The 57,671-nt window shown below is 62.5% G+C and carries 40 protein-coding genes and 1 riboswitch (2 of these 41 only partly in view); of the genes, 20 read left to right on the plus strand and 20 right to left on the minus strand.

What is annotated here, in order from left to right:
* Nucleotides 1–641: the 3' portion of a phosphoethanolamine transferase gene (locus AC07X6_RS05700; protein WP_494790343.1), read on the plus strand. It extends 1,285 nt beyond the left edge of the window; the window shows 641 of its 1,926 coding nt (coding positions 1,286–1,926); the start codon falls outside the window, past its left edge; it ends in the stop codon at nt 639–641.
* Nucleotides 642–650: 9 nt separating this feature from the next.
* On the opposite strand, the gene AC07X6_RS05705 is transcribed toward AC07X6_RS05700, so the two are convergent.
* Nucleotides 651–2,243 (minus strand): MutS-related protein, encoded by a 1,593-nt coding sequence (locus AC07X6_RS05705; RefSeq protein ID WP_494790344.1) that lies wholly within the window; start codon nt 2,241–2,243, stop codon nt 651–653.
* Nucleotides 2,244–2,465: 222 nt separating this feature from the next.
* Between AC07X6_RS05705 and AC07X6_RS05710 the strand changes: the two genes are divergently transcribed.
* The 8 genes from AC07X6_RS05710 (at nt 2,466) to AC07X6_RS05745 (ending at nt 11,397) form a co-directional block, all read left to right on the plus strand.
* Nucleotides 2,466–3,740 carry an efflux RND transporter periplasmic adaptor subunit gene (locus AC07X6_RS05710; RefSeq protein WP_494790345.1) on the plus strand — a complete coding sequence of 425 codons (1,275 nt, stop codon included), beginning with the start codon at nt 2,466–2,468 and terminating at the stop codon, nt 3,738–3,740.
* Between the two features lie 33 nt (nt 3,741–3,773).
* On the plus strand, nt 3,774–4,490 hold the full coding sequence (locus tag AC07X6_RS05715) for an ABC transporter ATP-binding protein (protein WP_474294232.1): 717 nt from the start codon (nt 3,774–3,776) through the stop codon (nt 4,488–4,490).
* A 9-nt stretch (nt 4,491–4,499) separates the two neighbouring features.
* The gene (locus tag AC07X6_RS05720) at nt 4,500–5,822 is read left to right on the plus strand and encodes an ABC transporter permease (RefSeq protein WP_230542327.1); all 1,323 of its coding nucleotides are present in this window, start codon (nt 4,500–4,502) and stop codon (nt 5,820–5,822) included.
* Nucleotides 5,823–5,850: 28 nt separating this feature from the next.
* On the plus strand, nt 5,851–7,089 hold the full coding sequence (locus AC07X6_RS05725) for an ABC transporter permease (RefSeq protein WP_494790346.1): 1,239 nt from the start codon (nt 5,851–5,853) through the stop codon (nt 7,087–7,089).
* A 28-nt stretch (nt 7,090–7,117) separates the two neighbouring features.
* Nucleotides 7,118–8,464: a sigma-54-dependent transcriptional regulator gene (locus tag AC07X6_RS05730; protein WP_474294225.1), complete on the plus strand. Its 1,347-nt coding sequence runs from the start codon at nt 7,118–7,120 to the stop codon at nt 8,462–8,464.
* 14 nt (nt 8,465–8,478) lie between these two features.
* Nucleotides 8,479–9,795 carry a sensor histidine kinase gene (locus AC07X6_RS05735; RefSeq protein ID WP_494790347.1) on the plus strand — a complete coding sequence of 439 codons (1,317 nt, stop codon included), beginning with the start codon at nt 8,479–8,481 and terminating at the stop codon, nt 9,793–9,795.
* 238 nt (nt 9,796–10,033) lie between these two features.
* Nucleotides 10,034–10,558 (plus strand): FxDxF family PEP-CTERM protein, encoded by a 525-nt coding sequence (locus tag AC07X6_RS05740; protein WP_230542331.1) that lies wholly within the window; start codon nt 10,034–10,036, stop codon nt 10,556–10,558.
* Nucleotides 10,559–10,617: 59 nt separating this feature from the next.
* Nucleotides 10,618–11,397 carry a spermine/spermidine synthase domain-containing protein gene (locus tag AC07X6_RS05745; RefSeq protein WP_494790348.1) on the plus strand — a complete coding sequence of 260 codons (780 nt, stop codon included), beginning with the start codon at nt 10,618–10,620 and terminating at the stop codon, nt 11,395–11,397.
* 29 nt (nt 11,398–11,426) lie between these two features.
* On the opposite strand, the gene AC07X6_RS05750 is transcribed toward AC07X6_RS05745, so the two are convergent.
* Entirely contained in the window at nt 11,427–12,137 is a 711-nt protein-coding gene (locus AC07X6_RS05750; protein ID WP_494790369.1) for a hypothetical protein, read from the minus strand.
* On the minus strand, nt 12,064–13,569 hold the full coding sequence (gene pdxR / locus AC07X6_RS05755; protein ID WP_494790349.1) for a MocR-like pyridoxine biosynthesis transcription factor PdxR: 1,506 nt from the start codon (nt 13,567–13,569) through the stop codon (nt 12,064–12,066). Before pdxR ends, AC07X6_RS05750 begins: the two co-directional genes overlap by 74 nt.
* 105 nt (nt 13,570–13,674) lie before the next feature.
* Between pdxR and AC07X6_RS05760 the strand changes: the two genes are divergently transcribed.
* Together AC07X6_RS05760 and AC07X6_RS05765 are read left to right on the plus strand one after the other, a co-directional pair.
* Entirely contained in the window at nt 13,675–14,331 is a 657-nt protein-coding gene (locus tag AC07X6_RS05760; protein ID WP_494790350.1) for a pyridoxamine 5'-phosphate oxidase family protein, read from the plus strand.
* An 88-nt stretch (nt 14,332–14,419) separates the two neighbouring features.
* Complete coding sequence (locus AC07X6_RS05765; protein ID WP_494790351.1) at nt 14,420–15,247, plus strand: class I SAM-dependent methyltransferase; 828 nt, start codon at nt 14,420–14,422, stop codon at nt 15,245–15,247.
* Between the two features lie 54 nt (nt 15,248–15,301).
* On the opposite strand, the gene AC07X6_RS05770 is transcribed toward AC07X6_RS05765, so the two are convergent.
* The 5 genes from AC07X6_RS05770 to AC07X6_RS05790 all read right to left on the minus strand — a co-directional run bounded on the left by AC07X6_RS05770 (nt 15,302) and on the right by AC07X6_RS05790 (nt 22,065).
* A complete protein-coding gene (locus AC07X6_RS05770) occupies nt 15,302–15,493 on the minus strand; it encodes a hypothetical protein (RefSeq protein WP_494790352.1) in 192 nt (63 codons plus the stop codon).
* Nucleotides 15,494–15,582: 89 nt separating this feature from the next.
* Nucleotides 15,583–15,777: a hypothetical protein gene (locus AC07X6_RS05775; RefSeq protein WP_071325682.1), complete on the minus strand. Its 195-nt coding sequence runs from the start codon at nt 15,775–15,777 to the stop codon at nt 15,583–15,585.
* 267 nt (nt 15,778–16,044) lie between these two features.
* Nucleotides 16,045–17,682 carry a serine hydrolase gene (locus AC07X6_RS05780; RefSeq protein ID WP_494790353.1) on the minus strand — a complete coding sequence of 546 codons (1,638 nt, stop codon included), beginning with the start codon at nt 17,680–17,682 and terminating at the stop codon, nt 16,045–16,047.
* Nucleotides 17,683–17,704: 22 nt separating this feature from the next.
* A complete protein-coding gene (locus tag AC07X6_RS05785) occupies nt 17,705–19,564 on the minus strand; it encodes a M1 family metallopeptidase (protein WP_230542340.1) in 1,860 nt (619 codons plus the stop codon).
* Nucleotides 19,565–19,683: 119 nt separating this feature from the next.
* Complete coding sequence (locus AC07X6_RS05790) at nt 19,684–22,065, minus strand: M1 family aminopeptidase (RefSeq protein ID WP_494790354.1); 2,382 nt, start codon at nt 22,063–22,065, stop codon at nt 19,684–19,686.
* A gap of 145 nt (nt 22,066–22,210) precedes the next feature.
* A riboswitch (yybP-ykoY riboswitch) is annotated at nt 22,211–22,380 on the plus strand.
* A 21-nt stretch (nt 22,381–22,401) separates the two neighbouring features.
* Here AC07X6_RS05790 and AC07X6_RS05795 point away from each other — a divergent pair.
* Both AC07X6_RS05795 and AC07X6_RS05800 read left to right on the plus strand, forming a co-directional pair.
* On the plus strand, nt 22,402–22,977 hold the full coding sequence (locus AC07X6_RS05795) for a TMEM165/GDT1 family protein (protein WP_494790355.1): 576 nt from the start codon (nt 22,402–22,404) through the stop codon (nt 22,975–22,977).
* A 113-nt stretch (nt 22,978–23,090) separates the two neighbouring features.
* Nucleotides 23,091–23,294 (plus strand): hypothetical protein, encoded by a 204-nt coding sequence (locus AC07X6_RS05800; RefSeq protein WP_230542343.1) that lies wholly within the window; start codon nt 23,091–23,093, stop codon nt 23,292–23,294.
* Here AC07X6_RS05800 and AC07X6_RS05805 read toward each other — a convergent pair.
* Both AC07X6_RS05805 and AC07X6_RS05810 read right to left on the minus strand, forming a co-directional pair.
* Nucleotides 23,291–31,918 carry a glycoside hydrolase family 94 protein gene (locus AC07X6_RS05805; protein WP_494790367.1) on the minus strand — a complete coding sequence of 2,876 codons (8,628 nt, stop codon included), beginning with the start codon at nt 31,916–31,918 and terminating at the stop codon, nt 23,291–23,293. The two genes, AC07X6_RS05800 and AC07X6_RS05805, sit on opposite strands and share 4 nt — an antisense overlap.
* Before the next feature lie 394 nt (nt 31,919–32,312).
* Nucleotides 32,313–34,352 (minus strand): aminotransferase class V-fold PLP-dependent enzyme, encoded by a 2,040-nt coding sequence (locus AC07X6_RS05810; RefSeq protein ID WP_494790356.1) that lies wholly within the window; start codon nt 34,350–34,352, stop codon nt 32,313–32,315.
* Nucleotides 34,353–34,519: 167 nt separating this feature from the next.
* Here AC07X6_RS05810 and AC07X6_RS05815 point away from each other — a divergent pair, with 167 nt between their 5' ends.
* On the plus strand, nt 34,520–35,017 hold the full coding sequence (locus AC07X6_RS05815; protein WP_230542345.1) for an Lrp/AsnC family transcriptional regulator: 498 nt from the start codon (nt 34,520–34,522) through the stop codon (nt 35,015–35,017).
* A 197-nt stretch (nt 35,018–35,214) separates the two neighbouring features.
* Nucleotides 35,215–37,239, plus strand: coding sequence for a methyl-accepting chemotaxis protein (locus AC07X6_RS05820; protein ID WP_494790357.1), 2,025 nt, complete (start codon nt 35,215–35,217; stop codon nt 37,237–37,239).
* A gap of 5 nt (nt 37,240–37,244) precedes the next feature.
* On the opposite strand, the gene AC07X6_RS05825 is transcribed toward AC07X6_RS05820, so the two are convergent.
* Nucleotides 37,245–37,757, minus strand: coding sequence for a thioredoxin family protein (locus AC07X6_RS05825; protein ID WP_494790358.1), 513 nt, complete (start codon nt 37,755–37,757; stop codon nt 37,245–37,247).
* A gap of 167 nt (nt 37,758–37,924) precedes the next feature.
* Between AC07X6_RS05825 and AC07X6_RS05830 the strand changes: the two genes are divergently transcribed.
* The 4 genes from AC07X6_RS05830 to AC07X6_RS05845 all read left to right on the plus strand — a co-directional run bounded on the left by AC07X6_RS05830 (nt 37,925) and on the right by AC07X6_RS05845 (nt 42,510).
* Nucleotides 37,925–38,215: a DUF3349 domain-containing protein gene (locus AC07X6_RS05830; RefSeq protein WP_494790368.1), complete on the plus strand. Its 291-nt coding sequence runs from the start codon at nt 37,925–37,927 to the stop codon at nt 38,213–38,215.
* Between the two features lie 79 nt (nt 38,216–38,294).
* Nucleotides 38,295–39,461: an HPP family protein gene (locus AC07X6_RS05835; protein ID WP_494790359.1), complete on the plus strand. Its 1,167-nt coding sequence runs from the start codon at nt 38,295–38,297 to the stop codon at nt 39,459–39,461.
* Entirely contained in the window at nt 39,458–40,555 is a 1,098-nt protein-coding gene (locus AC07X6_RS05840) for a M48 family metallopeptidase (RefSeq protein ID WP_494790360.1), read from the plus strand. Before AC07X6_RS05835 ends, AC07X6_RS05840 begins: the two co-directional genes overlap by 4 nt.
* A 134-nt stretch (nt 40,556–40,689) precedes the next feature.
* Nucleotides 40,690–42,510 (plus strand): DUF885 domain-containing protein, encoded by a 1,821-nt coding sequence (locus AC07X6_RS05845; protein ID WP_494790361.1) that lies wholly within the window; start codon nt 40,690–40,692, stop codon nt 42,508–42,510.
* A gap of 70 nt (nt 42,511–42,580) precedes the next feature.
* On the opposite strand, the gene AC07X6_RS05850 is transcribed toward AC07X6_RS05845, so the two are convergent.
* The 3 genes from AC07X6_RS05850 to AC07X6_RS05860 all read right to left on the minus strand — a co-directional run bounded on the left by AC07X6_RS05850 (nt 42,581) and on the right by AC07X6_RS05860 (nt 45,052).
* Nucleotides 42,581–43,420, minus strand: coding sequence for an HDOD domain-containing protein (locus AC07X6_RS05850; RefSeq protein WP_230542357.1), 840 nt, complete (start codon nt 43,418–43,420; stop codon nt 42,581–42,583).
* A 76-nt stretch (nt 43,421–43,496) separates the two neighbouring features.
* Nucleotides 43,497–44,198 (minus strand): ArsR family transcriptional regulator, encoded by a 702-nt coding sequence (locus AC07X6_RS05855; RefSeq protein WP_230542351.1) that lies wholly within the window; start codon nt 44,196–44,198, stop codon nt 43,497–43,499.
* A 203-nt stretch (nt 44,199–44,401) separates the two neighbouring features.
* On the minus strand, nt 44,402–45,052 hold the full coding sequence (locus AC07X6_RS05860; protein WP_268994090.1) for a TetR/AcrR family transcriptional regulator C-terminal domain-containing protein: 651 nt from the start codon (nt 45,050–45,052) through the stop codon (nt 44,402–44,404).
* Between the two features lie 74 nt (nt 45,053–45,126).
* On the opposite strand from AC07X6_RS05860, the gene AC07X6_RS05865 reads away from it, so the two are divergent.
* Nucleotides 45,127–46,572 carry an FAD-dependent oxidoreductase gene (locus AC07X6_RS05865; protein WP_494790362.1) on the plus strand — a complete coding sequence of 482 codons (1,446 nt, stop codon included), beginning with the start codon at nt 45,127–45,129 and terminating at the stop codon, nt 46,570–46,572.
* A gap of 67 nt (nt 46,573–46,639) precedes the next feature.
* Here AC07X6_RS05865 and rpoC read toward each other — a convergent pair whose 3' ends face one another.
* The 6 genes from rpoC to rplK form a co-directional block, all read right to left on the minus strand.
* Nucleotides 46,640–50,881: a DNA-directed RNA polymerase subunit beta' gene (gene rpoC / locus AC07X6_RS05870; RefSeq protein WP_230542354.1), complete on the minus strand. Its 4,242-nt coding sequence runs from the start codon at nt 50,879–50,881 to the stop codon at nt 46,640–46,642.
* A gap of 109 nt (nt 50,882–50,990) precedes the next feature.
* Entirely contained in the window at nt 50,991–55,097 is a 4,107-nt protein-coding gene (rpoB, locus tag AC07X6_RS05875; protein WP_494790363.1) for a DNA-directed RNA polymerase subunit beta, read from the minus strand.
* A gap of 241 nt (nt 55,098–55,338) precedes the next feature.
* Entirely contained in the window at nt 55,339–55,710 is a 372-nt protein-coding gene (gene rplL, locus AC07X6_RS05880) for a 50S ribosomal protein L7/L12 (RefSeq protein ID WP_070223390.1), read from the minus strand.
* Nucleotides 55,711–55,777: 67 nt separating this feature from the next.
* The gene (gene rplJ / locus AC07X6_RS05885; protein ID WP_034753621.1) at nt 55,778–56,317 is read right to left on the minus strand and encodes a 50S ribosomal protein L10; all 540 of its coding nucleotides are present in this window, start codon (nt 56,315–56,317) and stop codon (nt 55,778–55,780) included.
* 320 nt (nt 56,318–56,637) lie between these two features.
* Nucleotides 56,638–57,333 carry a 50S ribosomal protein L1 gene (gene rplA, locus AC07X6_RS05890; RefSeq protein WP_034753134.1) on the minus strand — a complete coding sequence of 232 codons (696 nt, stop codon included), beginning with the start codon at nt 57,331–57,333 and terminating at the stop codon, nt 56,638–56,640.
* Nucleotides 57,333–57,671 carry the 3' portion of a 50S ribosomal protein L11 gene (gene rplK, locus AC07X6_RS05895; protein ID WP_034753131.1) on the minus strand. It continues 96 nt past the right edge of the window, so 339 of the gene's 435 nt are visible here — the last part of the coding sequence; the start codon falls outside the window, past its right edge — the gene reads right to left on this strand; the stop codon is at nt 57,333–57,335. Before rplK ends, rplA begins: the two co-directional genes overlap by 1 nt.

The following is a 57,671-nucleotide window of genomic DNA, read 5'->3' on the forward strand; positions in this document are numbered from 1 at the left end:
CGGCGCCGAAAAAGCTCATCGTGCTGCACACACTGGGCAGCCACTGGAACTACAGCCAGCGCTATCCGAAGGCGTTCGACAAGTGGCAGCCATCGTTGTTCGGCGTCGACAAGCCCGTCTACACGGACACGGCCATCAAGCCGCAGCTGAACAACAGCTACGACAGCTCCATCCTGTACACGGACTGGTTCCTGTCGAACGTGATCGGCATGCTGAAGGACGATGGCCAGCGCACGGCCCTGCGCAGCTCGCTCGTCTACGTGGCCGACCACGGCCAGACCCTGTACGACGGCACCTGCCGCCTGGCCTTCCACGGCCACAACACGCAGTTCGAATTCCACGTGCCCGCCTTCGTCTGGTATTCACCGCAATTCCAGCAGCACTATCCGGACAAGGTGACGCAGCTGCAGCGCCATCAGAAGGCGCGCCTGTCGACGGAAAACATGTTCCACACCCTGCTTGACCTGGGCGACATCCGCTTTGCCGGCGAACAACCCGAATGGAGCATCGCCAGCCCCCGCTTCAAGCAGCACAAGCGCTACGTCGACAGCTACGGCTGGACCAACTACGACAACGCCATCATCCGCGGCGATTGCCGCGAAGTAATCGACAAGAGCACGCCGGAAAAGCAGGACAAATAAGCGCGGCCCTCAGGCCCGTTCCAGCACGCCGCGACAATCGGCCGGTTGCGCCATGTGTGTGCTGAGCCAGTCGAAGACGCGCCCGGCCTTGTCCGCGATGCCGGCGTCAAAACCGCGCTGCGCCAGCAGAGCGATGCCATTCGTGGCTTGCAACACGCCGGGCGCCAGCAGCAACGCGCCCCCGTCATCGCGGCGCACGCACCACGGCGCCAGGCAGTCTTCCAGCAAGGGTCCCAGCACCAGGTTATGCGACGAGACGATCACCAGGTGGTCTGCGGCCAGGCTGTGCAGCACGGCGGCTGCCGCCGCCACGGATTCGAGGTGGTTCGTGCCGCGGAAGATTTCATCGATCAGGAACAAGGCTGGCGTCCCCTCCTCGGCCAGCGCCATCAATTCGCGCGCGCGGCGCAATTCGGCGATGTACAGACTCTCGCCGCCATCGAGCGAGTCTTCATTCTGCATGCTCGAATACAGGGGCAGCATGGGCACCCGGGCCGCCTGCGCATAGCAAAAACCAAAGGCGCGCGCGCTGATCAGATTAAGGCCTACGCCGCGCAGAAAGGTACTCTTGCCGATGGCATTCTGGCCCGAGATGAAGGCGCCGCGGCCGTCGAGATACAACGACAGCGGCACGGCGCCGTCCAGCAGCGGATGCACCATGGCATCGAGTGACAACTGCCGCGCATCGCTTTCCTGCGCCCAGCAAAACTCTTCGCGACCGCGCAGGTGGCGCGCCAGGGCCAGGTCCGCCTCCAGGTCGGCCAGCAGCAGGAAACTCTGGCGCAGGAAGGCGCGTTCGCGCCGCACCACGCGCAGGCTGTGAAAGTAGCGCCGGATATTGCCCAGCATGAGCCAGTCGTCATATTCGCTCAGCAGGGGAATCATCTTGATCCAGCGTACTGGGGTGATCTGGCGGTTGATCACGCCGGCAGCCCGCCCACCTTCTCGCAGCTGCGCCGTGAACGCAGTATCGAGCGCGCCCAGGCGGCCATGCACCAGCAGTATCTGCTGCAAGGTAAAGACGCTGCGCTCCCATGGTTTGCAACGGTCGTGAAAGCGCATCTGCAAGGCCATCAGCAAAAGCCAGATGGGCACCGCGACGGCCCATGCCAGCGGCGCAAACAGCCACGCGGCCAACAGCGACACCAACAGCGCCAGTGTCGGCAGCAGCAGCCAGCGGCTCCACCACGGTGGTGCTGGCGGCGCTACGCCACACAGCAGCGCCGCCACTTCCACGTCCGCCGTGCGCAGCGGCAGCATGGCTTGCTCGATCACCGCCTGCTGTGCTGGCGCCGCCAGCAAGGCCGCGATGCGCGCGCGCGAAGCGACGTCTGCCGTGCCGCTCGCCAGGCGCTGATGCAATCGCTGCTGGCCAATGATGCTGGTCTGCGCGGCAAGCTGCGCATGGTAGTCATCGAGCAGCATCTCGTTCCAGGTCTGGCCATCGAGTTGCAGCAGGCCGCCCTCGACCTGCTGCAGCATGGCGATGTCGCTGCGGGCAAACGGATAATCGAATTCGGCCGGCTCGGGCAGGCTGGCGAACTGGCGCAGCCAGCGTTTCAAACTGGCTAACGAGGAAGGCTTGGGGGGCGAGGCAGGCATCATGCTCCAGAAAGGTGACCAGCATGGCGCCGCGCGCCATCACTGCCAAGCACAGATCAGGTCGATTGCCAGATTATCAAGATCAATGCATGCTCGGACACCCGCTGGACGGCGCGGACACGGCGGACAGCCGGACGCCAGAATTTTTCCCCATTCAAATCAACGACTTAATTACTGGCATGGATCGTGCATTAGAAAAGTCACCCTTCACGAGACCCGACCATGATCCGCGATACCTCCTCCCAAGACGCCGTACTGTCCGCCCCTCCGGGCCAGCGCCACAAGCGACGCGCCCTGCTGCTGGCCGGCGCCGTCATCGTCATCGGCGCCGCCGTCGCGGTCGTTGCCGGCTGGCGCAACAGCGAGCATTCCGTCAACAGCAGCCGCCTGCGCATCGCCGACGTCACGCGCGGCACCCTGATCCGCGACGCGGCCACGGCGGCCGTCACCGGCCGCGTCCTCGCCTCGATCAGCCCCACCCTGTACTCGACCACGGTGGCCACCGTCACGCTGAAAGCGAAGGCGGGCGACACGGTGAAAAAGGGCGACATCCTGGCCGTGCTGGAGTCCCCTGACCTGTCCGACGCCCTCAAGCGCGAACAATCGAGCGTGCAGCAGCTGGAAGCGGAAGTGGCGCGCCAGCAGATCCTGGCCAAGAAGCAGAAGCTGCTGGCGCGGCGTGAAGCCGACACGGCGGAAATCGAGCGCCTGTCCGCCCAGCGCACGCTCGAGCGCTATGAGAGCGTGGCGCAGGTGGGCATCATCGCCAAGATCGATTACCAGAAGGCGAAGGATGCCTTGAATTCCGCCGATATCCGCAGCAAGCACGCGTCGCAGGCGGCGGGCCTGGAAAGCGAAGACGTGACCCTGGCGCTCAAGACCAAGGTCAACGAACTGGAACGCCAGCGCCTCGTCCGCGACAACGCCCAGCGCAGGGTCGACGAGCTGACCGTGCGCGCGCCCGTCAACGGCTTCATCGGCACCCTGTCGGTAGCCAACCGCAGCGTGGTGCAAGCCAATACGGCGCTGATGACCCTGGTCGACCTGTCGCAGCTGGAAGTCGAACTCGAGGTACCGGAAACGTATGTGGCCGACATCGGCCTGGGCATGAGTGCGGAAATCGAAACTGGCGCCATCAAGGCAACGGGAAAACTCTCGGCGCTGTCGCCGGAAGTGGTGAAAAACCAGGTCCTGGCGCGCGTGCGCTTCAACGGCGAACAGCCGCCCGGCCTGCGCCAAAACCAGCGCGTGGCGGCGCGCCTGCTGATCGATGAAAAACCGAATGTGCTGATGCTGGTGCGCGGCTCCTTCGTCGAAGCCGAAGGCGGCCGTTTCGCCTACGTCGTGCGCGATGGCGTGGCGATGCGCACGCCGATCAAGCTGGGCGCGACCAGCGTCTCGGCCGTGGAAATCCTGGACGGCTTGAAGCTGGGCGACAAGGTGGTCGTCGCCGGCACGGAAAACTTCGAGAGCGCCGCCCGCGTCTCGCTCAACTGACACATCATTCAACTTATATCCTGAGAGGCCCCCATGCTGCGCATGCAAAACCTGAGCAAAGTCTACCGCACCCACATGATCGAAACCCACGCGCTGCGCGGCTTCGACATCCATGTGCAACAAGGTGAATTCGTCACCGTCACGGGGCCGTCGGGCTCGGGCAAGACGAGCTTTCTGAACATCGCCGGCCTGCTCGAGGAATTCACCGACGGCGAATACATCCTCGACGGCGTCAACGTCAGGGGCATGGACGACAATGCCCGCTCGCGCCTGCGCAATGAAAAGCTGGGCTTCATCTTCCAGGGTTTTAATCTGATCCCCGACCTGTCGCTGTTCGACAATGTCGACGTGCCGCTGCGCTACCGGGGTTTCAACCGCGCCGAACGCAAGGAGCGCATTGAGGAGGCGCTGGCCAAGGTGGGCCTGGCCTCCCGCATGAAACACTATCCGGCTGAATTGTCGGGCGGCCAGCAGCAGCGCGTGGCGATCGCACGCGCGCTGGCAGGATCCCCCAAGCTGCTGCTGGCCGATGAACCGACTGGCAACCTGGACACGCAGATGGCGCGCGGCGTGATGGAGCTGCTGGAAGACATCAATGCGCAAGGCACCACCATCCTAATGGTCACGCACGATCCGGAACTGGCGCTGCGCAGCCAGCGCAATGTGCACATCATCGACGGCCAGGTGTCGGACCTGGTGCAGCACCGCGCCTCGCTGTCGGCCAGGCCGCAGCACGCCGTGACCGCGTAAGGAGAGACCATGTTCCGCTACTATTTCACGCTGGGCCTGCGCAGCCTGCGCCGCAACCGCGCCCTGACCGCGCTGATGGTGCTGACCCTGGCCGTCGGCGTGGCCGCCAGCGTGTCCACCGTCACCATCCTGCACGCCATGTCGGGCGATCCGCTGCCGCACAAGAGCGACCGCCTGTTCGTGCCGATAATCGACATCCTGCCCTTGAAAGGCTATGTCCCCGGTGATAAGCCCAACTTTTCGCAGTCGCAGATAAGCTATATCGACGCGCGCAATTTCATGCGCAGCAAAATCGGCGTGCGCCGCACCGTCATGTACGGCGTGGCCGGCCCGGTCGAACCATTGCGTAAGGATATCGGCGTCTTCAATGCGCAGGGTATGGCGCCCACGCGCGACTTCTTTGCCATGTTCGAGCCGCCGTTCCTGTACGGCCAGCCATGGAGCGAAGCCGACGACGCCAGCGGCGCCGACGTGATCGTGCTGAGCCGCGCGCTGTCCGAAAAGCTGGTCGGCAGCACCAATCCGGTCGGCCAGCGCGTGACGGTGCTTGGCCGGCCCTACATGGTGACGGGCGTGCTGGCCACCTGGGATGTGGTGCCACGCGCCCATCACATCATCGGCAGCAAGGGCGCATTCGGCCCGGAGGATGAATTCTTCATCCCGTTTGCCAGCGCCATCCGCCACGAAACCGAGCACGATGGCGGCATGAGCTGCAACGGCGACAATAACGCACCCGGCTACCAGGGCAGGCTCGCTTCGGGCTGCACCTGGCTGCAGTTCTGGTTCGAAATGGCCAGCAGCGGCGAGCGTGGCCAGTTGCAGCAGTACCTGGATGCCTATGCGGGCGAGCAGCGCAAGCTGGGACGCATGAAACGCAACGCCCCGAACCGCCTGTACGACCTGAACGAATGGATGAGCTTTTTGCAGGTAGTCGACAACGACAACAAGCTGGCGGCCTGGCTGGCGTTCGGCTTTTTGCTGCTGTGCCTGGTCAATACCATCGGTCTCTTGCTGGCAAAATTCTCAGTGCGTGCCAGTGAGGTGGGTATCCGCCGCGCGCTGGGTGCCACCCGGCGCGACATCTTCAGCCAGTTCCTGATCGAGACCACGGTGATCGGTCTGGCCGGCGGCGTGCTGGGCTTGCTGTTGGCGTTTGGCGCGCTGGCCGTGGTCAGCAAGCAATCGGAAGACCTGGGCACCGTCGCGCACATGGACATACCGATGCTGCTGCTGACGTTTTCGATGTCGGTGCTGGCCGCCCTGCTCGCCGGTCTGCTGCCCACCTGGCGCGCCTGCCAGGTAACACCGGCGATCCAGCTCAAATCCCAATGAAACCCTTTTCACCAACATGAGGTCCAGCATGGAAATCCGTCCCATCCTGTCGGCGCTGATGCGCAGCAAAACCGGCGCCATCCTGGTGGCGGTGCAGGTCGCGATCAGCCTGGCCATCCTGGCCAACGCCCTGTATATCGTCAACGTACGCCAGGCCGTCGCCGCGCGGCCCAGCGGCGTGGCAGCTGAAAGCGACGTTTTTTACGTCAATATCCAGAACCTCAACCGAGGCAGCCATGAGCGCCAGCTGGCCGAACAGAAGCGCCAGGCGGCTCTTCTGCGCGCAATGCCGGGCGTGATGTCGGTGGCGCAAACGTCTCAAGCGGTGCTGTCACGCTCCGGTCACATCACCAGCATGTCGGCCAAGCGCAGCCAGGCCTCGGCCAGCGCCGAAGTGTCCACCTATGTCAGTCCTGATTCGCTGATCAGAACGTATGGCTTGCAATTGGTCGAAGGGCGCGATTTTCGGCCCGACGAGGTGCCCGAGATCAACGAAGACGTCGATGAAAGTTCTCCCAAGGTGCTGATACTGACGCGGGCGGCGGCGCAAAAGATCTGGCCCGGCGAGGCCAGCTTTGTTGGCAAGACGCTGTACCAGGGCACCGGCTCGGACGACCCGGAACTGCGCGTGGTGGGCATCGTCGAGCGGCTGCAGACCCAGGGAGCGCAAACCAAGCCGCGCGGCGAATACTCGGCCCTGCTGCCGGCGCGCCTGACGGGCGGGCGCGGCCTGCTGATGTACGCCGTGCGGGCAGAACCTGGCCAGCGTGACCGCCTGATGCAGGAGGCGGAACAGGCCATCCGCACTTCCAGCACGGACCGGCTGCTGGTAACCACCGACACCCTGGAACAGCATCGCAAGGCGCGCTACCGGGCCGACCAGGGCCTGTCCTGGATGCTGATCAGCGTCTCGACCCTGCTGCTGCTGGTGACGGCCAGCGGCATCGTCGGCATTGCCAGCCTGTGGGTGACGCAGCGCAGGAAGCAGATCGGCGTGCGGCGCGCGCTGGGCGCCCGCCGCATCGACATCCTGCGCTATTTTTTGACGGAGAATTTCATGATCACCAGCGTCGGCGTGGCGTGCGGCGTGCTGCTGGCACTGGGCTTGAACCAGCTGCTGGTAAGCCAGCTGGAAATGGCGCGCCTGCCGCCCGCGTATCTGCTGGCCGGTGCGCTCGTGTTCTGGCTGCTGGGCGCGGGCGCCGTGTACGGCCCGGCATGGCGCGCGGCCAGTATTTCGCCCGCCACTGCCACCCGCAGTACCTGAGCCGGCACCTGAGTGATATGCTGCGCGCATGCCTACCGTACTGATTATTGACGACAATGCCGCCGTGGCCATCGCGCTCGACGTGCTGTTCTCCCTGCACGAAATCGACGCCGTGCGCGCCGCCTCGCCCGAGGAAGGCCTGCGCCTGCTCGAGCGCCACGCCATCGACCTGGTGGTGCAGGACATGAACTTCACGGCCGACACCACCTCGGGCGAGGAAGGCGGCGCGCTGTTCCATGCCATCCGCGCGCGCTACCCGGACCTGCCCGTGATCCTGCTGACGGCATGGACCCAGCTCGACGCGGCGGTCGACCTGATCAAGTCCGGCGCGGCCGACTACCTGGCCAAGCCATGGGATGACCGGCGCCTGATCGCTTCCGTGCAGAACCTGCTGGAACTGGGGCAGGCCAACCGCGCGCTGCGCCAGCGCGTGGTGGCAGAACAGCGCCAGCGCCACGTCCTGGAACACGATTTCGACTTGCGCGGCATGGTGTGGCAAGACCCGGCCACGGAACGAGTCGTGCACCTGGCGTGCCAGGTGGCGCGGGCCGACGTGCCCGTGCTCATTTCAGGGCCGAACGGCAGCGGCAAGGAGCGCATCGCCGCCATCGTGCAAGCCAATTCCCAGGTTGCCGGCGGTCCCTTCGTGGTGCTCAATTGCGGCGCCGTTCCCGTGGAGCTGATCGAAGCGGAACTGTTCGGCGCCGAGGCGGGCGCCTACACCGGCATCACCCGTGCGCGCGACGGCAAGTTCGACGCGGCCGATGGCGGCACCTTGTTCCTCGACGAGATCGGCAACCTGCCGCTGGCCGGACAAATGAAACTGCTGCGCGTGCTGGAAACGGGACGCTTCGAGCGCCTCGGTTCGAACCGCGAGCGGCAAGTGAAAGTGCGCGTCATCAGCGCCAGCAACGCCGACCTGCCCGCGATGATCAAGGCCGGCACGTTTCGCGAAGACCTGTTCTACCGCCTGAACGTGATCGAACTGCGCCTGCCGCCGCTGGCCCAGCGCCCGGCCGACATCCTGGTGCTGGCGCGCCACTTCCTGGGCAGCGAAAACACGCTGGACGCCCAGGCCCAGGCTACCTTGCTGGCGCACGGCTGGCCAGGCAATGTGCGCGAACTGAAAAACGTCATGCAGCGCGCCAGCCTGCTGGCGGCAGGTAAGGTGATCCGCGCGGAGGAACTCGGCTTGCCGCTGGCGACGGCGCCGCGCACGCTACAGGATGGCGCCGGCACGGAACCGGACCGCGACAGCGTCACCGCCGCCCTGGCGCGCGCGCAGGGCGTGGTGGCGCAGGCGGCGCAGGAACTGGGGCTGTCGCGCCAGGCACTGTACCGGCGCATGGAGCGCCTGGGCATTGCGCGCGGCTGATGGCCTACCGTCGCATGCGCCTCTCCCTGCTCACGCGCTGGACGGCGCTGATCGTCACCTTGCTGGTGCTGGGCATCGTCATCGCCCTGCTGCTCGCGCATTTTTTGCCAGGCCAGCCGCTGCTGGTGCTGGCGGCTACCCTGCTGTGCGTGCTGCCGGTGGCCGTCATTACCATCCGCGCGCAGTTGCAATCGATGCTGTCGCTGTTTCGCGCCTTGAGCGGCACGGTCGCCAGCTACCAGGACGGCGACTTCGGCTTCAGCCTGCGCTGGCCGCAGAACGATGAACTGGCCGACCTGGTGGCGGCCCACAATGCGCTCGGCGACGTGCTGCGCAAGCAACGCCTGGACCTGGTGCAGCGCGAACTGCTGCTCGACACCATGGTGCAAAACACGCCGGTGGCCATGCTGCTGGTGGCCGAGGGCAGCGCCATCGTCTACGCCAATCTGGCCGCGCGCCAGCTGCTGCACCACGGACGCCGACTCGAAGGGCATCATCTGGCCGACATCGTGCAGCAGGCCGCGCCGGCCCTGGCCGAAGCGCTCGCGCGCCGCAACGACGGCCTGTTTACCAGCGGCGAAGGGGAACAGGAAGAGGTGTATCACCTGGCGCGGCGCAGCTTCAGCCTGAACGGGCGCAAGCATGAGCTGCTGCTGCTGCGCCAGCTGACGCTGGAGCTGCGGCGCCAGGAAGTGCAGACCTGGAAAAAAGTCATCCGCGTCATCAGTCATGAGCTCAACAACTCGCTGGCGCCACTGGCCTCGCTGGCCCATTCCGGCGCCGAGCTGGTGCGCCGCGGCCAGACGGAACGCCTGCCGCAAATCCTCGCCACCATCGAAGAGCGCACGCGCCATCTGGAAACTTTCATCCTCGGCTATGCGCGCTTTGCCAAGCTGCCCACGCCGCGCCTGGCGCCATGCGAATGGCAACCCTTCCTCGACAGCCTGGCCTCGCAAGCGGCCTTCACGCTCGACGGCCCGCCGCCCGCGCAGGCGGCCGTGTTCGATGCGGCGCAAATGCAGCAGGCGCTGCTGAACCTGCTCAAGAATGCGCTGGAATCAGGCTCGCGGGAGGAACATATCGGCCTGCACCTCAGCCAGGCACAAGGGCAGTTGCGCATCGAAGTGCGCGACCGAGGTCCGGGCATGAGCGGCGCCGTGCTGGAAAACGCGCTGGTGCCGTTTTATTCCACCAAGCGCAGCGGCACGGGACTGGGCCTGGCCCTGGCGCGCGAAATCGCCGAAGCGCATGGGGGACGCATCACGCTGGCCAACCGCGAGGGTGGCGGCCTGGCGGTGACACTGATTCTTCCCTTGCTGGACAGAAATTAGTTACTGGCGCAACGATTTTTCCATCACATACTGCGCAATTATTTTTCGGTATTATATTGATAATTAGAGTTTTTAATATTGCAATATCACGAGCACTATGCCCGTGTGTTAGAAATAAGCTATTTAAGTTTGCACAATGATATAAAAATAGCTCATTGACAATGAAATATCCTGGCGATAATTTATCTGAGCGGTACGGTTTTTTTGAAACATTAATCGTTTTTTCGCGGGGATAAACATGAAACTGAAATCACTCATCGCAGTAGCACTCTTGAGCGCGGCTTCCATCGGCGTAGCGCAGGCAACAGCGTACAACGTGGACCTGACCAACACCACCGGCAACCTGTGGACGGGCGGCTTCAACGCCACGCCCAATCCGCTCGGCGACTTTACCGATACCTTCACCTTCACACCCGATGCGACTTTCGGCTCGACCGCGCAAGCCTTCCTGGCCAACCTGTCGGTCACGGGCAGCGACGCTTCCGCCATCAACTTCAGCGGAGCCAACCTGAACGGCATCGCCCTGACGGGCTTTGGCGGCCCCACCGTCTTTGGCTATGCCCAGGGCGAAATACTGGCGCAAACCAGTCTGCTGTTCAACGGTCCCATGGTTCTCACTGTCATGGGCAGCAGCAATGGCGGCAGCTATGGCGGCACCTTCAACCTGAACCTGGCCCCGGTTCCCGAACCGGAAACGTATGGCATGCTGCTGGCTGGCCTGGGCGTACTGGGCTTCCTGGCGCGACGCCGCAAGCAATCTTGAGCTCCCCTCCCAAAAGACGCTGCGGCGTCTTTTTTTCAGCTGGCTGCTAAACTGCCGCCATGACGACCGACTTTACCTCCACCAGCCACACCGCTTTCAGCCACCCTGGACACCCGCCAGCCACCACCACCGAGCACCGCGGCATCCGCTACCTGCACCTGGGTACCAAGTGGGTGCAAGGCGCCATGCGCCTGGATAAACCCGATGCCATCGAACTCGAATACGTGCAGATGATGATGATGTGGATGCTGTTCAAGACGCAGCCAAAACGCATCGTGCAACTGGGCCTGGGCAGTGCCGCGCTGACCAAATTCAGCTACCGCCGCTTTCCCGACGCCACGGTCACGGCCATCGAACTCAATCCGAACGTAATCGCCATCTGCGGCGCCCAATTCGCGCTGCCGCCGAACGACGCGCACCTGGACGTGCGCGAAATGAATGCGCTCGACTTCGTGCTCGACCCCGCCAACCACGGCACGGTCGATGCGCTGCAAGTGGACCTGTACGACGAGGATGCGCGCGGCCCCGTGCTCGACACGCCCGAGTTCTACCAGGCTTGCTATGACTGCCTGACGGACGACGGCATCATGTGCACGAACGTCTTCGGCGACTTCCCCAACTACGACAAGAATTTGCAGGCGATGGAACTGGTGTTCGACGCCGTCGTCTGGGTGCCGGAAATGGAAGATGAAAACATCGTCGTGCTGGCCTTCAAAAAATCGCCATCGCTCGACTTCAGCGATTTATATGAACGCGCCGCTACCATCAAGAAACAGTTCAACCTGCCCGCCAAGAACTGGGTCAACGGCTTGAAGCAGTGGATGCAGGACCAACATTAAACCCCATCAGGCGCGGCGCCCGTGCGATCTCATTCAGGAACCTCTTCCCATCTTCCTTCGGCGCGATAAAATCCCAGCTTCCTGTCGCCCTTGAAGCGCGCGGCCGTCATCAGGCCAGCGAGCTGGCTGGAAATCAACAGGTCGCCCGATTGCGCATCCCTGGCGATCTGCCTGGGCGCCATTGCATCGTCGCGGAAAAACCTGCTCGTGAAGTAGATGATGTTGCCCTTGTCATCCTTTTCCGCGACTGAACGCGCGAGATCCACCGCCTGGACGTGTTGCGTCGCATTCACGATGTAAAACGGCTGCTCCACCGCTTCACCGCCCGCCATGATGCAGGCGGGGGCGAGCAATTCCACGTCCTGGCCGGCGGCGCCGGCGAGAAACTCGGCCAGGCGGGCCGAGGCCAGCGGCACCTCGCCGGGCAGCCACAGGCAGTCATATTTCAGTAGCCGTTCCCTCGGACAGACAAAATGCACGGGTGGCTTGTCCATGCCGGGCGGGAAAGGCGCCCCCTGCAGCAGGTGCAGGTAGTCGAAGTTCGAACCAGCCGTCTCATACGACCCACGTTCCTTGTCGTAGGAACCGGTGAGTTTGTCATTGTAATAAATCGGGGCTTTCCAGCTCAGTATCATGGGCAGTCTTCTGATCGGGTTGGCAAAGACCCTATTGTGTCCGCTTTGCCTGCCCTGGCGCGCCAGATTGGGCGAGCAGCGCGCCCAGGCGGCGCGCCAGGCCATCCATGTTCTCGGCCGGCACCTGCGCATAACCGAGCAGGAAACCGTTCCAGCCCGCCCCGTCCCCCGTGCCGTGCGCCGACAGCGCCAGCGCCACGATGCCGTCCTGCGCGGCGCGGCGGCTCAGCGCCAGGTCATCCCATGCGCTATCGTGAAAACGCAGCGCCAGGTGCATGCCGGCCGTGCCGCCATGGATGGACGCGCCCGCGCACGCATGGCGCTGCAAGGCCTCGCTCAAGGCGTCGCGGCGCTGCCGATACAGCCTGCGCATGCGGCGCACGTGGCGCGCAAACAGGCCGCTGCGCAGGAACTCGGCCAGCGCCAGCTGTTCGGCCACGCGCCCCCGTGCGGCGCCCTGTGCCTGCATCTGCGCGAAGGCCCTGGCCAGCGCCGCCGGCACGACGATAAAGGCGATGCGCAAGGCGGGAAACATGGTCTTGCTAAAGGTGCCCAGATACACGACGGGCGCGTCGGCCACCAGTCCCTGCATGGCAGCCAGGGGCGGCCCGCCATGGCGAAATTCGCTGTCGTAATCGTCTTCGATGATCAGGGCACCCGCCGCGCGCGCGTGTTCGAGCAGCGCCATGCGGCGCGCGGGACTGAGCACGCTGCCCGTCGGATACTGGTGCGACGGCGTAGTATAGATCAGGCGCGGCGGCGTATCGCGCCAGTCTTGATCCGTCGGCGCGATGCCTTCCATGTCGACGGCGATGCCCGTCACCTGCAAGCCGGCGCCACGGCCCGCCGCCAGCGCGCCGCCATAGCCGGGATGCTCGATCCACAAAGTATCGCCCTGGTCGGCAAAGGCGCGCAGGCAGACATCGAGACTGCTTTGCGTGCCGTCCGTGATGAACACCTGACCCGCCTCGCAGACGACACCGCGCGCGGCGCGCAAATGATCGGCGATGGCCATGCGCAGCTGCGGCTCGCCGGCAGGGTCGCCATAATTGAGCTGGCGCGGCGTCAGCGCGCGCCACGCGCGGTCCAGCATGCGCCGCCACTGCGCCAGCGGAAATTCATCGAGCGCCGGCACGCCGGGCGCGAACGCCCCCATGGCGTCAGCGGGAAACACCAGCGCCGCATTCACATCCTGCCCCCCCACCCCGCGCAAATGCCGGGCGCGGCGCGACAGGCCATCCTCGTTACCTTCGGTCGGCGGCGCCAACGCCGCACCAGCGCTGCCAGCGACGACGGTGCCGCGCCGGTCCGGCAAAACAAACCCTTCGCTGGCCAGCTGCTCGTAGGCGTACAACACGGTATTGCGCGCCACGCCCAGTTCGGCCGCCAGTACGCGCGTGGCGGCCAGCCGCGTGCCGGGCGCCAGCTGGCCGCCGCGGATCGCCGCGCGCAGGCATTCATGCAACAGGCGCTGGCGCGGCCAGCCCCGCTCGCGGTGCGTGCGCTCGAACGCGCCCAGCAGCAAAGCAAAATCCATGCGCCTCCTTTGTGGCTCCAAATTATTCATCAGGTCTGGATCTTTTTTCAGGGCCAGATGCCGATTATAGTGCGGCCTGCTTCTTCAACCAACCGGACTTCCGCCATGACCGCTACCGCCCTGCCTCCCAGCCCCCGTACCCGCGTGCGCCGCGTCGCCGAACTGGCCAGCTACGAGCAAGCCACCGTGCACGCCATCCTCGATGCCGCCTACCTGTGCCATATCGCCTTCCACGACGACAAGGGCAGCCATTGCATCCCGACCGCCTGCTGGCGCATTGACGGCCACCTGTACATCCATGGCTCGAACGGCAGCCGCATGCTCAAGCGCCTGCAGGATAGCGACGTCTGCGTGACGGTGACCCATCTCGATGCTCTGGTGCTGGCGCGCTCGGCCTTCAACCACACGATGAACTACCGTTCGGCGATGGTGTACGGGCAGTTTGAAAAAGTAAGCGAGATCGGCCAGCAGCATGCGGCCATGGATGCGCTGATGGACAAGCTGGCGCCGGGACGCCTGGCGCACGTGCGCGGCGGCAGCGCCAAGGAATACGCGGCCACCACCGTGCTGCGCATCGCGCTCGAGGAATGCGCCGTCAAGCAGCGCAAGGGCGGCCCGCTCGACGACGCGGACGACATGGCGCACGCAGTCTGGACGGGCGAACTGCCGTTTACGCACGGCCGTGGCGCGGCCATCGCCGATGCACTCAACACCAGCGACCTGCCTGCGTATGCCGCCGCCTGGAGCACGGAATCCGCTTGACCGTCCGGCGTGCTTGCCCGATGATCGGCATTGATGGCGATCGCCACCAATTCACCAACCGATCCAATCACGCATGGAGCATATGATGATGAAGCGAGTATCCCTGGCCGCGGCCCTGACGGTCATGCTGGCCTGCGGCGGCAGCGGCGCGGCGCTGGCAGCCAACACGGGCGATGCGGCCCTGAAGGCAGCCATTGCCGGCAGTGCGCGCACGCCGGCCAACGTCACGCGCGATGGCGCCCGCCACCCGTATGAAACGCTGACGTTCTTCGGCATCAAGCCGAGCATGACGGTGGTGGAACTGGCGCCGGGCGGCGGCTGGTACACGGAGATCCTCGCGCCCTACCTGCGCGAGCATGGCAAGCTGATCGCGGCCGGCAACGACCCGCAGTCCGCCAGCGAAGGCGCACGCCGTGGCGCGGCGCGCTTCCAGCAAAAACTCGACGCCAATCCGGCCGCTTTCGGCAAGGTGGAAATCGGCGCCTTCGCCCCGCCCACCACCTACCGCATCGCGCCCAAGGGCACGGCCGACATGGTGCTTACCTTCCGCAATATCCACAACTGGATACCCATCGGCGACGAAGGCATGCAAATCCTGTTCAAGCAAGTGTATGACAGCCTGAAACCGGGCGGCGTGTTCGGCGTCGTCGAGCACCGCCTGCCCGCCAGCAAAGTGCAGGATGCCACGGCCAGCAGCGGCTACATGCACGAAGCGTACGTGATCAAGCTGGCCGAAGGCGCAGGCTTCAAGCTGGAGGCCAAATCGGAGATCAACGCCAATCCGAAGGACAAGGCCGACCACCAGGGCGGCGTCTGGGCCCTGCCGCCCACCTACGCCAACAAGGACGTGGAACGCGACAAGTACACGGCCATCGGCGAGAGCGACCGCATGACCTTGAAGTTCGTCAAGCATTGAAAAAATGGCGGCGGGCCGATACGGCGCGCCGCCAGCGCTGCTTCAAACGCTATCCTAGATAAACAAGCCATATACCGCGCAATAGCGCGACACGAACGTACACTGCTTCCCGATACCGGCTTCGGTGCACTCAATCAAAGCCTGCACGCATTCACCGTAGGTAGGCTGCGCGTATGCGGTGCTCAAGGCGCCAGCAAAACCGATGGCAGTACAGAACAGAAAAACGGCTTTTTTTGCATTGATCATTTTTATTCAGTTTCTGAAAAAGTTGAGCCAATCTAAAAGCTATTGAACTGGAAGATCACAATAGCGCGTGCAAGCAGGTAGCGACACGCTCAGACGTGGATACCGTACACGCCGCACAGGCGACGCACCAGCGCGCAGTCGTTTTCATTACCATCGGCGAGACAGGAATCACGTGCCTCTTCACACGTTTCACGCGAAGGCAAGGCATATGCGCTCGAACTGATGGCACCGGCGAAACCGACAGCGGCACAGAAGACAAATACGGCTTTCTTGAAATTGATCATTTTTATCCCGTTAGCAAAAAAGTTCATCGTTATAAAAACCCAGGGCAGAACGCCAGCCGCCAACTTCCATCTATCGATAGACGTATAGCGCATAAAAATAGTAGCACCAAAGAAAGTTAGAAAATAAACAAACAAGAAAACAAGATAACATTTCTTGTTTGGCCAGTTTCAAACAATAAAAACCGGCCTGCCGCCATTCTGCCGCGCACTTGCATGGTAAGCGGCGAAAAAAAACCGCAGGCGACGCTGCGGTTTTTGTAGCCAGGCTTATTTCTTCACGTCCTTCGGCTTCACCGGCACCAGGCTCAAGTCCTGAAAGTCGTAGCTGAAGTCCGTCTCGGCCGACACGGGCGCCATTTTTACCCTGTCGATGCTGCCATCGGGATTGAGCGAAAACGTCACGTAGGCGTCGGCATTGAAGTTGCGCTCTTTCCAGCGCACGATGAAGGTGTCGTGCTGCCAGTGTTCCAGCTCGCCCGTCAGGTCCGGCGTGCGCGTAAAACTGAGGATATGTTTTTTCCCTTCCGGCTTGATCACGACCTTGCCGTACCAGGCGTCTTCATACTCGCCGTCATACGCCGCCAGCGGCAGCGACGGCTGCGATTTCGCCGCGCGCGCGCTCGACGCCTTGCCCTGCTTTTTCACTTCTTCCGCATGCTGGTCCTGCTCCACCTTTGCCACCAGCGCCAGCCAGTCCGACGGCGCCGCCTGCAGGTAATGGTCGAGGATGCGCCATTGCAGCGCCGTCATCGAACCGCCATTTTCCGCATTGGTGAGGATGGCCACGCCCAGTTTCGCTTCCGGCACCATCACCACGCGCGAATAAAATCCCTGCAGCGCGCCGCCGTGCATGGCGACCTTCATGCCCTTGTAGTCGCGCAGCTGGAAGCCCAGGCCATATGCGCTGAAGTTCGGTTTCGTCGCGGCCAATGCCGGCTTCGGCTCGGCAATCTTGATCGGCGTTTGCGCCGTCCACATCTCGCGGCCCTGCTTTTCACTGAACAGGCGCGTTTCCTTGCCATCCTTGCCCTGCACGCCGGCGATCTTGCCGCCATCGAGCAGCACCATCATCCACTTGGCGATGTCTTCCGCATTCGTGTTGATGCCGACGGCGCCCACGGCGTTCGGCACGGGCATCGACTTGACGGCGGCGATCTTGCCGTCGATCTTGCTGTGCGCACTGGCGACGTCGGGCTTGCCCGCATTCTCGGCCAGGCTGGTGGTGGTGCCCGTCATGCCCAGCGGTGCCAGGATGCGTTCGTGCATGGCCTCGCCCCAGCTTTTCCCCGCCTTATCGGCGATGATCTTGCCGGCCACGATGTACAGCAGGTTATCGTAGGCATAGCTGTTGCGAAAACTCGTGGCCGGACGGATGTAGCGCAGCTTCTCGATGATCTCGTCGGTGCTGAACGTGGTGGTGGGCCACCACAGCAAGTCGCCGGCGCCCAGCCCCAGACCGCTGCGGTGCGTCAGCAAATCGCGGATGGTCATGGCGCCCGTCACGTAGGAATCATGCATCTGGAAGCCGGGCAGGTGCTTCGTAACCGGATCGTCCCAGGCCAGCTTGCCCTCGTCGACCAGCATGGCCAGCGCGGCGGCCGTAAAACCCTTCGAATTCGATGCCACTTCGAACAGGGTCTGCGCATCGACGGCGGCCGGTTCGCCCAGCTTGCGCACGCCAAAGCCCCTGGCGGTGACGACCTTGCCATCCTTGACGATGGCAATCGCCATGCCGGGCACGTCGAACACTTTCAGGGCGGTGGCCACGTCGCGCTCAAGATCGAAGGCCGGCGCGGGCGCGGGCGCTGCGGCAACGACGGGTACTGCATCGGCTGCCAGCGCTGGCACGGCGATGCTGGAAAACGCCAGCACGATGGCGGCGGCGAGACGGTTCATGGTATGCATGGTCAGGATATCCAGAGAAGGTTCAATGCGCTTGCGCGGCCATCAATTTATCGACGCTTTCCTGCGTCACCGGGTGGTAGCGTTCGCGCGCCTGCGCATATACGTCCTTGGCCCAGGCATGGCCTTGCGGCGTCTTCATCAAGGCGCTGTACAGCGGCACGACGAACTTCTGGCGGCCCACGCTCAGCAGGAATGCCTGCAAGGGCTGGCGCACGTCGTAGCCGGCGTTCACGGAGGCCAGGTAGAAGCGGTAGGCCACTTCATTGTTGCCACTCTTGCCCACGCCGTAGACCTGGTCCAGCTCACGCAATTGCGCCGCGCTGGCCTTGTTGTTGATGTCGTTCAGGAAGTGCATCGATTCGATGGCGATCCACTTGTCCATGCCCAAGTCCTTGGTGGCCAGTTCGCCTTTCAGCCAGGCGTCGCGGTGCTGGTCGAGCAGCGCCAGGCGCGGCGAGACGACGCGCTGCGCGCTGGCCGGCACACCCGTGCCATACAGCCATTCCTCGAGCTCCGCTTGCGGCATCACGTCCGGATGCTGCGCCAGCAAGTTCTTGCGCAAGTAGGCGATGAACTGCTCCGTCGTCACGCTCTGGAACGCATGCTGGTCGAACCAGCCGCGCAGGAAGGGGTCGAACACGGCGCGGCCCGCGCGGCGCTCCATGGTGGCCAGGAACCAGGCGCCTTTCGGGTAGATGATGCCATCGTCCGTGTACGTTTCCGCCGGGTTGGCATCGGCGTCGCGTGTGATCAGCGCCGTTTTCGCAGCCGGCAATTCGCGGATCGAGGCGGCCAGTTCTTCCTGGTCGACCTGCACGCCCATCTGCGCCACTTCGCTGCCATACAGCTGCTCGACGATGCGCGTCGTGACGTAGGTGGTGAAGCCTTCGTTGAGCCACATGTGCTTCCACGACGCGTTGGTGACCAGGTTGCCCGACCACGAGTGGGCCAGTTCATGCGCAATCAGGTCGACCAGGCTGCGGTCGCCCGCGATCATGGTCGGCGTGAGGAAGGTCAGGCGCGGGTTTTCCATGCCGCCGTAGGGGAACGATGGCGGCAGCACGATCATGTCGTAGCGCCCCCAGCCATACGGGCCATACAGCGCTTCGGCCGCCTGGATCATCTTTTCCGTATCGGCCAGCTCGTATTCGGCCGCCTTGATGCGCGGCGGTTCCGCATACACGGCGGAACGGGGGCCGAGCTTGCGCACTTCCAGTTCGCCGATGGCAATGGCCAGCAGGTACGAGGGAATCGGCTGCGGCATCCTGAACTTCCAGCCGCCCTTGCCGGTCGCCTTTTCGTCGTTCTCGGCGCTCATCACGACGCGCATGCCGCTTGGTGCCTCGATGCGCGCGCTATACGTAAAGCGCACGGCCGGCGTATCCTGCGACGGCACCCACGAGCGGGCGTTGATGCTTTGCGACTGGCTGAACATGAAAGGCAGCTTGCCCGACATCGTCTGCTGCGGCGTGAGCCACTGCAGCGCGATGGCGTTCGGCGCCGTGTGATAGTAGACGCGCACTTTGCCCGGCTGGCCCGTGGTGGTGATACGCAGCGCCTGGCCCTTTTCCGGATCGGCCTTGTCCAGCCGGTACGGCGCCATCTGCCATGCGCCGCGCTTGTCCTGTACCTGCACTTTCGCGATCGACAGATCGCGCGTATCGAGCACCAGGGTGCGCGCCGCGGGATCGATCCAGTTCAAGGACAGCTCGGCATAGCCGGACAGGGTCTTTTGCTTGAAGTCGGCTTTCAGGTCCAGTTGCAGGTCGCGCGTGCGCACCTGGTCGTAGCGCGCGTAGCTGAGGGGATCGGCGTGCGCGGCTAGGGTCACCTGGCAAAGTAGCGCACAGCCCAGCGCGCGCAGGAAGGTCAAAGTTTGCATGGTCGTCTTTTGAATGATTTGCGAAAGCCCCGGTCCGTGTACGCCGGGGCGTCGCGCAGAATAGCACTTCCGGCGCGGGCCGGCAGAAAAAAAGCGCCGGGATGGCCGGCGCTTTTTCCCTATTTTGTCTCGGCCTTGGCCTCGGGCGCCTTCAGCGGCGTATTCAAATCCTTCATCAGGTTGTTCTTGTCGCGGTCCAGCTTGAACAGCTCCAGGCGCGACGGCGTGATTTTTCTCGGCCAGGCGTTATTGCTGGTGTCGATATCGGCCGTCTCCCAGTACGGGTCCTGCACCAGGCCCACCATCGGCTCATCCGTGATGATCACCTTGCTGATCTTGTGCGGCGCGTAGCGCCACACTTCGGCCGGTACGCGCTCGATGATCTTCTTGCCGCTTTGCAGTTCGATTTCCAGGATCAGCGGCATCACCAGGCCGCCGAGATTCGAAAAATCGACCAGGTACAGATGCTTGCCCATGTTGCGCTGTTCCAGCAGCTTTTTCTCCCACGGCTCCAGTGTTTCCTGCTCTTCCGCATAGCTGTTGCGGTCCTTGTTGGTGACCGTGAAGTCGTCGTGCCGGTTATAGAAATCCTTCAGCGCCGGATCGATGTCGACCTTCTTCGGCAGCGCCTTGTTGCGCTGGTCCGAGATCGAGATGGGCTGCGCCGCCTTCTGCGCCTTCTTCCACGCCTTTTCCGTTTCCGGATTTTTCGTGCTCACGCCATATTCGCTGATGCCGTCGATGCTGATGTCGACCGCATCGGTGGTATAGAACCAGCCGCGCCAGAACCAGTCCAGGTCCGTGCCGGAAGCGTCTTCCATGGTGCGGAAAAAGTCGGCCGGCGTCGGGCGCTTGAACTTCCAGCGCAAGGCGTACTGCTTGAAGGCGAAGTCGAACAGTTCGCGCCCGAGGATGGTCTCGCGCAGGATGTTGAGCGCCGTGGCCGGCTTGTCGTAAGCGTTTGCCGTGAACTGCAGCAGGGATTCGGAATTGGTCATGATGGGCACCTGGTTCTGGCTGCGCATGTAGTCGACGATCTTGCGCGGCTCGCCATTCCAGGAGGGGAAATGCTCTTCCCACGCCTGCTCCGCCAGGTACTGCAGGAAGGAATTGAGGCCCTCGTCCATCCACGTCCACTGGCGCTCGTCCGAGTTGACGATCATGGGGAAATAATTGTGGCCCACTTCATGGATGATCACGCCGATCAGATCATATTTGGCCGTCTTCGAATACGTAAGTTCCCCCGTCTTCTTGTCCTTCACGGGACGCCCGCCATTGAACGCAATCATCGGATACTCCATGCCGCCCACGGCGCCATTGACGGAAATCGCATTCGGATACGGATAGTCGAAACTGTACTTGTTGTACTGCTCGATCGCGTGCACGACGGCGCGCGTGCTGTACTGCTGCCACAGCGGGTTGCCCTCGTTCGGATAGTAGGACATGGCCATCACGCGCTTGCCGCCGCTGTCCAGTCCCTGCGCATCCCAGATGAACTTGCGGCTCGAAGCCCACGCCACGTCGCGCACATTGGCCGCCTTGAAGTGCCAGGTTTTCATCCCCGTTGGCTTGCCTTTTTCCGCCGCCAGCGCCTCGGCGGGCGTGACCACCAGCAGCGGCGCAGCGCTGGTTTTTGCCCGCGCCAGGCGCTCGCGCTGCACCGCGCTCAATACGGCGGCAGGATTCTGCAGCTCACCCGTGGCGGCCACCACGTGGTCGCCCGGCACCGTCAGGTACAGCTCGTAGTCGCCAAATTCCAGCGTGAATTCGCCGGAGCCGAGGAACTGCTTGTGCTGCCAGCCAACGGCGTCGTAATACGCAGCCATGCGGGGGAACCACTGCGCGATCTGAAAAATCGTGTTCTTGTCGTCTTCAAAATACTCGTAGCCGGAGCGCTCGACCAGCACCTTCTGGTCATTGATCCGATACGACCAGTCGATATTGAAGGTGATGCTCTGGCCGGGCGCCAGCGCCACCGGCAAATCGATGCGCAGCATAGTCTGGTTGACGACATGCGGCAGCGGCTTGCCGCTGGCCGCTTTCACGGCGGTGAGCTTGAAGCCGCCGTCAAATTCGCGGCCCGCATGGAGGGCGCGCAAGTCTTCGAATTTCAGCGCTTCCTCTTCAGTGCCACTGAGCCAGGCCTGGCGCGACGGCGCGCTCAAGACGCGGCGCTGGTCGGCATCCTGGCGCAAGCCATTCTGGTCCAGCTGCAGCCACAGATACGCGAGGCTGTCCGGCGAACGGTTGTGATAGGTGATCTGTTCGCTGGCCGTGATTTCGCGGCGCGCTTCGTCCAAGGTGGCGCGGATCACGTAATCGGCGCGCTGCTGCCAGTAGGCGTGGCCCGGCGCGCCGGACGCCGTGCGGTAGCTGTTCGGCGTGGGCAGCAATTCTTCCAGCTGGCGGAACTTGTCGTCGAAGGGCGCGGCGGCGCACAGGCCGGGCAAGGGAGCAAACAAGGTCAGGCACAAGGCAAGCAAGCGGACAAGGACCGGCATGGCGCATTCCATCTGGGAGTCGTGGACAGACTGCATTCTAAGTCGAGTCTGTTTGCAAATCGCTCATTGTTGTGCAAGTCCCACACACCAGCCAGTGCCATGCCCCGGCGGCACTGGCGCCGGCACGGGCATTGGCGTATGATGCGCCTCGAACATTGGGGAGTAGTCGTCCCGCGGTCCTGCCGCGGGAACCTGTATCAACATAATTGGCCCGCAGGCCATGGTGCAGGTGGTTGCAGAACTTGACGAGACCATTGATCCAGGGCGGCCGCATGGGCCGGAGTCGCCTGTGGATCATTGGTTAATTCGTCCGGCCCGCGTACCTCTTGCAATCTCATGGAAGCATTCCTCATCTCCACCGGCATCGTCGGTCTCGCTGAAATCGGCGATAAAACCCAACTCCTGGCCTTTCTGCTGGCCGCCAAATTCCGCAAGCCTTTGCCCATCGTGCTGGCCATTTTCGTCGCCACCGTCGCCAACCACGCGTTCGCCGCCGCCGTCGGCGCCTGGATCACCAGCATGCTGGGACCCGACGTGCTGCGCTGGGTGCTGGGCGTGTCGTTCCTGACCATGGCCGCCTGGACCCTGATCCCCGACAAGCTCGATGAAGACGAGACGAAACTGGCCAGGTATGGCGTCTTCCTGACCACCCTGATCGCCTTCTTCATGGCGGAAATGGGAGACAAGACGCAGGTGGCGACGGTGGCGCTGGCGGCGCGCTACCACGACATCGTTTCCGTCGTGCTGGGCACCACCTTCGGCATGATGCTGGCCAACGTGCCGGCCGTCTACCTGGGCGACAGGATCGCCAACCGCGTCCCGCTGCGCCTGGTGCATGGCATCGCCGCCTTGATCTTTGCCGTGCTGGGCGTGGCCACCCTGCTGGGGGCGGGCGCGGCCCTGGGCTTCTGAGGCAACCTCAAATAATTTCTCATTTACAATGTTCATGTTCATAATTACAATGTCGGCGACATGAACACTGGCGCGCTGATCCCGAACGGCCAGCGCGCTTTTTTGAGGAATGTATGCATTTGAACGGAAAGATGGCGGCGCTGTGCCTGGCCGCCTGTACCTGCCTGCTCCCCGCCGCCACGGCGTCACCCATGAACCACCATGCGGCAACGCAATCTGCGCCCGAAGTACGCACACGCGACCTGTTGCTGCTGGGCGCCGGCCTGATCCTGCTGCTCGGACGGCGCCGTCCCGAACACGACACGTGGCAAGACTAGACCAGCAATAGCACCACATACTCGCGGCCCTCGTCGCGCAGGGCGATGCTGTTGCCTTCCTGCGCCATGCCATCAAGCGACAATCCTGCCGGCCGCCCTTGCGCCTGTTCCACCGTGATGGCATAGCTGCTGGCGCCAAAACGGTAATGCAGCTTGAACGTGCGCCATTCGGCCGGCATGGCTGGCGCCAGACGCAGCACGTTCGCTTCCCGCGTCAGACCGAGCAGGGATTCGACGATCAGCCGGTACAGCCAGCCCGACGACCCGGTGTACCAGCTCCAGCCGCCGCGCCCCACGTGCGGCGCCACGGCATACACGTCGGCCGTCACCACGTACGGTTCCACCTTGTAGCGCGCCACCGCCTGCGCGTCGACGCCATGGCGCACGGGATTGATCATGCGCAGCAGCTCCCACGCCTTGTCGCCATCGCCCATGCGGGCGAACGCCATCGCCGTCCAGATGGCCGCATGCGTGTACTGCCCGCCGTTCTCGCGCACGCCCGGCACGTAGCCACGGATATAGCCGGGATTGAGGTCGGACTTGTCGAACGGCGGATCGAGCAGCTGGATTACCCCGGAGTCGCGGCGCACGAGGCGCGCATCGACCTGGCGCATGGCGCCGGCCACCCGCTCCTTGCTGGCAGCGCCCGACAGCACGCCCCAGCTTTGCGAAATGGAATCGATCTGGCATTCCTCGTTCGTGTGCGATCCCAATGGCGTGCCGTCGTCGAAATACGCGCGCCGGTACCACTCGCCATCCCACGCGTGTTCCTCGACATTGGCCGCCAGTTTCACGGCTTCGTCGCGGCAGAACTGGGCGAAAGCCGCGTCGCCGCGCAGCACGGCCACCTCGGCGAAGCGCTGCAGCACTTCGTACAGGAAGAAGGCCAGCCACACGCTCTCGCCCTTGCCATGCTCGCCCACCTTGTCCATGCCGTCATTCCAGTCGCAGGAACCGATCAGCGGCAAGCCGTGCACGCCCAGGCGCAGGCCATGGCGGATGGCGCGCACGCAATGCTCGTACAGGTCGGCCGACTCGCCCGAGCGCACGGGCAGGTCGTAATACGAATCCTCTTCCGGCTTGACGGCGCGGCCCTCGATGAAGGGCGCCACTTCCGACAGCACGTTGACGTCGCCCGTGGCGATCACGTAACGGCAGGCGGCCAGCGGCAGCCACAGATAATCGTCGGAGCAATGCGTGCGCACGCCCCGGTCCGACGGCGGATGCCACCAGTGCTGCACGTCGCCTTCGACAAACTGGTGCGCGGCGCACAGCAGCAAGTGGCCGCGCAGCAGCTGCGGCGCCGTGTGGATCATGGCCATCGCGTCTTGCAGTTGGTCGCGGAAACCGTAAGCGCCGCCCGACTGGTAATAGCCGCTGCGCGCCCACAAACGGCAGGCGATGGTCTGGTACATCAGCCAGCCATTGGCGATCACGTCCAGCGACGGGTCGGGTGTTTCGATGCGCACGGCCCCCAGGGTGCTTTCCCAGTGCGCCCGCACCGCGTCGAGCGCACTGCGGGCCGCATCCTTGCCCGCATGGCGCTGTACCATGGTGCTGGCGTCGGCATTGCGGCGCCCGCCCACGCCGAGCAGGAAGACGATTTCGCGCTCCTGCCCCGGCTGCAGCTCGAACGGCACCTGGATCGCCGCGCACGGATCGAGTCCCGTGCCCGCCTTGCCGGACAGGCGCACGCGGCGCAACGCAGCCGGCTGCGCCAGGCTGCCGTTGCGGCCGATGAATTCATTGCGGTCGCAGGTGATCGAACGGATGCTGGCGTCCGTATTGAAAAAGCCGACTCGGCCGGAAAACTCCGTGTTGTAGTTATTGCGCGCAAACAGGGCGCCACTGATCGTATCGACTTCGGTGGCCACGTGCATGCCGGACTTGGCGCGCAGGTCGGCCATTACCCATTCCACGTAACCGGTGACGGACAGGCGGCGCGGCACGCCGCTGTCGTTGCGCACCTTGATGACCGAGTATTTGACGGCCGCATCGAGCGCCACATAAGTGCACAATTCCGTGGCGATGCCGCCCTCGCTGTGTTCAAAAATGCTGTAGCCGAAACCGTGGCGCGTCACGTAGTCGCCACTGCCGCGCGCGGGCAGGGACGAGGGCGACCAGAACTGGCCGGTTTGCTCGTCGCGCACATAAAACGCTTCGCCCGACAGGTCCGACACGGGGTCGTTCTGCCATGGTGTGAGGCGGAATTCATGCGCATTCTCGCTCCACGTATATGCCTGGCCAGCTTCCGATACCACCGTGCCGAATTGTGCATTGGCCAGCACGTTCGACCACGGCGCCGGCGTCTGCCTGCCTTCTGCCGTGGTAATCACGTATTCGCGCCCATCGGGCGTAAAACCGCCCAGGCCATTTTCCAGGATCAGCTCGCGCTGCGGCGCCCGGTGCGGCACGCCGCCATGCTCGCGCGCCGGGTCCTGCAGCAGCGGCGGCATGCGCAGCACGGGGCTCGGCGGGCGCTTGACCTGTTCGGCCAGGGTGCCGCGCAAGTCGCTGATGATGGCGCGCGCCACCGATTGCAGCAAGATGCGGTCTTCATTGGCGATCTGCTCGGCCAGGCGCACGAAGATGCCGCCCGGGCGGTCGATTGCCTGCGCGTCGATGCCCGAGGCGATCAAGCCCATGATCTGGTCGTGCAGCAGTTGGCGGTAGCCCGACTGCTCTTCGTACCAGATCACCAGGTCGACCACCAACCCTTTCAGGCGCCAGTAGGCATGCGCCTGCACCATCTGGCGCGCCAGTTCGATATTGGCCACATCGCGTATCTGCAGCAGCACGATGGGCAGGTCGCCCGAGATGGCATACGCCCACAGGCCCGACTGGCCGCGCTGGTTCTTGATCAGGATGCTGGCTTCGGCGCGCAGGGACGCGTTCGGATAAATCACGGCATTGGCCAGGCGCGCATACAACTGCGCATCGGCTTCGCTGGCATTCAACTGGCGCAGCACCACCTGGCTGTGCGTCCAGGCCAGTTCGAAGACGCGGTCGGCCAGATGGCGGTCCTGGTATTTGTCGATCAGGTGCAGGGCCGCCTCGCGCTGCTCCACCATGCCGGTGACGCTGTCGATGGTGACGGCCTGGTCGGGCTCGAGCGTGATGACGTAGCGGATGGCCACGATGGGGTCGAGCACGGAACCGTGGCCGCCACCGAGCGGACCGTCTTCCTGCAGCGCCTGCGGCAGCTGCGCCGTGTTGCCACGGCCGATGAAGCGCGCGCGGTCCGTCTCGAACGATACGGCATACTGGTCGATATCGTGCACCGTCATCACATGCAGCAGCCACGGCATCTGCTCGTCTTTCGAGCGGGGCCGGCGCGTGCATAAAATCGCATTTTCAGGCGCGAGGATTTCCGTCTGCACGAACAGCTTGCTGAATGCGGGATGGGCCGCATCGGCGGCCGCCGGCGCCATCACCACTTCGGCAAAACTGGTGATCTCGATGCGCCGCTGGCGGTTCGAATTATTGCTGATGCGGGTGCGCCGGATTTCGATGTCGTCCTCGGGCGAGACGACGATTTCCGTGTACAGGTCGAGGCCATGGTCGGCGCGGCGGAACTCGGCCCGGCCTTCCGAAAAGATCACTTCATATTTCTTCGGTTCGGCCAGGGTCGGCTGGTATGTGGTGGACCAGACTTCACCGTCGTCGAGGTCGCGCAGGTAGCAGAAATTGCCCCAGTTATCGCGCGTGCTGTCCTCGCGCCAGCGCGTCACGGACAGGTCTTTCCAGCGGCTGTAGCTGCCACCCGCATTGCTCACCATGACGTGGTAGCGGCCATTCGACAGCAGCTGCGTTTCGGGTACGGCACTGTTGGCCTGCGTGAGGATGCGCATCGGCATGGCCTGCTCGGGCGCGCCGCTGCGCAGCACCGCCAGTTCGGCCGTGTTCGAGTAAAACGCACCGGCCTGCGGCGTGCGTTCCTGCAGCACCAGCAAGGCCGATTGCAGCAGCGGATCGGACTCGAAGCGGCGCTGCATCGGGCGGTCGTGCAGCAGGTAGCTGAGGGCCAGAAAGCCCATGCCCTGGTGATGCACCATGAACGAGCGGATAACGGCGCTGCTCTGCCCGCGCGGCAGGCGCGCGGTGGTGAAATCGACGGCTTCGAAAAAGCCGTAGCGGCCCATGTAGCCGGCCGCCTGCATGCGCTGCAGGTTCTGGCACGACGCTTCCGGCTGCACCATCAGCCCCATCATGCTGGCATACGGCGCCACTACCAGGTCGTCGGCTAGGCCACGCTTGAGGCCCAGGCCGGGCACGCCGAAGGCGCGGTACTGGTAGTTCAGGCTGGCGTCGACGGTGTTGTAGCCGGATTCGGAAATCCCCCACGGCACGTCGCGCTGGCGGCCATAGTCGATCTGCGCCTCGATGACGGAGTGGTAGGTCTGGTCGAGCAGGGTATTCGGGTAGTTCGGCATCACCAGCAGCGGCATCAGGTACTCGAACATGGAACCGCTCCACGACAGCAGCACGGGCTGTCCCGCCACCATGCACAGCTGGCGGCCCAGGGCGAACCAGTGCTCCTGCGGCAGCTGCCCCTGGGCGATGGCGATGAAGCTGGCCAGGCGCACTTCGGAAGCCAATAAATCGTAGTAGCTGGGGTCCAGGCGCCGTTCGCTGACGTTGTAGCCGATGGCCAGCAGCTTGGTCGACGGGTTGTACAGGAAGCCGTATTCGATTTGCGCGAAGTCGCGCGCCTGGCCCGCCGCGTGGGCGATGTCGCGCATGTGGCGGCCCGCCTGTTCGCGTCCCTGTGCCAGCAAGGCGGCCAGCTCGCCAGGCAGGCCTTGCGGCGCTTCCAGGTTGGCCAGTTCACGCAGGGTCGGCACGCGCAGCCATGCCGCATCGATGCCGGCCTGCGCCGCCCACGGCGCCAGCTGCAGCAACTCGGCCAGCGCGGCGCGGCACTGGCGCGCCAGCGCGCCCGCCCACATGGACAGCTCGCCATCCTCGCTTTGCAGGGTCAGCGACAGCAGCGCGTCGGCCGCACCATTCGCGGCGGCGAGATAAGCATGCCATTCGGCCAGGGTGGCGGGCGCGGCCTGCGCCTGCAACAGGCCCATGCTCTCGCGCATGGCCTTGCCCTCGCCTTCGGCGGCAATGAACTCCTGCAGCACCTGCGCCGTCGTGCGGATGCCTTGCACCACCTGCGCGCCGATGATCGGGGCGTCATACAGTTCCACCAGTCCCGGCTGCAAGGTCAGCAAGTGGCCGGCCAGGTTGCCGCTGTCGACCGTCGAAATGTACATCGGCTGCAGCGCCTTGAGCGTTTGCGTGTCGTACCAGTTATAGAAATGGCCCTGGAAGCGTTCCAGCTCGCCCATGCTGTGCAGGGTAGCGCGGCTGCGCTCGATCAGCTGGCCCAGGGTCACATACCCGAAATCGTAGGCCGTCAGGTTGGCCAGCAATGCCAGGCCGATATTCGTCGGCGAGGTGCGGTGCGCCACCACCAGGTTCGGGTGCTCCTGCATGTTATCGGGCGGCAGCCAGTGGTCGTCCGGCCCGACGAAGGTATCGAAATACGCCCAGGTCTTGCGCGCCACACCATGCAAAAAACGCCCCTGTTCGGCAGACAGGCGCGCCACGGCCCGCTCGATGGGGCGGCTGATCCACCAGGCGATGGCGGGGGCTGCCAGCCACAGCAGCAACACCACGGCGGCGGCAGGCAAGGCTGCCGGGCGCCAGGCCAGCAAGGCGGCAAAGGCGGCCAGCGCCAGCGCGGGCGAGCACCACATGGCGCGCCAGCTGTCGGCTTGACTACCGGAAGAACTGTGCAGGTTCGACGCGCGCCAGTCGAGCAAGTGCTTGTGCGATACACCCAGTCGCCACAGCGTGCGCGCGATGGCGTCCAGGCTGATCCACGCCTCGTAGGGCAGGAAGACGAGGGTCAGCATGGCATGCGAGAACTGCACGCTGCAGCGCCGCTCGAACGCGGCCAGATGCTGGCGCCACAGGGTGTCGCGCGGTTTGCGCAGCAGGTCGTACAAGGCCGAAAACACGGGCGGCAGGAAGATGATGGCCAGCACGGCCGCGCTCCAGAACGCCACGTGCGGCAGGAAGCCCCATGCCAGCAGCAGCGACAGGGTGGTGGCCGGCGCCACGACGCTGCGGCGCAGGTTGTCGAACAGCTTCCAGCGCGACAGCATCGACAGGGGATTGCGTTCGCGCTTGCCGGCGCGGCCCGGCACCCGGCCCAGCAGCCAGCCGATCAGCTGCCAGTCGCCGCGGATCCAGCGCTGGCGGCGGCTGACGTCGGCGTCGTAGCGGGCCGGATATACCTCGTACAATTGCGAGTCGCTGAGCAAACCGGCGCGCAGGTAGCAGCCTTCGAGCAAATCGTGGCTGAGGATTTTATTGTCGGGCAAGCGCTGGCCCAGCACGCACTCGAACATGTCGAGGTCATAGATGCCCTTGCCGATGAACGAGCCTTCATAAAACACGTCCTGGTACAGGTCGGAGACGGTGCGCGTGTACGGGTCGATGCCCGGCTCGCCGCCGCACAGCAGCTCGTAGCGCGAGGCGTTCGCGCTGGGCAGCGCCACGGCCACGCGCGGCTGCAAAATGCCGTAGCCGGCCACCACGCGCGTGCCGGCCGCGTCCAGCACGGGACGGTTCAAGGGGTGCATCATGGTGGCGATGAATTCGCGCGCCGCGTCGCGCGGCAGCTGCGTATCGGTGTCGAGCGTGATCACGTACTTGATCGTGCGCAGGCCACGCAACTCGCCTTCCACCAGCGAGAATCTGTCGCGCGCGCCGCCGCGCAGGAAGGCGTGCAGGTCGGACAATTTGCCGCGCTTGCGCTCCTGCCCCATCCACGCATTCTGTTGCGAATTCCACAGGCGCGGACGGTGCAGCAGCAGGAACGGCCCCGCATGGCCCAGCTCTTCCGGGTCGGCCGGGTCGCCGTTGTCCTTGAATTCGGCGCCTTCCACGCGGTATTTCTCATTCAAGCCACGGATGGTCTCCTGCGCCTGGCGCAGCAGGGCCTCGTCGCCGGGCATCGTTTGCGCATCGGCGTCGACAAAATCCGTCAGCAGGCAAAAACGCAGGTTCGGATCGCGGTTGGCGAGATAACGCACTTCGAGCGCCTCGCACAGGGTCGCCACGTTTTCCGGGCTGTAGATCAGCGTCGGCACCACGACGATGCCGCGCGCATCGGACGGAATGCCGGACTGGTAATCCATGCGCGGCAGCGGATGCGGCGACGTCATCAGGGTTGCCAGCCAGTTCACCACGGCGACGGCCAGCTGGCTGCTGCCCAGCAGCGCCAGCGCGCCCAGCGCCGCCAGGGGCCAGCCCTGCACGCCATGGCGCACGGCGCGCTCGAGCAGCAAGGCGCTCGTCGCCAGGGTCAGAAACGAGATCGCGCCCAGGTAGACGGCCAGCGGCGCGGCGCGCGCCGTATGCTGCAGCGCCTCGATGAAGGGCAGCTTCGCGCCGGCCTGCTTTTCCAGCACCAGCACGCCGCGCCCCACCAGGTAAAAGCCGATATGGCCGCGGCGCGCGTCATTGCCGTTGCCGTGCGTGTGCGCCAGCTGCACCACCATCTCGGCCACGTCCACTTCGCTGCGCGCGCTGCGCCTGGCGATGCGTTCGATGGCGTGGCGGTAGCTGTCGCGCGTGGCGAAATCCATCAAGCCATAGGTGCCGGCCGGGTCCAGGCGCAGGGTTTGCTCGACCACGCTCATGGTCTCGACGAATTCCTGCCAATCCATGGTGCCGAGAAAACGCAGGCTGCCGATGCTGTTGGCGATCGATACCTGGTCGGCCGCCTGCTGCCCGATCTCGGACTGGATCTGCTGCTCGATGGTGAGGCCCGACTCGGCCAGCTTGTGCGTCAGCCACGACAGCGCCAGGGTCAGCGAAGAACTCTGTCCCTGCAGGCGACGCGACAATTCGGCCACGAAGGCGCTGGTCATCGGCGGATTCGAACGGGCCATATCGGCCACCAGCAGGATCAAGCCGCTGGGATTGCGCTCGGCGATGTCCGTCATCTGGTCGGCCCAGGTATTGGCCAGGTCGCGCTGCATGCGGTCGTCGGCCACGCGCGCGGCGACACGGCGCAGGTTTTCGATCAGGGCCAGGCGCAGCATGATGGGCACGGCCCACAATTCGCCCAGGGTCAAGGTGGCCACGTCCTGGTAAGCCTCGATGAAATGGCACAGGTTTTCCAGGTCGACCCTGCCATCGCCGTGCGAGATGATTTCCAGCGCGATCTTGTACACGCGCGGACAACCCGCGTCCACGCCGGAACTCAACCGTGGCAATTCCTTGCTGTAGTTCTTCGGCAGGTGGCGCCGCGTGGTGCGGATTTGCTCTTCGATCAGGTAAAAATTATCCAGCAGCCATTCCGAGGCGGGCGTAACCTGCCGTCCGCTTTTCACCGTGGCCGTTAACTCGTTGACGGTGGCCGTGATCAGGGCCGCATTGTCGGCCAGGCGCGCCAACAGGCGGTCGCGGCCATGGTGCTTGCCCACCGCATGGCCAGCGGCCACGTGCTTGCCGTGGGCGGCCATCTGCATGGCGCTGAACAACTCGGAACGCAGGGGCAAGGCATCGTCGCGCGCGGCGTCAAACGTATCTTGTGCCAGGGAATGATCGCGGAAGATTTCCTTGAATTTGGAAACCTGTTCCTTGATCTGTTGCGTGACTACTGCTGTGTACTCTTTCAACTTGGGCCTCGCTAGGTGCGCGCAGGCAGCCAGCGGCCACTGTCACGCTGGCCCAGTCTGGAAGAACACGATCGGACACTGGCGAAGACGGAAAGCGAAGCGCCGGAGCGTTGCGACGAATCTCAGGGTATAGGGAGATTTTCTGAACTTCATCGTAGGGGGGCGACGCGGGCAAGACCGTGCGCTAGCGTACATAGCTGGCGCTTTGGCGACATGTCGGCCAAGAAATGAGCAGGCTGGCAGGTATAAAAATGCCGCAAGGAAACGAATGTATTGCCCCGCACCAATGATGATACGGGGCAAGATTTCAAGGATGAAACTTTATCTCGGCTCAGGCCGCAATATCCAGCGGGCGGTGCGGCGCGTCCGCCATCGCCATGCCGCCGCTGAGTTGCCACGCCGCGCCATGACCCAGGCGGCGCAGGCAGGCCGCGGCGCGCGCACTACGGTTGCCGCTGCGGCAGAAAAACACCAGCGGACGCTGTGGCTCCCGCAGCCACGCGCCGACCTGTCCCGCCAGGCGGCTCAGCGGTACGCTGTGCACGGCGCAGCCCTCGAACACGGTTCCGGCGCAAGCCGCATGTTCATACGCCTCGCGCACGTCGACGAGGATGGCGTCCGGATGCTGGCGCAGAAAGGCCGGCAAGCCAGCCGCATCCAGTTGCAGTTCGGCGGCGGGAGTCACGCCATCGCGCACGGCGCGCACGGTACTGCAGACGCTGTTGTCATCGCTTGATGCACACAGCACGGTGTCCGGCGTCACGAGGCCGGCCTCCAGCAGGGCCGCAATGGCGTGCGGCGCCAGTGCGCCGACAAAGGCGAAGCGCTGCTCCAGCAGATACACATGGGTTTCGCCGCACTCGATGCGGCGCAGGCGCTGCTGGCCCAGCGGCAGTTCGCCATCGATATCGACGCGGCCCACTTGCTCGATCTCCAGTTCCTGCAGCAGCGCCAGGCGCGCGGCGCCATGGTCGCCAGGGGCCGTCGTGTGCACGATGGCGCGCAGGGCCAGGTGCTGGCAGCGGATGAAGGCGGCCAGGCGCGGCACGAGCGCGGCGGCGGGATCGATGACGACGCAACTGGCGCTGGCGGCGTCGCTGAGCAGCCAGGTGCACTGGCCGTCGACGCTCAGCTGGATTACGCCGTCCTGCGCGCCGTCCTGCGGCGATGGCGCCAGCGCCGATGGCAGCAGACAGCTGCTGCGCAGCGCTTCGCCGCAGTGCTCGATGCGCGCGCAGGCGGCGCTAACCGTCGCCGCATCGATCAGCGGGCCGAACGACAAGCGGATGGCGGAACTCGCGCGCCATTGCGGCACATGCATCGCTTCCAGCACATAGCTGGGCAGCGCCTTGGCGGCGGAACAGGCGCTGCCCGAGCTGACGCGCACGCGCGCCGCGTCGAACAGGTCCAGCAGCTCTTTCGAGGACAGGCCCGGCACGGAAAAATTGAGCGTCGTCGGCAGCGACAGGTCCAACGGCATATTGAACACGATGCCGGGGAAAGCACGTTCCAGGCTGGCCACCAGCTGCTCGCGGAAAGCGCCCAGGTCGGCGTGGCTGCGGAAGGTCTTGCCATCGTCCAGCGCGGCCAGCACGGCGCCCAGCGCGGCGATGCCGGCCATGTTTTCCGTGCCCGAGCGCAGGCCCGCTTCCTGGCCGCCGCCCATCATCAGTGGAGTAAACGGCGCGCCGGCGCGCACGTACAGCATGCCGATGCCCTTAGGCGCATACAGCTTGTGGCCGGAGAATGGCGCGTAATCGATGCGCGTGGCGGCCAGGTTCAGTTTCAGCTTGCCCAGCGCCTGCACGCAATCGACCATCCAGTAGGCATCGGCACCGCGTTCCTGCAGCAGCTGCGCGATGGCGGACAAATCGCTGATGACGCCCGTTTCATTGTTGGCCGCCATCGTGCACAGCATGGCCGTGTCGCCGATCAGCGCATCGAGCGCCTGCAAGTCGTGGCGCCCCTGCGCATCGACGGGCAGCTTGCGCACTTCCAGGTTCAGGCCCAAGAGCCGGTTCCAGTGCGCCAGGCTTTCCGGCACGGCCTTGTGCTCGGTCGCGCCATACAGCAGCAAGCTGCCGATGTGCTTGCCCGCGTCGCGCCGTTCGCGCAGCGCACACAGAGCCGACAGCACCGCCGTCTGGATGCCCTCGGTGGCGCCGCTATTGAACATCAGACGGCCGTCGCCCACGCCCAGCAGGCCGCCGGCGCGCCGGCGCACGCCATCCATCATGGCCTTGGCCTGCAATCCCGTGGCGTGGGTGCTGCTGGGATTGCCATAGCCCTGCTCCATCGCTTGCCGGGCGGCGGCAACGGCGGCAGGCAGCACGCAAGTGGTGGCGTTGCTGTCGAGGTAAATTTCTTTCATGATGGCAGTCCGAGTATTGGATAAAAAGGGCGCAGTTAAAAGGGCACCGCACAAGCGGCTGGAACACATCGATAGTTTACCGGCCCACCCCCGTGAAGATATGCCAAAAGACACTGCAAACACGGTACTATGCAGCATGTTCATGCCATAAAAACCGGAATACCAAAATGAATTCACCAAACGTCTCGCTCGACAAATTCGACTGCGCCATCCTCGCCGCCCTGCAGCAGGACGGTACCCTGTCGATCGCCTCCCTCAGCGAGAAAATAGGGTTGTCCAGCACGCCGTGCTGGAAACGCGTGAAACGGCTGGAGGAAGAGGGGTATATCGAAAGCCGCGTGGCCATCGTCAACCGGCAAAAAGTGGGGCTGCCCGTGACCGTCTTCGTCAGCGTGCGCACGGGCCAGCATGACGAAAAATGGCTGCGCCGCTTCGCTGCCGCCGTGATCGTCTTGCCCGAGGTACAGGAATTTCACCGCATGAGCGGCGACATCGACTATCTGCTGAAAGTCGTCACCACCGATATCAAGGGATATGACACCTTCTATAAAAAGCTCATCAAGGCCGTGCAGCTGACGGGCGTGTCGTCCGCTTTTTCCATGGAACAAATCAAGTGCAGCACGGAATTGCCGCTGGAATTGATCGCCCACGGCTTACCTGCCTGAACGTTTTTCCACCCCGTGCCGGTGTACATGAAAAGCACGCATGTTAACACCTTACAATCGTTGCCACACAGCAACACAACCACATTAAATACGGCATACCTCCACTATATTGCCCTTATCCGTCGCTATACTGCGCACTTGCCCGTGCCTTTCTAGCAACCTCTGCCGGTCGCGCGGGCCCATTCCCAGGGTCGTCCATGCATCTGCTTCGCCACCTCTCCATTCAAAAGAAACTGATGTTCAGCATGGGTTTGTGCCTGCTGCTTTTCATGGGCATTTCATCGTTCCTCAGCGTGCGCATGAGCAGCGATTACGTGCGCGAGCGCGTCGTCGGCCAGGAACTGCCGGCCCAGGTGGGAGAAATCCGCAACGATGTGCTGCGCCAGATCAGCCAACCGTTATCGGTGGTGCAAACGATGGCCAATGATGTCTTTCTGCAGGACTGGGAAGACGCGGACCTGGCGGACAGCGGCTTGGCCACTTTTCAGCGCTACGCGAAGATGATCAAGGAAAAAAACAAGGCGGCCGTCGTCAGCTGGAGTTCGCAAACTGCGTCCCGGTACATGACCGATGCGGGCCTGATCCGCACGCTGGACAAGCAACAGCCAGCCGATCACTGGTTTTTCAGCATGCTCGACGAAAACAAACAGCACACGATCAATCTGGACCGCGATCCAGCCTCGGGCAGCTTCATGCTGTTCCTGAATGCGCGGGGCCAGACGGCCGGTGGCAAGGCCGTCATTGCAGGCATGGGCTTGAGCGTCGATGCCATGGCCGAGACCATCCGCAGCTACAAGGTCGGCCAGACCGGCCATGTCTACCTGGTGCGTGCCGATGGCAGCCTGCTGATCCACCGCGACCCAGCCTTGGCCGACGGCAAGCATCAGGTGAGGGACTTGCCCGGCTTCAATGAAGCACTGAGCAAGACTCTGCTGACAGGCAACAAATACACGTATGCCAGCTATGCGGCGCCCAGCGGCAAGCAGCTTGTGGCCGCCTCATTCGTGCCGGAATTGAATTTGTACGTGATGGCCGAAGTGCCGGAAGCGGAAGTGCTGGGCAATGTCACGCGCTCGGCCCTGCTTGCCGCCCTGATCGCCGGACTGGTCGGTGGCGGCATCGCCCTGCTCATCATTTATGTCATCAGCCGCGCCATCGCCGCCCCCGTCGCACGGGCGGCCGACATGCTCAGCGAGATTGCCAGCGGGAACGGCGACCTGAGCCGCCGCATGCCCGTCGAATCGGAAGACGAGGTCGGTGCGCTGGCCGCCGCCTTCAACCGTTTCGTCGCGTCGCTGAACGTGACGATACGCGAAGTTCGCGACAGTACCGAGGCTATTGCCAGCGCATCGAGCCAGATCGCATCGGGCAACCTGGACCTGTCGGCCCGCACAGAAGCCCAGGCATCGAGCCTGGAAGAAACGGCGGCGGCCATGGAAGAACTGACGTCGACCGTGAAACAGAACGCGGACAACGCGCACCAGGCGAATCAGCTGGTGGTGTCGGCCTCGAGCCACGCCGTCAAGGGTGGCGATGTGGTCGGTCAAGTAGTGCAGACGATGAGCGAGATTACGGAAAGTTCGCGCAAGATCGCGGACATTATCGGCGTGATCGACGGCATTGCCTTTCAAACCAATATTCTCGCCCTGAACGCGGCGGTCGAGGCGGCCCGCGCGGGAGAGCAGGGCCGCGGCTTTGCCGTGGTAGCCACAGAAGTACGCAACCTGGCACAACGGTCAAGCCAGGCGGCCAAGGAAATCAAGGACTTGATCGTCGACTCGGGCAGCAAGGTGGAAGCCGGCAGCAAGCTGGTCGACTCGGCCGGCGCCACCATGCAGGACATCGTCGTCTCTGTTCAAAGAGTCGCCGACCTGATGGGAGAAATCGCCTCAGCCAGCCAGGAGCAGAGCCAGGGCATCGCGCAAGTCAATGCCACGGTCACGCAGATGGATGACGCAACCCAGCAAAATGCGGCACTCGTGGAAGAAGCGGCGGCCGCCGCGCAATCCTTGCAGGATCAGGCCGGCAAACTGGCGCTGGTGGTCAGCGTATTCACACTGGACGAGTCAGGCCACGCGGCCGCACCGCGCCCGGCGCCAGCGGCCCCTGGCAAGCCAGCCCGGCCCATGGTCAGGCTTGCGGCCAAACCTGCGGCGCCGGCCAAGCCCGCCCCTGCCCCCAGTCGCAAGGCAGCGGCCGGCACTGAGTGGGAAGAATTCTAAGGCAATTAAATGGCAGGCGACTTGACGCTGGCCGCTTGCTTGAAGAAATCATAAATGCCGCTCTCGCTCATGCGGCGCGCGTTCGCCAGTTCGCCGCCCTTGGTGGCGTACAGCACCTGGTTGTTGTCGCTCGATACGAGCACGGCGGCCGGAATGCCTTTCTTGAGCGGATTGCCATAGGCTTGCGCCACATCCAGGTTATGGTCGAAGTTACCCACGTCAACCTTGACGACCTTGAACTGCTGTTGCATCAACTGGGCGTTCTTGCCTTCCTTCAATGCCTTGTCGAGCGCTCGGCAATCTTCGCACCAGTTGGCGCCAAAGATCAGCAAGACAGGCACGTGCGCCGCCTTGGCCTCGGCCAGCGCGCGGGCCACGTCGGCCTTGGCGTCGGCCGCCGCGTTATAGGGCAGATGCGGCGTGGCGACCGGGTTGGCTGGCGTTGGGGCGGCGGCAATGGCGGTACCGGCAAGCAGCAGGCTGGCAAAGAGAAGGGAAACGAAACGGGAAAGGCGCATGCGGGGCTCCTGAATAAAATCGTGAAGCCAGCTGAACAGCTGCCAGCGGGCGTGATTGGCTAGAATATGCCTGCTTGTAGGAAATATCCACCATTTAATTGCACTGTGCTTATGCGGAAAACATATAAGCACGTATCAGAGCACCACCCAGGAGAAGCCGCTTGAGCATGCCAGATACCCTGCCCCCAACGCTGTCCGGCGCCGCGCGCATGCTGCGCAGCGGCTATCCCGGCGGCATGCCAGACACGGCGTATTTCGCCGTGCTGGCCCTGCTGTATGAACACTTTTCCGACCGTAACCTGGCCGAGCTGATGGCCGCCGTCACGGGCAAAGATGCGGCGACGGTCCTCAATGACATCTATGCCTGCGCCAGCAGCAAGCCGGCGCCGTCCACCATCGCAGCCGCCAGGGCGCTGCTGGCGCGGCACGGCTTGCAGGCCGTCTGCGCCGGGGATTAATGCCCGCAGGCAGCGAAATGGAACGCATGGGATAATATCGGGCTCACACAGAGCAACGCGGCCCGAACGCGCCCTCCCCATGACGACTTCTTTCCTGGCACGCTGGCTGCCGCAACCAAACAACGGCAGCCGCCGCGAACAATTGCGCGCCTGCGCGGGCGCCATCTGCGGCCTGTTGCTCACTGGACTCATCTGCCATTTCCTGCTGGCCCCCGACAGCGCCAGTGTCTACCTGATCGCGCCCATGGGCGCCTCGGCCGTGCTGCTGTTCTGCCTGCCGGCCAGCCCGCTGGCGCAACCGTGGTCCGTAGTCGGCGGCAACGTCGTCTCCGGCCTGGTCGGCATGGCTTGCGTCAAATGGCTGGGATCTGGCGTGGGCGTGGCGGCCCTGGCCGCCTGCCTGGCGATCGGCGCCATGTTTGCCCTGCGCTGTCTGCATCCGCCGGGCGGGGCCGTGGCGCTCACCACGGTGGTCGGGGGCGCCAGCGTGCATGCGGCCGGCTTTGAATTCGTCTTCATCACCGTGCTGTTCAATTCCGCCGTGCTGGTAGCTTGCGCCGTGCTGTACAACAACCTGACGGGGCGCCGTTACCCGCACGTCCAGCAACTGGTGGCACCGCATCCGCACGCCACCCGGGATGACGTGCCCAGCAACCGCCTGGGCTTTTCGCCGGACGACCTCGATGCCGTCTTGCGCCAGCACAGCGAAGTGCTCGACATCAGCCGCGACGATTTGCAGGCGATCTTCCTGCAAACGGAAATGCGTGCCTACCAGCGCCGCTTCGGCGTCGTCACCTGTGCCGACATCATGTCGAAGGATGTGCTCAGCGTGGAGTTCGGCACGCCGCTCGATGTTGCCTGGCGCACCATGCGCGAGCACGATGTAGGCGCCCTGCCCGTTGTCAACCGGGCGCGCCGCGTCATCGGCATCATCACGCAGACGGATTTCCTGCACCATGGCGGCCTCGACGATTATCAGGGCATGCGCCAGCGCCTGCGCGGCTTGCTGCAGCGCAGCGGCCTGTCCCACAGCGACAAGCCGGAGGTGGTGGGACAGCTGATGACGGCGTCGCCGCATACGGCCCGCCTGGGCACGCCCATCATCGACCTGGTGCCCCTGATGGCCGACGCCGGCTATCACCACATTCCCGTCCTCGACGATGAACAGCGCCTGGCCGGCATCATCAGCCAGTCCGACCTGATGGCGGCCCTGTACGAAAGCCGCTTTGCCGAGGCCGCCGCATGACGCCCTTCCAGGCACTGCTGAGCGGCCCCGAGGGCGGCCCGGCGGGCATGCCCGTCAGCGCGCACTTCTTCGGCAGCCAGTTGGCCATCGACGCGCCCGGCCACGGTATCGAAGTAGCCCAGCTGGTCGTCAGCGTGGGCGGTGTCGACGGGCCGGAACTGTTCCTGAACTGGCTCGACGGCCAAGGCCGGCAAGCGTCGCTCAAGCCGCTGACAGCGGACGACATCGCCATCGTATTAAAAGAAGCACCGGCGGCGCTGCAGCCGCAATTGCAGCGCCTGTGGGGCGAACGCCAGCGCAACCGGCGGCAAGTGTCGGGCTGGCTGGCCGGTTTGACGGGCGCGGCCATCGTCGCGGCGGCCCTGCTGTGGTGGCAAGGTGGCAACGCCATCGGCGCGCTGGCGGGACTGATACCGTTGTCGACAGAGAAGCAGCTGGGCGAACTTGCCCTGGCGCAAGTGCGCGCGCAAGGCGGCATCGCCGAAAATGGTGCGGCGCAGCAGACGGTGCAGGACATCGGCGGCAAGCTAACGGCCGGTTCGCGCTACCAGTACCGCTGGCTGGTCAAGCAGGACGACACGGTCAACGCGTTTGCCATGCCGGGCGGCATCATCGTCGTGCATACGGGCTTGCTGCGCCAGGCGGGGGATCCGGGCGAACTGGCTGGCGTGCTCGCGCATGAAGTGCAGCACGTGGAGCAGCGCCATTCGCTGCGGCAAATGATCAGCAGCCTGGGCTGGGGCGCCCTGGTGGGCCTGACCATCGGCGATATCAGCGCCGTGGCCGCCATGCTGGCGCACCAGGCCGGTACCCTGTATTTCAGCCGCGACATGGAAGAGGAGGCGGATCGTCTGGGTTTGCTTGCCTTGCAGCGCGCGCAAATCCGTCCCGACGGCATGCTGCGCTTTTTCCAGAAGCTCGATGACAAGGAGCAGGCCAAGGTGCCCGGATGGATTTCCTCGCACCCGCAAACGGCGGCACGCGCGCAACAGCTCCGCAGCCTGATCGCCGCCACGCCCTGCCCCGTCTGCCTGCCCTTGACCAGCAGCCACTGGCACGCCATGAAAGCGGCCCTGCCGCCTACGGCAAAATAGCAACGTTTCTCCCGCACAATTTATCCAAACGCACCGGGCAATGGCGTATGCTTACGCCCCGGCTGCTCCTTCGCGACCGGCCACCCCGACCCACAACGCCTCCGTTCATTCCCTCCTTACAAAGGACATCGCGCATGAAGCATCGTTTTGCCGCCGGCACCCTCGGCACCCTGGCCATTTCCCTGTTGCTCGCCCATGCGCCCATGGCGCAAGCGGCCCAGCCTGCTGCCCAGGCGGCCGCTGCACCAGCCGTCAGTGCGCCCAAGGCGAAGCAGCAGCTGCAAGTGCTGGCCGACCAGTACTACGATGCGCTGGCCCGTTTCGAGCCGATCAATGCCACCGAGAGCGGCGACAACCGTTTTGACGACCAGATCGGTTCAGCCATCGTGCCCGCCGCGCGCGCCAAACAATTTGCGCTGTACCGCCAGTACCAAAAGACCCTGCGCAGCATCGCCCGCGCGCAGCTGTCGCACCAGGACCAGATCAACTACGATATCCTCGACTATGAACTGGCGACGGCGCTGAGCTTCGAGCGCTTCCCGGAATACCTGCTGCCTTTGAACCAGATGGACAGCATGCCCGTCACCCTGGCCAATTATGCGGGCGGCGAAGCATCGCAGCCTTTGACCACTGTCAAGGAGTATGACGCTTACCTGAGCCGTATCAGCCAGTTGCCGGGCTGGATAGACCAGGCCATCGCCAACATGCAAGTCGGCATGCAAAAGGGCATCGTGCTGCCGAAGGCGCTGACGGAATCGGCCCTGCCGCAATTCAAGAAGCTCGTCAGCGCCACTCCGCAGGACAGCGTGTATTACACGCCCATAAAAAACTTGCCCGCCGGCTTTTCGGCGGCCGACAAGGCACGCCTGACGCAAACCTACACCGCCATCATCGCGACCAAGCTGATGCCGGCCCTGCAGCGCCTGGCCACCTTCATGGAACGCGATTACCTGCTGGCCAGCCGCACGAGCAGCGGCTGGAGCGCCCTGCCCGATGGCGCCGCCTGGTACCAGGCGCGCGTGGCCGGCAGCACCACCACGGACTTGAAGCCGGAGCAGATCCATGCCATCGGCTTGCGCGAAGTGGCGCGCATCCAGGAACAATATGCGATCGTCGGCCCGAAGATGGGCTACAACGGCCCGGCCGCCGGCTTGCCCGTTTGGGTGTCGCAGCAGGAGAAATTCCGCCCGTTCAAGACGGAACAGGAAGTGCTCGACGTCTACCGCAAGCTGAACGTGCTGCTCGACAGCAAATTGCCCGCCCTGTTCACCCTGGTGCCGAAAGCGCCGCTGGACTTGCGCCTGGAACCTGAACTGAGCCGCGACACGGCCGCCGACCACTACACGGCACCGGCCGCCGACGGTTCGCGCCCTGGCGTATTCTGGTCCGTCGTCACGGATCCGAAACTGTATGGCGATACGGGCATGACCACCCTGTTCCTGCACGAAGGCAAGCCGGGCCACCATTTCCACCTAGCGCTGGTGCAAGAGATGGCTTTGCCAAACTTCCGCCGTTTCGGCGGCAACAATGCCTTCACGGAAGGCTGGGCCCTGTATGCGGAAACGCTGGGCAAGGAAATGGGCCTGTTCGACGATCCGGCCCAGTATTTCGGCCATTTGAACGACGAGATGCTGCGCGCCGTGCGCCTGGTGGTCGACACGGGCTTGCACACCAAGGGCTGGACGCGCGAGCAGACCATCAAGTACATGCGCGACACTCTCGGCTATGACGCCGTGGCGAAAAGCGAAACGGAACGCTACATGGCGTGGCCAGGCCAGGCCCTGGGCTACAAGATCGGCTCGCTGAAAATCGTCGAACTGCGCCAGCGCGCCCAGCAGGCGTTGGGCGACAAGTTCAGCTTGCCGAAATTCCACGAAGTGGTACTCGGCGACGGCACCCTGCCCCTGAAACTGCTGGAAGCCAAGGTCGATCGCTGGATCGCGCAGCAGAAGTAAACGGCGGCGCCTGAAAACAAAACGGCAGCTCCTGAACGGGCTGCCGTTTTTTTGCCGCTGGCGTTGCCGGCTACACCAGCAGCGCCGCGCTCATCGACCGCACTTCCTCAGCCGATTCGGCCAGGATGCTTTGCAAGGTCTCGTTATCGATAATGAAATCGATGACGGAATCGGAGGGCGTGAGCATTTCCACGTATGTCGCCTGCAACGGCGACGGTACGGGCGACAATTGCTTGGCCAACAACAAGGTATCGAGCAGGGAATCGGGCGGGATGGACAGCAAGCCATCGCGCAAGCCTTCGATGGCTTCGCTGACGGCTTGCGGAATCAGCAGCTTCTTCATGACTTCGCGCGAAATGATTTCCTCGGCCGATTCCATCCAGTGATCGGCATCGTCATCGAGCAAGCCGGGAAACTCATCGGCGCGCGACAAAAGATAAAAACCACCCACCTCATGCACGATACCGGCGAACAGCGCCGTATCGGCATCGATGTGCGTCACGCGGCGGGCCAGCACGTGCGCCAGCGCCGCCACGTGGGCAGTGTGCTCCCACAGCTGCGTCGCCTTCTGGCGCAGGATGGGATCGATGATCTTGCTGCCGAACTGGCGCACCACCATGGCCGCCACCAGCGCGTACAGGTTACGGTAACCCATGCGCATGACGGCCGCGCGCACGCTGGTCACGGGCGCCGCATCGCCGCGGCTGTACACGGCCGAATTGGCCAAGGCCACGGTGCGCGCCGCCAGCAGGGGCTCGGCCAGTACCAGTTTGATCGCGTGGTCGATATGGCAGTCTGGCTCCGCCAATGCCAATTGCAATTGCAACGCGGAATTAACACTCGTGGGGAAGCTTAATTCTCCCCGCACTGCCTGGGAAACAATTAAACCGAAAGCCTGCAGTTTATTCATCATACGATCAATCCGCCTCAGATATTTTTCTAGCCATCAATTTCATGTATCTGAAATCGAATGCCAGACCCGGCCTTTAGAATATAGATGGCATGCCATTCGCCTGCATTGAAGAATCTGGCAATGCCAGCGCATGCAATAGCGATTCATCACCGATGACAAACAACTTCGGCTGCTGTAATACCTGCAGCAGAAATGGCTGGCCTTCCCGCAACCGCCGGCGATAATCGGCCAGCGTATAGAGATTGGGATTGATTTTACGCCTTAAGGTTCGCTCGGCCGGGGCCAATCCCGTTAACAGGTCGCCATAGTTGGCTTCTTCGCCCACCAGCAACAAATCGATGGCGCTGCCAGGCAGGTCCTGTCCCTTCGCCGTGGCGCCCGACACGAATGCCAGGTGCAACTGGGCGCGCAAGGGCGCCAGGGTGCCACTGAGGACGCCGACGATGCCAAAGGTTTTCTGCACCAGTCCGCTCAACTCCGGATACACGAGGCTTTCCTTGTTGGGCCAGAAGCGCCGCACATTGCCGATCCGCTCCGACGTGATCAGGCCGGACTCATGCAGCCGGCGCAGTTCCCGCTGCGCCGACGCGCTGCCCAGCCCCGTCAAGCGCATGATCTCGTTCAAGTGAAAGCCTTCATTCACGCGGACAAAGAGCAAGCCCAGCAGTTTCTGCTGGGCGGGAGTAAACAGGGCTTGGGCTATCATGCGCCAGATCTTAGCATGAATAAACTGATAATTAGCGTTGTACGTCCATGGCGGGTATTTGCGCAACACGTGTGCGGCCGCGGACCCGTGCGGGCCATGCCGGCTGTAGCCGGCATGGCAGGACAGGCCACGGCACGATTCGCAATGGTGCCGATGAGGGAGGTCAATGTGAGTGCTTACTACAAGGTGGACAAGGCAACAGTAAAATATGCGGGAAAGAATGAATGTATTTGAATATATTCGACAATAACGGTATCCAGATGCCCGATGGATTAACTATATATACCTTGATTCATTTTAATTTTTTCCTGCAAACCGATCATAATCAAATCAAGTCCCGCATTAAAACGATCGTCGATTTCCGCATTAAAAATGGCATCCATAGAAGCGAGCACGTGTGGATAACGGTCGGCCGCCATGGCGGCAAAATCGGCACGCCGGTTCGATAAGGCATTCATGGCAGCGCTTCCCGGTCCCGTGCCTTGCGCTTCCATGACAAAACCGAGCACATAATATAGCAGCGTAAATGCGCTCCAGCTGGCCAGTTTCTCCGATGCCCCAGCTGCACGCATGGGGCCGATTAAAGCTTCGGCGACGCGAAACACGTTTTCCGATATCACATAGGTGCCGCCAAAGACGCGCACGCCATCGCGGCGGGCGGATAAAGCCGCGCGCATTTGCGCCGCCACCTGGCGCAGCCGCGATTCCCAGCCAGCATCCCCATCGACGTTCCTTGCCACGTCTTCGATCAGCACGTCGGCCATGCCATCGAGCAAAGCCTGCTTGTTCGCAAAATGCCAGTACAACGAAGCGGCCTTGATGCTCATCGCGTCGGCCAGGCGACGCATGGTCAAGCCCTCGATACCCACTTCGTCCAGCAGCTCGAGCGCCCTGGCCACCACGGCGTCGCGTTGAATTTTCATTTCTTTTTCCTTGAAACTCTAACGCCGTTAGTTTACCATTTTACACAGACTAACAACGTTAGATTGAGAGTGACATGCACAATAGCGATATCGAAGTCATCATCGTGGGAGCCGGCCCCGTCGGCCTGACCCTGGCCTGCGAATTGCGCCTGGCCGGCATCCGCGTGGCCGTCCTGGAGCGGCGGCCGCAACGCAGCGCGCATTCGCGCGCGCTGACCATCCATGGACGCACCTTGGAAATGCTGGGCTTGCGGGGTCTGGACCGGCGCTTTGTCGCGCTGGGCACGTCCTTTTCCAGCGGCCATTATGCGGGCCTCGATACCCGGCTCGACTTTTCCGGCTTCGACACGCCCCATCCCTACACCTTGTTCCTGCCACAAAGCACGACGGAGCGCCTGCTGGAAGAGCAATTGCTGGAAGATGGCGTGGCGATTGTTCGCGGCGCGCTCGTTGAGCAGACACAGCAGGATGCTGATGGCGTCACGGTGGCCGGCACGCTCGACGGCGCCCCGTTTTGCCTGCGTGCCCGTTACCTGGTCGGCGCCGATGGCGGTCGCAGCCTCGTGCGCCAGCAGGCGGGCATCGCCTTCGACGGCGTCGCGGCCACCTGCAGCATGCTCATGGGCGATGTACAGCTGCGTCATCCGCCCGCCTCACCCATGCTGTCTCTGACGAACGCAGCGGGCAGCCTGATGATCGTGCCGCTGGGGCATGGCCGCCACCGCGTCATCGCCATGAATGCGCGCCATCCCCAAGCCGTGGCAGCGGAACCGGCCACCATGGAGGAATTGTCGCAGGCCAGCACGGCCATCGCGGACTACGATTTCGGCCTGCATGACGCCAGTTGGTTGTCGCGCTTCAGCGACGAAACACGGCTGGCGCGGCGCTACCGCCAGGGCCGCGTCTTCCTGGCCGGCGATGCCGCCCACATCCACATGCCGGCTGGTGGCCAGGGCATGAACGTGGGTATGCAGGACGCGATGAACCTGGGCTGGAAGCTGGCAGGCGTACTCAAGGGCTATGCACCGGACAGCCTGCTCGACAGCTACCATGCGGAGCGCCATCCCGTTGGCGTGTCCTTGCAGCACAATACGCTCGCGCAAACAGCCATGCTGACGCGTTTTGACGAACGCACCCTGGCCCTGCGCGCCAGCATCAGCGACATGCTGGCGCAGCCGGACGTGAACCGTTCGCTGGCCAGCGAGTTGTCCGGCTTTGGCGTGCGCTATCCCGTCCCGCTGGCCTCTGACGCCAGCACCGGCAACGCAGACTGGAGCGGCCAGCGCGTGCCCGACTGGCTGCTGCGCCTGGCCGACGGCACGGCCGTCGGTATCCATGAACTGCTGCACGCAGGAAAATGGCTGCAGCTGGCCGTTGGCGATGTCGCCCACGCGGCACAGCCGTATCGTTTCGATGTGGCCTGGCTTACTTCGTTGACGATCAAACCCGGCTGCCCGCAACTGGCCGGCATCAAAAGCCTGCTGATCCGGCCCGACGGTTACGCGGACCACGCGGTCTGATTGACTTATCTCAAGACAAAAAAAAACGGCACCCGAAGGTGCCGTTTTTGTCAGCTGGCAGCGTAGATTACGCTTCGTCGCCGTGGTGTTGCTGGGTCTCGATATCCTGCAGCGCTTCGGCAGCTTCGCCGGCCATCGAGGCTTTCTCGGCCAGCAGCAGTGCTTGACGCTCTTCCACTTCCCACGCTTCTTTCTCTTTGCGTGCACGGTGGAAGGCCAGGCCCGTACCGCCAGGGATCAGGCGGCCGACGATGACGTTCTCTTTCAGGCCGCGCAGACCATCGCGCTTGCCCATGATCGCCGCTTCGGTCAGCACGCGGGTGGTTTCCTGGAACGATGCGGCCGAGATGAACGAATCGGTCGACAGCGATGCCTTGGTAATACCCAGCAAGACGTTCTCGTAGGTCGCAGGAATCTTGTTCTCCGACGTTACGCGATCGTTCTCGTCCAGCAGTTCCGAACGCTCTACCTGCTCGCCAACGATGTAGTTGGTGTCGCCGGCATTGACGATCTGCACGCGGCGCAGCATCTGACGCACGATGACTTCGATGTGCTTGTCATTGATCTTCACGCCTTGCAGACGGTACACGTCCTGCACTTCGTCAACGATGTAGCGGGCCAGCGCTTCGATACCCAGCAGGCGCAGGATGTCTTGCGGATCGGCCGGGCCGTCCACGATCATCTCGCCCTTGTTCACGACTTGGCCGTCATGCACCAGCACTTGTTTGTCCTTGGTGATCAAGAACTCATGCTTGTTGCCGTCCATGTCCGTGATTTCCAGACGCTGCTTGCCCTTGGTTTCTTTACCGAACGCAACCGTACCCGTGACTTCCGCCAGCATACCGGCATCTTTCGGCGAGCGCGCCTCGAACAGTTCAGCAACGCGTGGCAGACCACCGGTAATATCGCGCGTTTTTTGCGATTCGGTCGGGATACGTGCCAGCACTTCACCCACCGATACCTGTTGACCGTCCTTGACCATGATCAACGCGCCGACCTGGAAACCGATCGCCACCGAGTGTTCGGTGCCGGCGATCTTGACTTCTTCGTTCGCGTCGTTGATCAGCTTGACTTGCGGACGCAGGGTCTTGGTCAGCGAACCGCGACGTTTCGCATCGATCGCCACCAAGGTGGACAGACCAGTCACTTCGTCGACCTGACGGGCCACGGTGACGCCTTCTTCGACGTTCTCGAAACGCACTTGACCGGCGTATTCGGTAATGATCGGACGGGTCAGCGGATCCCACGTTGCCAGGGCCGTACCGGCCTTGATGACCATGCCGTCCTTGACGATCAGGGTCGCGCCGTACGGTACTTTATGACGCTCACGCTCACGGCCATGGTCGTCGGTGATCAGCACTTCGCCGGAACGGGAAATGACGATTTGCGCGCCCTTGCCGTTCGTCACGTAACGCATGGTTGCCGTGAAGCGGATGGTACCGTTCGACTTGGCTTCCACCGACGATGCCACTGCCGCACGCGATGCCGCACCACCAATGTGGAACGTACGCATGGTCAGCTGGGTACCCGGTTCACCAATCGACTGCGCTGCCACCACACCGACGGCTTCGCCCGCGTTGACCAGCATGCCGCGGCCCAGGTCGCGGCCATAGCACTTGGCGCACAGGCCGAAGCGCGTGTCGCAAGTCAGTGGCGTGCGGACCTTGACTTCATCGATGGACAGACGCTCGATCTCTTCGACCATGTCTTCATCCATCAGGGTGCCGGCGTCATACAGGGTTTCCTGGGTTTCAGGGTTGACGACGTCATGCACCACGACGCGGCCGAGGATACGGTCGCGCAACGGTTCGATGACTTCACCACCTTCGACCAGGGCCTTCATGACGGTACCGTTCATGGTGCCGCAATCGTCCTCGATCACCACCAAGTCTTGCGTCACGTCGACCAGACGACGCGTCAGGTAACCGGAGTTCGCCGTTTTCAGCGCCGTATCGGCCAGACCTTTACGCGCACCGTGGGTCGAAATGAAGTACTGCAACACGTTCAGACCTTCGCGGAAGTTCGCGGTAATCGGCGTTTCGATAATCGAACCATCCGGTTTCGCCATCAGACCACGCATACCGGCCAACTGGCGAATCTGGGCTGCGGAACCGCGCGCGCCGGAGTCGGCCATCATGTAAATGGCGTTGAACGATTCTTGCGTCGACTGGGTGCCGTCGCGGCGCACTACGTCTTCGACTTTCAGCTGGTCCATCATGGCCTTGCCGACTTCATCCGAGGTCTTGCCCCAGATATCGACGACCTTGTTGTAACGCTCGCCGGCGGTCACGAGACCCGAGGCGTATTGCTGTTCGATCTGCTTGACTTCCGATTCGGCCGTCGCGATCAGGGTGACTTTTTGCGGCGGTACCAGCATGTCGTCGACACAGATCGAGATACCGGCGCGTGTCGCCAGGCGGAAACCCGATTGCATCAGTTTGTCTGCAAACACCACGGTGGCGCGCAGGCCGCACTTGCGGAACGACGTGTTGATCAGCTTGGAAATTTCTTTCTTTTTCAGCGCGCGGTTCAGGACGGAGAACGGCAGGCCTTTCGGCAGAATTTCCGACAGGATCGCACGGCCGATCGTCGTTTCGTAACGCGTTACCGTTTTCTCGAATTCGCCCGTTTCGGCGTTTTTCGGGTATTCGGTAATACGCACGGTGACGCGGGTCGTCAGTTCGACTTCCTTGTTATCGTAGGCGCGGATCACTTCCGACACGTCAGGGAACATCATCCCTTCGTTCTTCGCATTGATCGCTTCGCGGGTCGCGTAGTACAGACCCAGCACGATATCCTGGGAAGGCACGATCGATGGTTCGCCGTTCGATGGGAACAGGATGTTGTTCGATGCCAGCATCAGGGTGCGTGCTTCCATCTGCGCTTCGATCGACAGAGGAACGTGGACCGCCATTTGGTCACCGTCAAAGTCGGCGTTGAATGCGGCGCAGACGAGCGGGTGCAATTGGATGGCCTTGCCTTCAATCAGGACTGGCTCGAATGCCTGGATACCCAGGCGGTGCAGCGTAGGTGCGCGGTTCAACATGATCGGATGTTCACGGATCACGTCTTCCAGGATGTCCCACACGACCGGTTCCTGGATCTCGACCAGCTTTTTGGCGGCCTTGATCGTGGTAGCCAGACCCATCAGTTCCAGTTTATTGAAAATGAATGGTTTGAACAGTTCCAGCGCCATCAGTTTCGGCAAGCCGCACTGATGCAGTTTCAATTGCGGGCCCACGACGATGACCGAACGACCGGAGTAATCGACGCGTTTGCCCAGCAAGTTTTGACGGAAACGGCCGCCCTTGCCCTTGATCATCTCTGCCAAGGACTTCAGCGGACGCTTGTTGGCGCCGGTCATCGCTTTGCCGCGACGGCCGTTGTCCAGCAGCGAATCGACCGCTTCTTGCAGCATGCGCTTTTCGTTGCGCGTGATGATCTCTGGAGCGCGCAGCTCCATCAGGCGTTTCAGACGGTTGTTACGGTTGATGACGCGGCGATACAGATCGTTCAGATCCGAGGTCGCGAAACGGCCACCGTCCAGCGGTACCAGCGGACGCAGTTCCGGCGGCAGCACCGGCAGCACTTCCATGATCATCCAGTCAGGCTTGATGCCCGAACGCTGGAACGCTTCCAGCACTTTCAGGCGCTTCGCGTATTTCTTGATCTTGGCTTCGGATTTCGATTCCTTCAGTTCCACGCGCAGAGTTTCGGCATCGCGGTGGATGTCGATCGAGCGCAGCAGTTCACGGATACCTTCGGCGCCCATGAAGGCGGTGAAGTCGTCGCCGTACTCTTCGTACTTGGCGGCGTAGTCGTCTTCCGACATGATCTGACACTTCTTCAGCGGGGTCATGCCTGGATCGGTCACGACGTATGCTTCAAAGTACAGCACGCGTTCGATGTCCCGCAGGGTCATGTCCAGGACCATGCCCAGACGCGACGGCAGCGACTTCAGGAACCAGATGTGCGCGGTAGGCGAAGCCAGTTCGATGTGGCCCATGCGCTCGCGGCGCACCTTGGCCAGCGTGACTTCGACGCCGCACTTTTCGCAGATCACGCCGCGGTGTTTCAGGCGCTTGTACTTGCCGCACAGGCATTCGTAATCCTTGATCGGGCCAAAGATCTTGGCGCAGAACAGGCCGTCGCGCTCAGGCTTGAAGGTACGGTAGTTGATGGTTTCCGGCTTCTTGACTTCGCCGTAGGACCACGAACGGATTTTCTCAGGCGAAGCGAGACCGATCTTGATTGCATCGAAGGTCTCGTTGGTCTGTACTTGCTTGAATAGATCGAGCAGTGCTTTCATGTATCACTCCAGAGGTGATTAAATTTCTATATTCCTGAGACTACATTGCCCGGCGTGGTTTCCCAGCCGGGCTTTGTGTTTCCCAAACCAAATGACAGGGTGCTGTCGTTTAGTTGCGTTCGAGGTCGATATCGATACCCAGCGAACGGATTTCCTTGACCAGCACGTTGAACGATTCCGGCATGCCGGCATCGATCACGTGGTCGCCCTTGACGAGGTTCTCGTACACTTTGGTACGGCCATTCACGTCATCGGACTTGACGGTCAACATCTCTTGCAAGACATACGACGCGCCATACGCTTCCAGTGCCCAGACTTCCATCTCACCGAAACGCTGACCACCGAACTGGGCTTTACCGCCCAGTGGCTGTTGCGTCACCAGCGAGTAAGGACCGGTCGAACGCGCATGCATCTTGTCATCGACCAAGTGATGCAGTTTCAGCATGTGCATGACGCCGACAGTAACCTTGCGCTCGAACGCTTCACCGGTGCGACCGTCATACATGGTCACCTGGTTTTTCGACGCGGTCATGCCCAGGTTCTTGGCGATGTCGTCCGGATACGCCAGGTCCAGCATGCGGCGGATCTCTTCTTCATTCGCGCCATCGAACACTGGCGTGGCGAACGGAACACCTTTTTTCAGGTTTTCCGCCAGCTTCATGATTTCTTCGTCGTCGAAGTTGTCCAGCTCTTCCGCGCGGCCGTTGTCGTTGTAGATCGTCGTCAGGTACTTGCGCACTTGTTCGACCTTGGTTTGCGCCTTCAACATTTCGCCGATGCGGATACCCAGACCCTTGGCAGCCCAGCCCAAGTGCGTCTCGAGAATCTGACCAACGTTCATCCGCGAAGGAACGCCCAGCGGGTTCAGCACAACGTCGGCTGGCGTGCCGTCGGCCATGTATGGCATGTCTTCCACAGGAACAATACGGGAAACCACACCCTTGTTACCGTGGCGACCTGCCATCTTGTCGCCCGACTGCAGGCGGCGTTTCACGGCCAGGTAGACCTTGACCATTTTTTGCACGCCTGGTTGCAGCTCATCGCCTTGCGTCAGTTTCTTGCGCTTCTCTTCGAAGGCCAGGTCGAACTGGTGACGCTTCTCGTTGATCGATTCCTTGATCGCTTCCAGCGCTACCGCGGCATCGTCGTCCGCAGGGCGGATGTCGAACCAGTGGTATTTGTCCAGATCGGCCAGGTATTCCTTGGTGATCTTGGCGCCTTTGGCCAGCTTTTTCGGGCCGCCGTTGACGACTTTGCCGATCAGCATTTTTTCCAGACGCTGGAAGGCATCGCCTTCCACGATACGCATCTGGTCGTTCAAGTCCAGACGGAAGCGTTTCAGTTCGTCATCGATAATTTGCTGGGCACGCTTGTCGCGCACGATGCCTTCACGGGTGAAGACTTGCACGTCGATCACGGTACCGATCATGCCCGAAGGCACGCGCAGCGAGGTGTCTTTCACGTCCGACGCTTTTTCGCCGAAGATCGCGCGCAGCAGCTTCTCTTCCGGGGTCAGCTGGGTTTCGCCTTTTGGCGTCACTTTACCGACCAGGGTGTCGCCTGCTTGCACTTCCGCGCCGATGTAGACGATACCGGACTCATCCAGACGTGCCAGCTGATTTTCAGCCAGGTTCGAGATGTCGCGCGTAATTTCTTCCGCGCCCAGTTTCGTGTCACGGGCCACCACCGACAACTCTTCGATGTGAATCGAGGTGTAGCGGTCGTCCTTGACGACGTTTTCCGAGATCAGGATCGAATCTTCGAAGTTCAGACCATTCCATGGCATGAAGGCCACGGTCATGTTCTGGCCCAGCGCCAATTCACCCAGGTCGGTCGATGCGCCGTCGGCGATCACGTCGCGCTTGGCGACGCGGTCGCCCACTTGCACGATAGGACGCTGATTGATGTTGGTGTTCTGGTTCGAACGGGTGTACTTGATCAGGTTGTAGATGTCGACGCCCACTTCACCAGCTTGCGCTTCGTCATCGTTGACGCGAATCACGACACGGCCCGCATCGATGTAATCGACGATACCGCCACGCAGGGCTTGCACAGTGGTGCCCGAGTCGACCGCAACGGTGCGTTCGATACCGGTACCGACCAGCGCTTTTTCCGGACGCAAGCAAGGCACAGCCTGGCGTTGCATGTTGGCGCCCATCAATGCACGGTTCGCATCATCGTGTTCGAGGAACGGAATCAGCGAGGCAGCGACGGAAACGATCTGGCCCGGCGCCACGTCCATGTACTGGATGCGCTCTGGGGATACCAGGATGGTTTCGCCGGCTTCACGGGCCGAGACCAGTTCATCGGACAGCATGCCTTCGTCGTTGATGGTCGCATTCGCCTGGGCGATGATGTAGCGGCCTTCTTCGATGGCGGACAGGTAGTCGATCTGATCGGTAATCTTGGAGCCTTCGACCTTGCGGTACGGGGTTTCCAGGAAGCCGTATTCATTCAGGCGGGCGTACAGAGCCAGCGAGTTGATCAGACCAATGTTCGGACCTTCCGGTGTCTCGATCGGGCAGACGCGGCCGTAGTGGGTCGGATGCACGTCGCGCACTTCAAAGCCGGCGCGTTCGCGTGTCAGACCGCCGGGTCCCAGAGCCGATACGCGGCGCTTGTGGGTAATTTCCGACAGAGGATTGGTTTGGTCCATGAACTGCGACAGCTGGGACGAACCGAAGAACTCGCGAATCGCGGCCGAAATCGGCTTCGAGTTGATCAGGTCATGCGGCATCAGGTTGTCCGCTTCTGCTTGGCCGAGGCGTTCCTTGACGGCGCGCTCAACACGCACCAGGCCGGCGCGGAATTGATTCTCGGCCAGTTCGCCCACGCAACGTACGCGACGGTTACCCAGGTGATCGATATCGTCGACTTCGCCGCGGCCATTGCGCAGTTCCACCAGGATCTTGATCACGGCCAGTACGTCTTCGTTCGACAGGGTCATGGCGCCGGTCAGTTCATCGCGGCCAATGCGGCGGTTGAACTTCATGCGGCCCACGGCCGACAGGTCGTAGCGGTCCGAGTTGTAGAACAGGCCATTGAACAGCGCTTCAACGGAGTCTTCCGTTGGCGGTTCGCCTGGACGCATCATGCGGTAGATCGCCACTTTCGCCGCCATCTGGTCGGCGGTGTCGTCGATACGCAGGGTTTGCGAGATGTAGGCGCCCTGATCCAGGTCGTTGGTGTACAAGGTCTGGATTTCGGCAATGTTGGCGTCGCGCAGGCGGCCCAACAAATCTTCCGTCAGCTCATCGTTCGCGGAAGCGACGACTTCGCCGGTGTCGCCATCGACGATGTTCTTCGCCAATACGCGGCCCAGCAGGTAGTCTTCCGGTACGGAAATGTGCTTGATGCCGGCAGCTTCGATATCACGCACGTGTTTCGCGTTGATACGCTTGTCTTTCAGCACCAGGGTCTTGCCCGACTTGTCGACGATGTCGAAACGCGCCACTTCGCCGCGCAGACGCTCGGAGACGAATTCCATTTCCGCGCCTTCGGAGCGCAGGTTGAAATTGTCGAAGACGAAGAAGTTTGCCAGGATTTGCTCATGCGACATGCCGATTGCTTTGAGCAAAATCGTCACGGGCATCTTGCGGCGGCGGTCGACGCGGAAGAACAGGATGTCTTTCGGGTCGAACTCGAAGTCCAGCCACGAACCGCGGTAAGGAATGATACGCGCGGAGAACAGCAGCTTGCCGGACGAGTGAGTCTTGCCGCGGTCGTGCTCGAAGAACACGCCAGGCGAACGGTGCAACTGGGAAACGATAACCCGCTCCGTGCCGTTGATGACGAACGAACCGGTGGTCGTCATGAGCGGCAATTCGCCCATGTAGACTTCCTGTTCCTTCATCTCTTTGACGACGGGCTTGGTTGGCGATTCCTTGTCCAGGATCACCAGGCGCACTTTCGCGCGCAGCGGCGACGCGAACGTCAGGCCACGTTGTTGACATTCTTTGACGTCAAAGGCAGGATCGCCCAGAACGTACGACAAGAATTCGAGACGCGCAAAACCATTGTGCGACACGATAGGGAAAATCGAGGTGAAAGCCGACTGCAGGCCATCATTCTTGCGGCCGGACGGTGCTATGTCCTCTTGCAAGAAGCTATGATAAGACTCGAGCTGGGTCGCCAGCAGGAACGGAACGTGGTGAACGTTGGCGCGCTTCGCGAATGATTTGCGAATGCGTTTCTTCTCAGTAAATGAGTAGTGCATGGACACTCCGTGAGTGACAGAAAGGATAGAAAATTCAGGTTTTGCAAGTGTTCGTTTGCACCGCTGCGTGTGACACAGACGAAACCTCAAGGCTCTGCTTTCCGGCTTGAATCGAATAAAAACTGCTACAACTACATGACAAATACGATGCAGACGACAAAGGAGCCAAAGTCGGATTTCCCCCCTTGCGAGGGGAAACCTCAGACTTTGACTCGGGCGCTAACTGACGCCAGTACAGATATTACTTCATCGAAGCGGTTGCGCCGGCTTCAACCAGTTTCTTCACTGCAGCTTCAGCGTCAGCTTTCGACACTGCTTCTTTTACAGTTTTTGGTGCGCCGTCGACCAGGTCTTTAGCTTCTTTCAAGCCCAGGCCGGTGATTTCGCGAACTGCTTTAATGACGCCAACTTTGTTTGCGCCGAAGGTGTCCAGAACAACGTTGAACTCGGTTTGCTCTTCAGCAGCTGCTGCTGGGCCTGCTGCAGGACCGGCCGAAGCCATCGCTGCTGCGGACACGCCGAATTTTTCTTCGAATGCTTTAACCAGGTCGTTCAGGTCCATTACGGACATGGCGCTAACTGCTTCCAGGATATCGTCTTTGCTAATTGCCATTTTGAAACTCCTAAATTTATTACGTTAGTTACATCAGATTGGTACTGAGAGAAAAAAGCGCGCGCAATTAAGCGGCTGCTGGGGCTTCTTCTGCTGCTGCTTCTGCAGGAGCTTCGGCGCCTTCGCCTTTTTTCGCTGCCAGGGCAGCCAGACCACGTGCAAAGCCCGAAACCGGAGCCAGCATAACGCCCAACAACTGCGAAATGAGGACTTCACGGCTAGGAATGCTCGCCAACGCGGTGACAGCAGCTGTATCCAGCGGCTTGCCTGCGTAGTTACCTGCTTTGATGACCAGTTTGTCGTTGGTTTTAGCGAAGTCAGCGATGACTTTAGCTGCTGCAACGGCATCGGCCGAGATCGAGTAGATCAACGGGCCGGTCATGGCATCTGCCAGGCTGGCGAATGCGGTACCTTCAACGGAGCGACGAGCCAGAGTGTTTTTCAACACACGCAGGTACACGCCTTGGGCACGCGCTTTAGCACGCAGTTGCGTCAAGTGACCAACCTGGATGCCACGATATTCGGCCACGACGATCGTTTGCGCATTTGCTACTTGTGCGGAAACTTCGGCGACGACGGCCTTTTTGTCATTCAGATTGAGACTCACGGTCAACCTCCTTAAATGATGTTCGGCAATCACAACCGAGTGGTTGAGCGCCTTGCATCGGTTCGAACACGGCGTCCGAAGTCAAGAAGTACTAAACTGAGCGGATGGATTCACGCAGCATGAGGACTACAAAACTTGTTCGGGTACACCATCTGCGTTGGGCACTTGCCGTTGCCGGCAAGCCTATTAACCTTCTGCATGTGCGATCGCAGTCGGCCCAACGGTCTTTGATTGTCTGCCTGCCTGGTGCGGACACCGGGCAGACAGCCCAAAGATGCGCCCGCAGCGCCCGAAGGCGCTACAGGACTTGATTCTGTTACTTAAGCTGCCAGGCTAGCCTGGTCAACACGGACGCCAGCGCCCATGGTCGACGACAGCGAAACTTTGCGCAGGTACACGCCTTTGCTCGATGCTGGCTTGGCTTTGTTCAGTGCGTCGATCAGTGCGACCAGATTCGATTTCAGATCTGCGTCAGCGAACGATTTACGGCCGATGGTAGCGTGGATGATACCGGATTTGTCGGTACGGTACTGAACTTGACCGGCTTTCGCGTTTTTCACGGCGGTAGCGACGTCAGGAGTAACAGTGCCGACTTTCGGGTTAGGCATCATGCCGCGTGGGCCCAGGATCTGGCCCAGGGTACCAACGATACGCATGGTATCTGGCGAAGCGATAACGATGTCGAAAGGCATGTCGCCGGCTTTGATCTGCTCAGCCAGGTCTTCCATACCAACGATGTCGGCGCCAGCTGCTTTGGCAGCTTCCGCTTTTTCGCCCGACGCGAATACTGCCACGCGTACGGTTTTGCCGGTACCAGCTGGCAGAACGACGGAGCCGCGCACCACTTGGTCGGATTTCTTAGGATCAACACCCAGTTGTACCGATACGTCGATCGATTCATTGAACTTGGCCGTTGCGCACTCTTTGATCAGAGCGACAGCGTTGTCGAAAGCGTACACTTTGGTACGGTCGACTTTGGCTTTCAAAGCCTTGATACGTTTGGATAACTTAGCCATTATACAACACCTTCCACCGTGATACCAATCGAACGAGCGGAACCAGCGATGGTGCGTACAGCAGCATCCATGTCGGCAGCGGTCAGATCAGGGGTTTTCAATTTAGCGATTTCTTCAGCTTGTGCGCGGGTCAGCGTACCGACTTTGTCGGTATGTGGCTTCGGCGAACCTTTGGTGATCGCAGCAGCTTTTTTGATCAGGTAGGTTGCTGGAGGCGTCTTCATCACGAACGTGAAGGACTTGTCCGCAAATGCGGTGATCACGACTGGAATCGGCATGCCTGGCTCCAGACCTTGGGTCTGTGCATTGAAGGCCTTGCAGAATTCCATGATGTTCAG

The sequence above is a fragment of the Janthinobacterium sp. GW460-12-1-14-LB5 genome (assembly GCF_059423585.1).

Excerpts from the sequence above, each read along its gene's own strand:
- AC07X6_RS05705 (WP_494790344.1), bottom strand. The coding sequence starts at position 2,243 with ATGCCTGCCTCGCCCCCCAAGCCTTCCTCGTTAGCCAGTTTGAAACGC.
- AC07X6_RS05710 (WP_494790345.1), top strand. The coding sequence starts at position 2,466 with ATGATCCGCGATACCTCCTCCCAAGACGCCGTACTGTCCGCCCCTCCG.
- AC07X6_RS05715 (WP_474294232.1), top strand. The coding sequence starts at position 3,774 with ATGCTGCGCATGCAAAACCTGAGCAAAGTCTACCGCACCCACATGATC.
- AC07X6_RS05720 (WP_230542327.1), top strand. The coding sequence starts at position 4,500 with ATGTTCCGCTACTATTTCACGCTGGGCCTGCGCAGCCTGCGCCGCAAC.
- AC07X6_RS05725 (WP_494790346.1), top strand. The coding sequence starts at position 5,851 with ATGGAAATCCGTCCCATCCTGTCGGCGCTGATGCGCAGCAAAACCGGC.
- AC07X6_RS05730 (WP_474294225.1), top strand. The coding sequence starts at position 7,118 with ATGCCTACCGTACTGATTATTGACGACAATGCCGCCGTGGCCATCGCG.
- AC07X6_RS05735 (WP_494790347.1), top strand. The coding sequence starts at position 8,479 with ATGCGCCTCTCCCTGCTCACGCGCTGGACGGCGCTGATCGTCACCTTG.
- AC07X6_RS05740 (WP_230542331.1), top strand. The coding sequence starts at position 10,034 with ATGAAACTGAAATCACTCATCGCAGTAGCACTCTTGAGCGCGGCTTCC.
- AC07X6_RS05745 (WP_494790348.1), top strand. The coding sequence starts at position 10,618 with ATGACGACCGACTTTACCTCCACCAGCCACACCGCTTTCAGCCACCCT.
- AC07X6_RS05750 (WP_494790369.1), bottom strand. The coding sequence starts at position 12,137 with ATGGCCTGGCGCGCCGCCTGGGCGCGCTGCTCGCCCAATCTGGCGCGC.
- pdxR (WP_494790349.1), bottom strand. The coding sequence starts at position 13,569 with ATGGATTTTGCTTTGCTGCTGGGCGCGTTCGAGCGCACGCACCGCGAG.
- AC07X6_RS05760 (WP_494790350.1), top strand. The coding sequence starts at position 13,675 with ATGACCGCTACCGCCCTGCCTCCCAGCCCCCGTACCCGCGTGCGCCGC.
- AC07X6_RS05765 (WP_494790351.1), top strand. The coding sequence starts at position 14,420 with ATGAAGCGAGTATCCCTGGCCGCGGCCCTGACGGTCATGCTGGCCTGC.
- AC07X6_RS05770 (WP_494790352.1), bottom strand. The coding sequence starts at position 15,493 with ATGATCAATGCAAAAAAAGCCGTTTTTCTGTTCTGTACTGCCATCGGT.
- AC07X6_RS05775 (WP_071325682.1), bottom strand. The coding sequence starts at position 15,777 with ATGATCAATTTCAAGAAAGCCGTATTTGTCTTCTGTGCCGCTGTCGGT.
- AC07X6_RS05780 (WP_494790353.1), bottom strand. The coding sequence starts at position 17,682 with ATGCATACCATGAACCGTCTCGCCGCCGCCATCGTGCTGGCGTTTTCC.
- AC07X6_RS05785 (WP_230542340.1), bottom strand. The coding sequence starts at position 19,564 with ATGCAAACTTTGACCTTCCTGCGCGCGCTGGGCTGTGCGCTACTTTGC.
- AC07X6_RS05790 (WP_494790354.1), bottom strand. The coding sequence starts at position 22,065 with ATGCCGGTCCTTGTCCGCTTGCTTGCCTTGTGCCTGACCTTGTTTGCT.
- AC07X6_RS05795 (WP_494790355.1), top strand. The coding sequence starts at position 22,402 with ATGGAAGCATTCCTCATCTCCACCGGCATCGTCGGTCTCGCTGAAATC.
- AC07X6_RS05800 (WP_230542343.1), top strand. The coding sequence starts at position 23,091 with ATGCATTTGAACGGAAAGATGGCGGCGCTGTGCCTGGCCGCCTGTACC.
- AC07X6_RS05810 (WP_494790356.1), bottom strand. The coding sequence starts at position 34,352 with ATGAAAGAAATTTACCTCGACAGCAACGCCACCACTTGCGTGCTGCCT.
- AC07X6_RS05815 (WP_230542345.1), top strand. The coding sequence starts at position 34,520 with ATGAATTCACCAAACGTCTCGCTCGACAAATTCGACTGCGCCATCCTC.
- AC07X6_RS05820 (WP_494790357.1), top strand. The coding sequence starts at position 35,215 with ATGCATCTGCTTCGCCACCTCTCCATTCAAAAGAAACTGATGTTCAGC.
- AC07X6_RS05825 (WP_494790358.1), bottom strand. The coding sequence starts at position 37,757 with ATGCGCCTTTCCCGTTTCGTTTCCCTTCTCTTTGCCAGCCTGCTGCTT.
- AC07X6_RS05830 (WP_494790368.1), top strand. The coding sequence starts at position 37,925 with ATGCCAGATACCCTGCCCCCAACGCTGTCCGGCGCCGCGCGCATGCTG.
- AC07X6_RS05835 (WP_494790359.1), top strand. The coding sequence starts at position 38,295 with ATGACGACTTCTTTCCTGGCACGCTGGCTGCCGCAACCAAACAACGGC.
- AC07X6_RS05840 (WP_494790360.1), top strand. The coding sequence starts at position 39,458 with ATGACGCCCTTCCAGGCACTGCTGAGCGGCCCCGAGGGCGGCCCGGCG.
- AC07X6_RS05845 (WP_494790361.1), top strand. The coding sequence starts at position 40,690 with ATGAAGCATCGTTTTGCCGCCGGCACCCTCGGCACCCTGGCCATTTCC.
- AC07X6_RS05850 (WP_230542357.1), bottom strand. The coding sequence starts at position 43,420 with ATGAATAAACTGCAGGCTTTCGGTTTAATTGTTTCCCAGGCAGTGCGG.
- AC07X6_RS05860 (WP_268994090.1), bottom strand. The coding sequence starts at position 45,052 with ATGAAAATTCAACGCGACGCCGTGGTGGCCAGGGCGCTCGAGCTGCTG.
- AC07X6_RS05865 (WP_494790362.1), top strand. The coding sequence starts at position 45,127 with ATGCACAATAGCGATATCGAAGTCATCATCGTGGGAGCCGGCCCCGTC.
- rpoC (WP_230542354.1), bottom strand. The coding sequence starts at position 50,881 with ATGAAAGCACTGCTCGATCTATTCAAGCAAGTACAGACCAACGAGACC.
- rpoB (WP_494790363.1), bottom strand. The coding sequence starts at position 55,097 with ATGCACTACTCATTTACTGAGAAGAAACGCATTCGCAAATCATTCGCG.
- rplL (WP_070223390.1), bottom strand. The coding sequence starts at position 55,710 with ATGGCAATTAGCAAAGACGATATCCTGGAAGCAGTTAGCGCCATGTCC.
- rplA (WP_034753134.1), bottom strand. The coding sequence starts at position 57,333 with ATGGCTAAGTTATCCAAACGTATCAAGGCTTTGAAAGCCAAAGTCGAC.